We start from the raw sequence: 55,126 nt of genomic DNA on the forward strand, positions 1-55,126 counted from the left end.
CCGCGCCGTGCTCGATGGCGTGCTCGACGACGATCAGGAAGGTGTCGGTCAGCACCCGGTGCCGCCGCCTGCGCTCGGGCACCAGGTAGGCGACGGACCGCAGTCCGGCGAACGCGGTGGCGATCAGCTCGGCCGCCCTCGCGGCGTCGGCGGGTGTGGCGGTGCGGATGCCGGGCCGGAAGGACATCTCCTGCCCGGCGCCTCTGTCGCTGACCGGCCAGGTCTCGATGGTCTCTCTCATTGCTCCAGGTCTCCTCTCGTCAGTGGTGCGGTGCCTGGAGGGTCTGTGAGAGGTGGTCGCCGAAGGGCGCCCATCCCTATGGGAGCGTAAACACCGGACCGCCCGGTGTGCTTCCGAAATCGGAGAGGAAAGCCTGCTCACCACCCCGCCGACCGGCACGTGACGTGCTCGGCCGCTAAGAGCTGACGTGTCCCTTACGCGGTTGGGAGATCCACTTGTTCTGGCCTGGGGTATCGGTGCCCGTGATCACGATCAGGAGGCAGCAACATGGCGGACTTTCCCATTGTTGTCGGTATAAATCGCACCCAGGATGGTTCCATTGCCGTCGCCGTGGGCGAGTCGGGCATGTACAGCCTGCAGAAGGAGCGAATCAGCCGAAGAAAGCACCACTGGGGTCGCCTCGGCGACCTGCCCGACCGCTACCTGCCCGCCATGCCGCTCCTCAAGGAGCCGATCGACCTCGTGGTCGAGGGGTACTCGTCGGACACCGAGATCGAGCACTCGGGCGCGTACCAGGAGGAGGTGCGCGAGACGCTCGGGCTCAAGGAGAACGCGCAGATCGTCCTGGTCTCCCACCACCTCAGCCACCTCTACAGCGCGTTCTACCCCTCGCCGTTCGACGAGGCGGCCGGGCTGGTGATCGACGCGCAGGGCAGCCACGTCAGGGACTTCACCGAGCAGGTCGAGCTGCCGGGGGACGCGGGGGGCGACCTGCTCGAGGTGGCCTCCTTCTACCGGTGCTCGCGTGGCGGCCGCATCGAGTGCCTGGCCAAGCAGCTCTGGGACGGCGACTGGACGCGGCCCGCCGGGCTCGGCTGCTTCTACGCGCTGCTGACCAAGATGCTGTGGCCCGAGGGCGAGGGCAACGAGGGCAAGGTGATGGGGCTGGCCCCGTTCGGCGACCCCGATGCGCTCGGCCTGCCCGACCTCGACGTACGCGGCCACGAGGTGCACATCCCGCCCGCCTGGCTGGAGCTCTTCGCCGACCGCGACGCCTACCTCTACGAGCCGGGCGGCGAGGAGTTCCGCCGCGCCGCGAACCTGGCCGCCGCCGGCCAGCGCGCCTTCGAACGGGCGCTGACCCAGGTCGTCGCCTGGCTGCACGACAGGACCGGCCTCGACGCGCTGGCCTTCGCCGGCGGCACCGCGCTCAACTGCTCGGCCAACGGCCGGCTCATCCGCGAGTCGCCCTTCCGCGAGCTGTTCATCCCGCCCAGCCCGCACGACGGCGGCACGGCGATCGGCTGCGCGCTCTACGGGCTGATCGCCTGCCTGGGCGTCGAGAGCCGGTGGCGGTGGACGGACGACTTCCTCGGCCCCGACCCGGACGAGAGCGCGATCGAGGCGGCCGTCCGCGGCCTGCCCGCAGGGCTGTACGCCGAGCGGCCCGACGACCTGGCAGGCGAGCTGGCCGGGCTGCTGGCGAGCGGCCGGGTGGTGGGCCTGCACCAGGGCCGCGGCGAGTCCGGCCCGAGGGCGCTCGGCAACCGCAGCATCCTCGGCGACCCGCGCAGCCCCGACCTGCAGGACTACATCAACTTCGAGGTCAAGGGCCGCGAGTGGTTCCGCCCGCTGGCGCCGCTGGTGCTCGCCGAGCACGCGGGACGCGTCTTCGAGGTGGACCGCCCCGCCCCGTTCATGCAGTACGCCGCCGCCGTCCGCCCCGCCTACCGCGACAGGCTGCCCGGCATCACCCACGTGGACGGCACCGCCCGCCTGCAGACCGTGGAACGCTCCACCACGCCCTTCCTGCACGCCCTGCTGACGAAGTGGCACGCGCTCACCGGTGTCCCCGTGCTGATCAACACCTCGCTCAACGGCCCGGGCGAGCCGCTGACCGAGACGCCGGAGCACTCGATCGAGACCCTGCGCACGACCGGCATGCACGCCCTGGCGCTGCCGCCGTACCTCATCCGCAAGCACGAGGAGCCGCGCCTGCCCGGGGCCTAGGAGAGGCGGTCGAGCACGTTCGCGGTGATGCGCTCGACCGCCGCGCAGGTGGCCAGGCCGCGCGGCCAGTCGGTGGTGGCGGCGTTGAACACGGTGCCGCCGGCCTCGTAGAGGCCCATCGTGGCGGCGCCGTTGCCGAAGCCCCACCTGCTCGCCCTGGCGTCGCCCACCGCGAGGATGGTGAACCCGGCGGGCGTGCCGTCGGCACCCGTCGGCGCGTACGGCGGCGCCGCCGCCCGGTCGAAGTCGGCGCCGTCGCACTCGTACCCCACGAGGTTCTCCGCCAGCCCGAACGTGTCGCCGTCGCGCAGCCCGGTGCCTTCGTAGACCCAGTGATCGGCGTGCTGCACCCGGTAGCCGACCGGCTCAGGATGATCGTCGCGGTCGCGCTCGCCGCCGTTGCGGAAGCTGACGCCGATCAGCTCGTTCTCCGGCGGCCCCTCCTCGTGCCAGACGCCGACGCGGGAGAAGGTGAGCGGGTCGTGGAAGACGACCCGCCACCAGCAGGTGTTGCCGCCGAAGAAGGCCGCGTTCCGCCCGGCCGCGACGTGCTCGGCGACGGCGGCGCGCATGGCGTCGCTCCAGTACTCGTCGTGCCCCGCGCTCACCATCAGCCGGTACGGCTCCAGCAGTGCCGTCCCCTCCCGATGCAGGTCGAGATCGGTGCAGTAGTCCACCGCGTACCCCCGGCGCACGGCCCAGGCGATGAACCTGGCGTCCCAGTGCACGAACGTCTGGCGCGGTGTCGGGTCGTAAGGGTCGAAGTTGTGGACGTCCCACGGCGTGCCCCCGGTGCCGCCGCCCGGCCGGTGCAGCGACACTCCGGGCTCGGGGACCTGGTCGGGCATGGTGTAGAGGCACCAGTGGCCGGTCAGCCGCTCAGGATCGTACGGTCGCCCGTCGATGAGGTTGTAGGCGTGGTAGGTGAACAGCGGCAGCTTGTAGAGGATCCGCGCCGCCGGGCGCACGGGCCTGACCACGAACAACGCCCTGGCCTCCCGCCCGTCGGGGGTCGTCCGGTCAGGGTCGGTACGGTCGGAGCCGCTCTCGTCGCCCTCCACCAGCACCGCCACATAGACGCCTGGCTCGGCCGGCGCCCGCACCGGATAGGCCGCCCATGGCCGCAGCGGCTCGCCGCGCAGCCCCGTGCCCGGCCGGCCCCAGTCGTGGGAGGGCAGGTGCGGCGGCGCGTGCTCGCCGGGCAGCCACGGCGTCTTGTCGGTCAGCGTCATGCCGGTCTCGTACCGGTGGAACTCCACCCGGAACCTGGGCGCGTCCGTCGAGACCCGTAGCGTCATGTGGCCGCCCGCGTACGGGCTCGGCTGCTCCGCGTACCCCCTGATCATCTCGCCAGTCTCCCATCGTTCCGCGGCCACGTCACGACACGAAAGGCCAGGTCAGGGCGGGTCGTGGGTTTCTCAGGCAGGGCCGGGTACGGTCGTTGCCATGCGCGCCCACCTGACCGCGGCCCGGTCGATCAAGCTGCTGATCGCGCTGACCGGCCTGGCCGCCGGATGCGCCGAAGGCGCGGCGCCCGCCGTACGCGAGGCGGTGCCGGTCGCGTCGCCCACCACTGAGCCCGCCTCCGGCCCTCTGGCGGGGAAGATCGTGGTGATCGACCCGGGGCACAACGGCGGCAACGCCTCCCACCCCAAGGAGATCAACCGCCAGGTCGACGTCATCACCGGGCGCAAGCCCTGCAACACCACCGGCACCCAGACCGCCTCCGGCTTCCCCGAACACGCCTTCACCTGGGACGTCGCCACCAGGCTCAGGCCGATCCTGCAGCGCATGGGCGCCAAGGTCGTGCTCACCAGGCCCAACGACAAGGGCGTCGGCCCCTGCGTCACCGAGCGGGCCGCCATCGGCAACGAGGCCAGGGCCGACGCGGTGCTGTCCATCCACGGCGACGGCGCCGCGCCCAGCGGGCACGGCTTCCACGTGATCATGCCGGGCCTGCTCAAGGGCCACAACGACGCCGTGGTCAAACCGTCGCGCCGGCTCGGCATCGACGTGCGCGACGCCTTCCGCGAGGGCACCGGCATGCCGTACGCGAACTACACCGCCCGCAGGGGCCTGCAGACCCGCACCGACCTCGGCGGGCTCAACCTGTCGAAGCGGCCGGCGGTGTTCATCGAGTGCGGCAACATGCGTAACAAGGGCGACGCGGCCAAGATGACCGACCCCGCCTTCCGCGAGCGCATGGCGACCTCGCTGGCCGCCGGCATCGAACGTTTCCTGACCTGACCGGTCAGCCGTCACGGCACAGCGGGTCACCGCCCACCACGCAGGCGATGTCGTCGAGCCGGCAGCTCAGCAGGGTGCCGTCCATGCCGAGCACGAGCACGAGGTCGCGCTGGGACGGATGAGCCAGCACCACCCTGCCGACGACACCGTTGTCCAAGATCACGGTAGGGCGGCCTGCCGCGTTGTCCATGCCCTCGCGACTCCTCTCGGGTCCGGAACGAGCCCTCGCGCCGGACCCGTCCCCACCAGGATGCACAGGCTTGTGCCTCGAGCGCATCGGTCAGGCGGCGGTAATTACGTACGCGGAGGACAGTACCTTCACCACCGGCGTCCACACATGCCGGGTGCGAAAGCCAACCGGCGAGTAATATGACGGCCAAGCTGCCCGCGGTGAAGGAGACGGCCCTGTGACCGAGCTCGAACGGGTACCACCCGGCATCGACCCTTATGTCCCCAGCTCAGCGCGGGTCTATGATTACCTGCTCGGCGGCAAGGACAATCTGGGCGTGGACCGCGAGGTGGCCGAACGACTCCTCGCCGTCGCCCCCGACAGCCGCCTGGTCGCCCGCGCCAACCGGCAGTTCCAGGTCGAGGTGGTCCGGCAGCTGAGCGAGCAGGGCATCCACCAGTACATCGACCTCGGCACCGGCATCCCGACCTATCCGAACGTCCACGAGGTCGCCCGCAAGGCGCGCCCGGACATCCGGGCGATCTACGTCGACAACGATCCCGTCGTCCACATGCACGCCCAGGTGATGCTCACCGACTCGCCGGCCGTCGCCGGCGTGCACGCCGACCTGCGCAGGCCCGCCGACATCCTGGGCCACCCCGACGTTGTCGAGCTGATCGACTTCAACGAGCCGGTGTGCGTCCTGATGGTCGGCGTGCTGCACTTCGTCATGGACGAGGAGGACCCGGCCGGCATCGTGGCCGCCTTCAGGGATCGCATGGCGCCGGGCAGCCACCTGGTGATCTCGCACGCCATGGCCGACAGCGACCCCGAGGCCATCGCCCAGCTCGCGGCCGCGACGGCCGGCTCGCCCGCGCAGCCCAGGTTCCGCACGCGGGACGAGGTGCTGGCGCTGTTCGACGGGTTCGAGCTGATCGGGCCCGGGCTGGTGCCGGTCCAGGACTGGCACGTCGGCCCCGACGACGGCCGCATCCCCCTGCTGGACGCCCCGCCCAAGCTCCGCATCGAGGGCGCCGCCGGCCGCCTCACGGCATGACCTGCTCGTACGACCTGAGCTTGATGTCGGTGGCGAACTTGTCCGTCGCCTTCAGCATCAGGCCGAGCAGGAAGCCGTACTTGAAGGTCCAGTTGCGCAGGCGCATCTTGGCCGGGCTGCCCGGGGCGAGGAACGGGCCCGCGTTGCCGTTCTTGGCGATCTTGGCGTAGGGGCGGAACTGGCGCTCGTACTCGGCGAAGGCGGCCCGGTGGTCGCCGCCCGCCGCCGCCAGCTCGCCCGCCAGCACGTACGCGCCCACCACGGCCAGCCCGGTGCCGAAACCGCCCAGAGTGTTGCCGTACGCCGCGTCACCCAGCAACACCACCCGGCCCTGGCTGTAGCGGTCGATCCTGACCTGGCTGAGCGAGTCGAAGTAGACCTCGCGCGCGTCGCGTACCGCGTCCATGATCTCGGGGACCCGCCAGCCCATGCCGGCGTATGCCCGGTCGAGCAGCTTCTTCTGCTGTTCCACGTCGTAACGGTCGTACTCCAGCTGCTCCGAGGCGAACACGAAGAACGCCGGCGCCTTCGTCCCGCCCATCACCACCATCCGGCCGAGCTCGTTGTACATCTTCGCCGGGTTCCCGAAGTTCAGGCCGGTCTCCACCAGCGCGTAGTAATGGCCGAGGAACCGCACGAACTCCTCCTCGGGCCCGAACGCCAGCCTGCGCACGTTCGAGTGGATCCCGTCCGCGCCCACCACCAGGTCGAAGGTGCGCGGCGCCGCGCGTTCGAAGGTGACGTGCACGCCGTCCCTGGTCTCGGTGAGCGAGGTGATGGAGTCGCCGAAGACGTACTCGCAGGCGGGGGCGGTCCGCTCGTACAGCAGGCGCGACAGGTCGCCCCGGGTGATCTCGACGTCGCCGCCGCTGAACTCGCCGGGGATGACCGCCAGCTTCCGTCCGGCCGCGTCCACGATCTCCTGGTCGCTGCCGCCGGTCTGGAGCCGGCGCACGTCGTCGAGGATGCCCATGCGGCTCAGCACCGTACGGTGGGTGGCGCCCTTGAAGTCGACGGCCTGCCCGCCCAGCCGCAGCGACGGCGCCCGCTCGACGACGGTGACGGCGAATCCGTAGCGGATGAGCCAGTGAGCCAGTGCGGGTCCGGCGATGCTGGCGCCCGAAATGAGGACGTTGGTGTTTCGCATGCCCCCACGTTCGCGACTCCTGCTGACAACCCGCCGATCACTCGCTGACAGCCCGCTTCCGGGGTGTCAGCGACCCGGCGCCTTGAGCGCGGCCAGGGCGTCGGCCCTGGTCATGGCGGCGCCTTCGGCGTAGGCGGCGGCGAACGCCTCAGCGCCGAGGATCGCGCCGGCCTGCGCGGCGGTACGGGCCACGTCGCGGTCGCCCGCCACCGCCATGCCGCGCAACGCCACCGCGACCCCCAGCAACAACGCCGCCCGCTCCGCCGCCTCCTCGGTCGCGAGACCGCCCGCCAGGGCTTCTGTGGCGTCGGCCCAGTCGGAGGTCATGGGGGAGCTGAGGGCGGCGGTCAGGGCGTCGGTGTGCAGGGCGGCGGCGCGTTCGACGTCGCCGTGGGCCTCGGCGAGGCGGGCCAGGGCGGTGAGGACGTGGGAGCGGGTGCCGGCCGAGGTGAAGGCGCCGCTCTCGGAGCCGGCCAGCGCCGCCGACAGGAGTCGTTCCGCCTCGGCCAGGTCGCCCTCGTGGCGGGCGATGTCGCCGAGCTGGAGCTGCACCCAGGCGGTCAGCTCGGGGCGGCCGAGCCGCCGTTCCAGCTCGCCGGCGCGGGCGTAGTCGGCGCGGGCGGCGGCGACGTCACCGGCCCGCCACAGGGCGGCGGCCCGCCGGTTCAGTATGTCGGCCAGCTCGTCCAGCCCGCCCAGCTCCTCCAGCAGCCCGATCGCCTCCCGCCACAGCCGCCGGGCCCGCGCCCAGTCGCCGCGCCAGCCCGCGATCACCGCCAGCCAGTCGAGCGCCTGCGCCTTGCCCCACCGCTCGCCGAGCCGGCCGAAGGCGGCGAGCACCTGTTCCAGCTCGGGTTCGGCCTCGGCGGGCGCGCCGTTGAGCACCTTCATGAGGGCGGTGCCGAGGTCGCCGAGCGCCCGGCTCCACGGGTCGTGGCTGAGGGTCTCGCGGCGGCCGCGTTCCTCCTCGTCCTCGCCGGGCGGCCCGGCGATCATGCCCCAGAGGGCCACGCCGAACCGGTGCCGCATCGGCCGTCCCAGCGACCCGACGATCTTCCTGGCCCGCCGCCAGTGCGGGGACCCCGCGTCGGGGACGGCGTGCAGCACGGTCATCACGTACTCCTCCGCCAGCCCGTCCGGTGGCTCCGCGCCGACGCGGTCGAGCAGGCGTACGGCGTGCGGGGCGGCCTGTCCCCGCCGCCCGCTCAGCCACCAGTACATGGCCAGCGCCGCCGTCAGCCGCAGCCCGGTCGCCGGGTCGTGCTCGGTGCTCCACCGCAGCGCCGCCCGCAGGTTGGCGTCGTCGGCCGACAGCCGGGCCAGCCAGTCGAGCTGCTCGTCCCGGTAGAGGTGGTCGTCGGCGCGGCCGGCGAACTCCAGGAACCAGGCCGCGTGCGCCCGCCGTACCGCCGCCTCCTCGCCGGCCGCCGCCAGGCGTTCGAGGCAGAACAGGCGGATGGTGTCGAGCATCTGGTAGCGCCCGCCGTCGGTCTCGACCAGCGACTTGTCCACCAGCCCGGCCAGCACGTCCGCCCCGTCGGGGAAGCAGACCCGTTCGACGGCCTCCAGGGTCGCGCCGCCGCTGAACACCGACATCCTTCTGGCCAGGGTCTGCTCGTCGGCGTCCAGCAGGCTCCAGCTCCACTCGACGACCGCGTGGAGCGTACGGTGGCGGGCCGCCGCCGTACGGTCTCCGCGCGACAGCAGCCGGAACCGGCCGTGCTCGGCCAGCCGCTCGGCGATCTCCGCCACTCCGAACGTCCGCACCCTGGCGGCCGCCAGCTCGATCGCCAGCGGCAGCCCGTCCAACTCGGCGCAGATCCGCGCCACCACGTCCAGCGTCCGCGGGTCCAGGGCGCCGGGGCGCACCGCCGCCGCCCGTTCGGTGAACAGCCGGACCGCCGGGTACGCGAGCGGGTCCTGCTCCGCACCGGGCGGCGGGAAGGGCAGCGGGGTGAGCGGGACGAGGTGCTCGCCGGTGAGGCCGAGTGGCTCCCGGCTGGTGGCGAGGACGCGCAGGCCGGGGCAGTCGGCGAGCAGGCGGCGTACGAGCGTGGCGGCCTCGTCGATGACGTGCTCGCAGTTGTCCAGGACGAGCAGCAGGTCCCGCCCGGCGAGCGCGGCGACGAGCCGCTGCACGGGGTCGGGGCCGGCGTTGGACGGCCGCAGCGCCGGCTCCCGCAGCCCGAGGGCCTGCCACATCACCCGCGCCACCGCCGACCCCGGGTCCGGCTCACCGCCCACGGTCACCAGGGAGAGGTCGGCGAAGGCGGTGGTGGTGGTGACGCGGCGGGTGTGTTCGATGGCCAGGCGGGTCTTGCCGGTGCCGCCGGGGCCGACGACGGTGATCAGGCGAGCCTTCAAGGCCGCCAGGTGGGCCAGCTCGGCGTCGCGGCCGATGAAGCTGGTCAGTTGGGCCGGGGGGCGAATCAGAGACGTGGGGTTCTGGTGGCCGCGCAGGATCTCCAGATGGAGGGCCGCCAGCTCCGGCGAGGGGTCGGCGCCCAGCTCGTCGGCCAGGAGGCGGCGGCCCTCGTCGAAGACCTGCAGGGCCTCTGCCTGCCGGCCGGCGGCGTGGAGTGCGCGCATGAGAAGGGCGCGGGTTCGCTCCCTGAGGGGGTTGGCGGAGAGCAGGTCGCTCAGGCCCGTCACGGGCGGGGCGGCGCCGGGGAGGGAGAGTTCGGCCTCATGGAGGTCTTCTGCCGCCGACAGGCGCAGGTCGTCGAGTCTCCGGGCCTGGGCGGCGGCGAAGGGGGCGTCGGCGATGTCGGCGAAGGCGGGGCCGCGCCACAGGTCAAGGGCCTCGCGGAGGACGGTCGCGGCGGCGGCGTGACGGCCGGCCGCGAGCAGGGCGCGGCCGTCCCTGGCCAGGCGGTCGAAGCGGTGGACGTCCACGTCCTCGCGGTCCACGGTGAGCCGGTAGCCGGAGCCGTGGGACTCGATCAGGCCCCCTGGGAGGTTTCGGCGCAGCCGGGAGACCTGAGCCTGGACGGCGTTGGCCGCGCCCGACGGAGGGTGGTCGCCGTACTGGCCGTCGATGAGGCGTTCGAGGGGGACCAGGCGGCCGGCGTCGAGGAGCAGCAGGGCCAGCAGCGCGCGCGGGCGGGGGCCGCCGATGGCGACGGGCTCGCCGGCGACGGTCCGTATGTCGAGGGGACCCAGTACGCGGAACTGCACCCTGCCGATTGTCCCCCAAGCGCCGGACGCCGGTCGCATCGCCAAAAGGGGAGGCGGTGTGCGGGTCAAGATCTTTTTGAGGCAGAATGATCTTGTGCGAGCCCTCTCCGCAGCGGGGGCTCGCACGCCTCCCGGTAGGCTGACCGCACTATGGACCCCACGCCCGGGCTGCGCGAACGCAAGAAGGCCGAGACTCGCCAGGCCGTCCACGAGGCGGCGTTGCGGCTGGTGGTCGAGCACGGCCTCGACGCGGTCACGGTCGAGTCCATCGCCGACGCGGCCAACATCTCACGCCGGACGTTCTCCAACTACTTCGCCGGCAAGGAGGACGCGCTGCTCTACGGCGAGGAGCAGCGCATGGGCGCCCTCGTCGAGCGGGTACGCGCCCAGCCGCCCGGCATGACCGCCTGGCAGGCGCTGCGGGTCTCGATCGAGGAGCTGCAGGAGGAGCTGGGGGAGCCGGAGCGCGAATGGGCGCTGCGCACCCGCCTCGCCCGGCGGCATCCGTCCCTGCTGGCCCGGCAGCTCGCCAACCACGCCGGTCTGGAGAGCGACCTCGCCGCGGCCGTCGCGGGGCGGCCGGGTGACGTGCCTGGGCGGGTGCTGGCGGCGGCGTTCCTGGTGGCGTTGCGGCTGGCGTCCCATGTGTGGACCGAGGAGGGTGAGGCCCGCACGTTGCGTGAGGTCATCGGCGAGACCCTCGACCAGATGGCCGGTCCGTTCGGCTGACGTCGGGGGCGAGCAGGAACCACGGCTCCCAGATGCCGTGCCCGATGGTGTTCGGCAGGCCGCTGGTCCGCGTGCAGTTCGACAGGTACGTCCACGAGGCGTGCGCGGCACCTCGTACAGGACGGGAGCGCCGGGCGCCCAGCCGGGCGTGTTGGAGGTGACGGTCGAGATGGGGCTGGCGGACCAGGTGCGCCCGCCGTCTAGCTCGCGTCCCCCTGGGGGAACGTGGCCAGGTCGGGCGAGTGGAGCGCCTGGCCGGCCGGGGCCGCCGAGGCGGGGCCGGCCAGTGCTCCGAGGCAGGTGGCGATGAGGGCTGACGCGGTCACGATCCGTGCGGGGGGTGTCAGCCGCACGTGCTTACTCTCCTTGGCTAGGACTGGCGGTTGTCTCCGATGACGGGAGCTGTGTGGGTGTCGACATCCACGGCGGAGCGGGCCACCACGACGCCGTCGCTGACGAGGGCCAGGTGCAGCCGCCCGCTGGTCCAGCCGTCCGGCAGCGCGGCGGTGACCTCGGCGGGGCCGCTGAGCAGGAACGGCTTGGCCTCGATCCACGGCCCCTCGGCTCCGAAGGCGCCGGGATCGGCGGGCGGCACGCCGAGGACGGGCGTCCAGGCGGTGTGCAGGTGGCCGTTGACCGGCTCGGCGCCGTGGTGCGAGACGCGGACGGGCACGCTGACCCGCCCCGACGCGCTGAGCAGGTCGCGGCCCGGTGCGACGGGGACGACGTCGAGGACGAGCGTGGTCGTGGCGTTCACGTCGGACGGCCGCACACCGCCGAGGTCCTTGGCGCGGCGCTCGTAGTCGAGCAGGCCGGCCATCTCGTGCTCGATGTCGTACAGCTCGGTGTAGACGTAGCCGGCCATCCGGTCGTGGCGGCGCAGCTCCTGGGTCTGCCAGCGCAGCTGCCAGCCCCGCTCGACGGAGGTGAAGCCGGTGCCGTACTCGCTGTTGAGGTTGGGCAGGCCGCGCAGCGGCTGGTCCGGGACGCCGGCCAGCTTCTTGCGCACGACGTAGTCGGGGCCGAGCTTGACGGGGAAGTCGTCCTGCTCGCCGTCCAGCAGCGCGGCGACGGTCCTGCCCCAGGAGGCGGCGGACTCGTCGTAGTAGTGCCAGTCGAGCAGGTCGGTCCTGACGTGGGTCCAGCCGGAGTTGTCCACCGCGGGCCGGCTCGGGTCGAGGGCCTTGACCAGGTCGTACGCCCGCGCCACCGCCTCCTGCTTGGCGGGGTCGCCGGGGATGTCCCAGTCGAGGCCCCACTCCTCGTTGTACAGGCCCCAGATGACGATCGCCGGCGAGTTGCCGTCGCGCTCGACCATGGGCGCGATCTGCTCCTCGAACGCCGCCACGGACGCCTCGGTGAACGTCCCCGTCGCGGCCGGTTCGGCCCACACCAGGATGCCGAGCCGGTCGGCGTGGTGGACGAAGCGCGGGTCCTCCAGCTTGAGGTGCTTGCGCACGAGGTTGTAGCCCGCCTCGGCGGCCAGTTCGAGGTCGCGGAGGAGGGCGGCGTCGTCCGGCGGGGTGATCCCCGTACGCGGCCAGTAGCCCTGGTCGAGCACCCCGCGTACGAACAGGCGGCGCCCGTTCAGATGGAGGTCCTCGCCGATGACCTCGATGCGCCGCAGCCCGGTGTAGGCGGCGACGGTGTCGGCGCCGGCGGCGGAGGTGAGTGCGGCGTCCACGTGGTAGAGGTGCGGGTCCTCGGGGGACCACAGGCGCGGCTCTGCCACGGGCAGCACCGCCTCGGCCCGCCCGCCGGAGACCGGCACCTCGACGCTCGTGTCCGTGCCGCGCAGCGTCAGCCGCAGCAGGGCCCCCTCCGCCGGCCCTCCCACAGTGGCCACGACCGCGATGCCGTCGAGACCCTCAGTAGGCCGCAGCCGCAGCCCGGCCAGGTACGTCGCGGGCCGCGCCTCCAGCCACACGCTCTGCCAGATGCCGGACGACGGGGTGAAGCAGACACCGTCGAAGTCGTCGCGCGGGACGCTGCGCTGCTTGCCGTGCGCGATCTCCCGCTTGTCGAGCGGCGCGGAGACCCGGACCACGACCTCCTGCGCGCCGGCACCGCTCAGCGCGCCGGTGATGTCGGCCTCGAACGGCGTGTAACCGCCCCGATGGCTGACCACCTCGGTGCCGTTCACCCAGACCGTGGCCTCGTGCTGCACCGCGCCGAAGTGCAGCACCACGCGCTGCCCCGACCACTCGGACGGGACGGTGAAGCGGCGGCGGTACCAGGCGAGGGGCAGCCAGTGCGCCTCGATCCCCGACGCGGGCGTCTCCCAGGCGAAGGGCACGGTGATGGTGGCGGTCCAGTCCGGCTCGGTGTCGGCCCGGAACTCCCACTCGCCGTTCAGGCTCGACCAGGAGTGCGACCGGTCGAAGTGGGGGCGGGGATATTCCGCACGCGGCGTCATGGTTCTCCGTTTCATGTGTGGGGTCAGCCCTTGACGCTGCCCGCGAGGATGCCGTTGATGAAGTGGCGCTGCAGCAGGACGAAGATCACCAGCAGCGGCAGCAGCGCGATGCTGCCGGCGGCGAGCAGCTCGCCCCAGACGGTGGCGAAGTCGGCGCCGATGCGGTTGCCGGTGACGTTCTGCGCCAGCGTGGACAGCACCACCTGCAACGTCTGGTGTGCGGTGTCGTTGACGGCGACGACCGGCCAGACGAAGTCGTTGTAGATGTTCATGGTGGTCAGCACCGCCAGCGCGGCGAGGCCAGGCCGGATGACCGGCAGCACGACCCGCCAGAAGATGCCGAACTCGCCGGCGCCGTCCACCCGCCCCGCGTCGATCAGCTCGTTCGGGATGGCGGCGATGGTCTGCCGCATCCAGAAGATGCTGAACGCGTCCACGCTGCCCGGCAGGATCAGCGCCTGGTAGGTGTTCACCCAGCCCAGCGCGCTCATCTCCAGCAGCAGCGGGATGATCAGCACCAGCGTCGGCAGCATCAGCGTCAGCAGCACCACGCCGAACAGCAGGTTCTTGAACGGGAAGTCGTACTTGGCGAAGGCGTAGCCGGCCAGCGGGCAGAAGAACATCGTCATCGCGCCCTTGACCGCCAGCACCAGCCCCGTGTTGGCGAAGCCGGTGCCGATGGGCACGTCGGCGAACATCGCCCGGTAGTTGTCCAGGGTGAGCTCGCCGAGCGACAGCGGGCTCGTGATGATCTCGGCCGCCGGTTTCAGCGATGAGCTGACCGCCCACCAGATGGGGTAGAGGAACGCGATCGCGAGCAGCGTCAGCACCGCGTACTGGACGATGCCCGGCCTGTTCTGCGTCATGACACCTCGTCTTTCGGGCGCAGCAGCCTGACCGAGATCAGCGACAGGCCGAAGACCAGCAGGACCAGCAGGAACGAGTTCGCCGCGCCGGTGCCGAGGTCGGAGGCCGTGATGTGGTCGTAGAGGTAGAGCCCGGCGGTCGTGGTGGAGCCGTACGGGCCGCCCTCGGTCACCACGTACGGCTCGGAGAACATCTGGAAGACCGCCAGCGTCTGGATGACGACGAGGAACGCCATGCTCCGCCGCACCAGCGGCAGCGTGATCGACCAGAACTGCCGCCAGCGGGAGGCGCCGTCGAGCGAGGCGGCCTCGTACACGCCGCCCGGCACGGCCTGCAGCCCCGCGAGCAGGATGATGATCGCGAACCCGGTCGTCTTCCACAGGAACAGCAGCGCCAGCGTCGGCTTCGACCACGTGGTGGAGGTGAGCCAGCCGACGTCGGGCAGCCCGACCAGGTTGAGCAGGTAGTTGACCAGGCCGTAGTCCTGGTCGAACACCACGATCCAGACCTGCGCCATGGCCACCAGCGGGGTCACGAACGGCGCGATGAACGCCACCCGGAAGAACCCGCGCAGCCGCAGCTTGGCGTTGGCCAGCAGCACCGCGCCGCCGAGGCCCGCCACGACCTGGATCGGCACGATGAGCAGCCACATGACGGCGCTGTTGCCGAGCGAGGCCCAGAAGTCGGGGCTGGTCAGCAGGTAGAGGTAGTTGTCCAGGCCGACCCAGCGCGCCGCGCCCGCACCCCGCCAGCGCATGAAGCTGAGCTGCAGCGCGTAGATCAGCGGGTAGACCCCGAACGCGGCGAAGACCACGAAGAACGGGGCGATGAACAGATACGGCGACAGCCGGGCGGGCCGCCGGAGACCACGGGTGAGACTCGTCATGAGCGGTCGATGAGGTTGCGCTGGATCTTCTCCGCCGAGTCGGAGATCACCTGGTCGGGCGTCATCTTGCCGTCGATCAGGCGCTGCATGTTGTTGCCCAGGTAGTCCACCGACTGCGCCCACCACCACGGGATCGGCGCGGCGGCCGGGATGGTGGCGGCGGCGTCCACGGCGACCTTCCACAGGTCCTGACCGCCGAGCGCCTCGATGGGCTGGAACAGCGGCTTGGCCGGGTCGAGCGCGGGCTGGTAACTCGGGATCGAGGTGGACAGGCCGCCGGGGTAGACGTCGTTGGGGCCGTAGACGGCGGTGTAGCCGGGCTCCTTGAAACACAGGAACTCGTACAGCAGCCAGGCCAGCTCAGGGTTCTTGGCCTTGGCGGGGATGACGAAGCTGCTGCCGCCCATCGCGCCGCTGCGCGCGCCGCCCGGCGTCCAGGCGGGCAGGGGCGCGGCCCGCCACCTGCCCTTGGTGTTCTTCAGCAGTTGCTGCGGCGCGAACGACCACCAGATCGCCCACGGCACGAACACCTGCTGGCCGTTGTCGAGCGTGTTGACGTCGGCCGGCTCCAGGTAGGGCGCGTGGGTGACGAGTCCGTCCTTGACCGCCGTGTCGATCCAGCCGAAGATCCGCCGGTACTCCTCGGAGTCGAGGCGCAGCCTGCCCTGCGCGTCGGTGAGGCTGGTGCCCTGCTGGTTGGCCAGCATCTCCAGCCAGAGCTGGCTGAGGAACGGCGTCTTCTCCAGGTGGATGGGCTTGGTCCTGGGGTCCTTCTCCTTGACCGTCCTGGCCGCGGCGAGCAGGTCGTCGTACGTCGCGAGGCCCGCCGGGTCGACGCCCGCGTCCTCCAGGATGTCCTCGCGGTACCACAGCAGGCCGGGGTCGAGGTCCCACGGGACGCCGTAGATCTTGCCGTCCACGGTGTTCACCGACAGCTTGTACGCCGACGTCTGGTCCTTGTACGGCGCGATGAGGTCCGTCAGGTCGAAGAGGTGCTCGGCCTGCCCGCCGATCTTGGCGTCGTCCCAGAAGCTGCCGTCGGGCACGTCGGTGCCGCTGATGAGGGTGTTGGCGAGCTTGGCGTCGATGTCCACGGCCTGGTGGTCGACCTTGACGTCCGGGTACGCCTTGCGGAACTCGCCGATCGCCGCGTCGAACACCTTGAACAGATCGCCCGACCGGTTCCAGATGGTGATCTCGCCCTTGGCGGCCGAGGCGGCGGCGGTGGGCTTGGTGAGCTTGCTGGGCTCGGCGCCGGTCCCGCCGGGGGCGGCGCAGGCGGCGGCGAGCGAGCCGGTGGCGGCGAGGGCCCCGATGCCCAGGGCTCCCTTGAGAAAACCGCGGCGGCCAATGGGGGATGGGGGCATCTTCGACTCCTAGCCGGACGGGATCAGACGGTGTGAGGGCTCTGCAACGATGCAGACATCATGCATACTCGTCTGCAACGATGCAAGAGCGGGTTTAGGATCTACCCAACTGAGAGCGCGGGAGGTATAGGAGACGCATGGCCGGTCCAACCTTGCGTGACGTCGCCAAGCGGGCGAACGTGTCGATCCGCACGGTGTCCAACGTGGTGAACGGTTACGCGCCGGTCTCCGACGAGCTGCGCGCCCGGGTGCAGACCGTGCTCGACGAGCTCGGCTACCGTCCCAACCTCATCGCCCGCAACCTCAAGCAGGGCCGCACCGGGATGATCGCGCTCGTCGTGCCCGAGCTCGACGTGCCCTACTTCGCCGAGCTGGCCCGCGAGATCATCACCGCCGCCCGCGCCCGCGGCTACGTCGTCATGATCGACCAGACCGACGGCGACGGCGACAGGGAGCGCGAGCTGCTCGGTCGCGACTCGCGCGCCACGCTCTTCGACGGCCTGCTGATCAGCCCCATCTCCGTCACCGCCGAGGAGTTGCGCGGCAGGGCCAACAAGGTGCCGATCGTGCTGCTCGGCGAGCACATCTTCAACGGCAGCCTGCCCCACGTCGCCATCGACAACGTCGCCGCCGCCCGCGAGGCCACCGACCACCTGCTCGGCCTCGGCCGGCGCCGGGTGGCCGCCATCGGCGACCAGCCGTACGCGACCGGTGAGACCGCCCAGCTCCGCACCACCGGCTACCGGCAGGCGCTGGCCCGCGCCGGCATCGAGGTGGACGAGACGCTCATCGTCTCCACGCCGCACTTCCACCGGCGGCTCGGCGCCGAGGCCGTGCAGCGCCTCATCGCCCTGCCGGAGCCGCCCGACGCCGTCCTCTGCTACAACGACCTGCTCGCCCTCGGCGCGATCAGGGCGCTGACCAGGGCGGGGTGGCGGGTACCCGACGACGTCGCGGTGGTGGGCATCGACGACATCGAGGAGGGCCAGTACAGCACGCCCAGCCTCACCACCATCGCCCCAGACAAGGGCGAGCTGGCCAGGCGGGCGGTGGACGCGCTGCTGGAGACGATCACCGCGGCCGAGTCGTCGGGCCCGCCGCCCGAGATCGTGGTGCCGCACCGGCTGATCGTCCGCGAGAGCACGGCGGGGGAGCAGCCGACCTGATCGGCCGTTCTGATCGGACGACGTAAGGTTGGGTGATGCCCGTCGCTCGTCAAGGTCTCCTGCTCGGCGCGGCGGCGTACGTGCTGTGGGGCCTGTCCGTGCTCTACTGGCCGCTGGTCGAGCCCACCGGCGCCATCGAGATCCTCGCCCTGCGCGTGCTCTTCTCGCCCATCGCGGTCGGCCTGCTGCTGCTCGCCATGGGCCGGGCGAAGAGGGTGGCCGAGATCCTGCGCAAGCCCCGCGAGCTGGGCCTGCTCACCCTCGCCGGGGTGCTCACCTCGGCCAACTGGGCGCTGTTCATCTGGGCCAGCACCAACGGCCACGTGGTGGACGCCTCGCTCGGCTACTTCATCACCCCGCTGGTCAGCGTCGCGCTCGGCGTGGCCGTCCTGCGCGAGCGGCTGCGGCCTGGCCAGTGGGCGGCCATCGGGCTCGGCGCCGGAGCCGTCGCCGTGCTCACCGCCGCGTACGGCGGCCTGCCCTGGATCGCGCTGGGCCTCGCCGCCACCTTCGGCCTGTACGGGCTGATCAAGAAGCACCTCGACGTGGGCGCCGTCGAGGGGCTGATGGTGGAGACCGCGGTGCTGTTCCCGTTCGCCGCGGTCTACACGATCGTGCTGCAGACCTCGGGGCAGGCCACGTTCGGCCACGTGTCGCTCGGCAACACCCTGCTCGGCGTCGGCTCGGGGTTCGTCATGATGGCGCCGATGCTGCTGTTCAACGCGGCGGCCACGCGGGTCCCGCTCAGCGTGGTCGGCATGCTGCAGTTCATCGAGCCGATCGTGCAGTTCCTCCTCGGCGTGCTGGTGTTCCGTGAGGTGATGCCGGCGGTCAGGTGGGCGGCGTTCGCCCTGCTGTGGGCCGCGCTCGCCATGCTGACCGCCGAAGGCGTCAGACGACGGAGTCGGGCTGGCGCCGGGGCTCGTCGAGCTCCACCGCGCTCCGCTCGATCATCTCGAACTGCGTCATCAGCCGTTCGAGATCAGGGGGAGACACCGTGAACGTGTCGTACACCGCCTCGCCCGCCGCCGTGTAGCTCAGCTCGTGGCCGCAGGTGCCGTCCCACACGCCGCTGATCACCCGCATCGCCGGCGGGAGCCGGTCCACGTGCACCCTGCGCACCCGTACGCCGGCGGCGGCCTGCTCGCGCGCCAGCGCCTCCAACTCCTCGCTCCACTCGTGGTAGATGAAGACCCGGCGGATCGTCACGCCCCGCGCCAGCGCGTCGAGCTGGGCCTGCCAATACTGCCGGCCGACCGGCTCGCGCCACCAGGTGAGGTCCACCGAGGGCACGCTGGTGGCGCACATGGTGGCCTTGGTCTGCTCGATCAGCCGCTGGAAGACCGCGTTGTCGCCGTACGGCGCGCGGAAGTGGCCGCGTTCGAGGTCGGCCAGCGTGCGCAGGCAGTCCTCGAACGCCACCCGGCACGCGTCGGCCGCCGGGGTGTCCGCGTACTCGCGCTCCACGTGCTTGGCCGCCCGCAGCATCGGCACCATCAGGTCGGGCAGCCACGGGATCTTCTCGATGGTCGCCACCATCTGCCCCACCCGCGTCTCGTGGTCGATCCTGCGCTTCTCCCGCAGCAGGGTCTGCACCTGTAACGTGATCACGCCGCCGATGAGCCCCGCCACCATGCCCAGCCCCTGCGCGGTGTCCTCCCGGACGTAGAAGATCACGCCGAGCAGGACCGACAGCGCGGTGCCGATGACCAGGACGGGGTCGAGTGCGAACGTCGGCTGCTTCTTCGCGCGTCTCGTCATATGGGTCTCCCGGGAGGATGGGCGCATCAGAGTCCCCGAGTACTTACCCCGTTTGTGATCTGTCCTCGCTCACCATGCCGTCAGGGAACCGGTTAATCTCACCATCCCACCCGTTGACGGCCCTGAGGCTCCCACGTAGAGTCGCGTGGGCTTATTCGGTTTAGTAGGGAGAAAACACGTGTTCCGTGCGCTGCACGACGGCTGGACCCTCCGCGCAGACGGCGAACGTGACCTCGCCGGCATCCCGGCGGCCGTGCCGGGCAGCGTGCACACCGACCTGCTCGCCGCCGGGCTCATCGACGACCCCTACCGCGACGACAACGAGCGGCGGCTGGGCTGGATCGGGCGTACGGACTGGATCTACGAGACCGCCTTCGACTGGCACGACGACGGGGAAGAGCGGGCCGACCTCGTCTGCGAAGGGCTCGACACGGTCGCCACCGTGCTGCTCAACGGCCACGAGCTGGGCGGCACCGCCAACATGCACCGCACCTACCGCTTCGCCGTCCGCGACCTGCTGCGCGACGGCCGCAACACGCTGAAGGCGCGCTTCCGCGCCCCCTACGCCTACGCCGAGGAGCAGCAGGCCAGGCACGGCGACCGGCCGGCCGCCTACGACGAGCCGTACGCGTTCATCAGGAAGATGGCCTGCAACTTCGGCTGGGACTGGGGGCCCACGCTGGTGACCAGCGGCATCTGGCGGCCCATCGGCCTGCACTCCTGGTCGGGCGCGCGCCTCGCCGAGGTGCGGCCGCTGGTGCGCGGCGACGGGGTCGACGTGCACGTGCGCGTCGAACGTACCGGCGAGGCGCCCGTCACCGTCACCGCCGAGGTGGCGGGCGTGACCGTGGAGGCCAAGCTGGAGCAGGGCGAGAGCGAGGCGGTGCTGCGCCTCGACGTGCCGCACGCCGAGCGGTGGTGGCCGCGCGGCCACGGCGCGCAGCCGCTCTACCCGCTGACCGTACGGACCGGCTCCGACCAGTGGCGGCGCGAGATCGGCTTCCGCACGGTCGAGCTGGACACCGACGCGTTCCGGCTGATCGTCAACGGCCGGCCGGTGTTCGTACGCGGCTTCAACTGGATCCCCGACGACTGCTTCCCCGCCCGCGTCACCCCCGACCGCCTGGCCGAACGCGTCGATCAGGCCGTCGCGGCCGGCGCCAACACGCTGCGGGTGTGGGGCGGCGGCGTCTACGAGTCCGACGCCTTCTACGACCTCGCCGACCGCCTCGGCCTGCTGGTGTGGCAGGACTTCCCGTTCGCCTGCTCCGCCTACCCCGAGGAGGAGCCGTTCCGCTCCGAGGTCGAGGCCGAGGCGCGTGACAACGTGGCCAGGCTGTCGGCCCACCCGAGCCTCGTGCTGTGGTGCGGCAACAACGAGAACATCGAGGGCCACCAGCACTGGGACTGGCGCGAGCGGCTGGCCGGCAGGAGCTGGGGCGCCGCGTTCTACTACGACCTGCTGCCTTCGGTGGTCTCCGAGCTCGACCCGACCCGCCCCTACTGGCCGGGCAGCCCCTACTCGGGCAGCCCCGACCGCGACGTCCGCGACCCCTCGACCGGCACCGTGCACATCTGGACGGTTTGGGGCGGCGGGCTCGACTACGTGCATTACGCCGACTACACGCCCCGCTTCGTCGCCGAGTTCGGCTACCAGGGGCCGCCGACGTACGCCACGCTGCGGGCCGGCTCCTCCGACGAGCCGCTGACCCCCGGCTCCTCGCACCAGAAAGCGCCAGGCGGGCAGGACAAGCTGCTGGCCGGGCTGGGCGAGCACCTGCCGCGCCCCGAGACGTTCGACGACTGGCACTACTACACCCAGCTCAACCAGGCCCGCGCGATGACGTTCGGGGTCGAGCGGTTCCGTGCGCTGATGCCGTACTGCATGGGCACGATCGTCTGGCAGCTCAACGACTGCTGGCCGGTCACCTCGTGGGCCGCCGTGGACGGCGGCGGCCGCAGGAAACCCCTCTGGTACGCGCTGCGCCGCTCCTACGCCGACCGCCTCATCACCCGGCTCGGCGACGAGGTGGTCCTGGTCAACGACACCGATGACACCTGGTCCTGCACCCTCACCCTGGCCCTGCGCGACCTGACGGGCCGGGCCCTGGCCGCCCAGACCGACCAGGTGGAGGTCCCCGCCCGCAGCACCCTGCGCCTCGCCCCGCCCCAGGGTCCGGAGGCCGCCCTGCTGACCGCCGAACTGGACGGCCACCGGGCGCTGTTCACCACCGCCGAGGACCCGGCCATGAACTACCCCCCGGCCGACTACACGGCGACCGTGACCCCGGAGGAGGGCGGCCACGCGGTCACCATCACAGCGAGGACGATCCTGCGCGACCTGGCCCTCTTCCCCGACCGCCTCGACCCGGCGGCCACGGTGGACGACCAGCTCGTCACGCTGCTCCCCGGCGAGAGCGTCACCTTCCACGTCACGGGCGACGTGGACCCGGAGGCTCTGACGTCGTACCCGGTGCTGCGCTGCGTCAACGAGAGCGTCAGGGGGTCAGCGCGCGTTTGAGGATCTTGCCCGTCGGGCTCATCGGGAGTTCGTCGACGAAGGTCAGGCGGCGGGGATACTTGTACGCCGCCACCCGCTCCCGTACGAAGTCGCGCAGCTCGTCCCCGTCCACAGGGGTGCGCAGAGCCACCACGGCGGCGATCTCCTCGCCCAGTTCCGGGTGCGGCACCCCGACCACGGCGGCCTGGCGGACGGCCGGGTGTTCGTACAGGACCTCCTCGATCTCGCGCGGGTAGACCGTGTAGCCGCCGCGGATGATGACGTCGCGGCGGCGGTCCACCAGGAAGAAGTAGCCGTCGGTGTCCACCCGGCCGAGGTCGCCGGTGTGGAACCAGCCGTCGCGGACGGCCTCGGCGGTGGCCGCCGGGTCGTTCCAGTAGCCCTTCATGACGTTGGGGCCGCGGACCACGATCTCGCCGATCTCGCCGCTCGGCACCTCGCGGCCGTCCTCGTCCACGACCTTCATCTCGACGTCCCTGATGGGCCAGCCGATCGAGCCGGGCCTGCGGTGGTGGCCGCCGCGGTTGGTGGCGGCGACGGGGGAGGTCTCGCTGAGGCCGTAGCCCTCGATGATCTCGCAGCCGAAGCGGGTCTCGTACGCGCGCAGCACGTCGAGCGGCAGCGCCGCACCGCCCGAGGCGCAGACCCGCAGCATCGACATGTCGGAGGCGCCCGGATGGTCGAGCAGCGCGATGAACATGGTGGGCACGCCCTGGAAGACGGTCACCCCGTCGCGCCTGATCACCTCCAGGGCCCGGCCCGGGTCGAAGCGGTTGAGCAGGGTGAGGCGGGCCCCGGCGTGCACGGTGGCGTTGAGCGAGCAGGTCTGGCCGAAGGTGTGGTAGAGCGGCAGCGCGCCGAGCACGACGTCGTCCACGCCGAGCGCGTGCATGCGGGCCACGGTGGCGGCGTTGCCGCCGAGGTTGCCGTGGGTCAGCTCGATGCCCTTGGGCCGGCCGGTGGTGCCTGAGGTGTAGTGGATGACGGCGGTGTCATCGGGCGCGGCCGGGGCGATCGAGGGCTCGGCGGCGACGCGGCGCAGCAGCCGGCGGAACTCGCCCGGCACCACGAAGAAGCAGTCGGCCTTGGTGCCGGCGGAGCCCGCTTCGGCCGTCTCGGCGAAGGCGTGCCAGGCGATGAGCAGCCTGGCCCCGCAGTCCCCCAGGTACGCGGCGATCTCCCGCCGTTTCAGCAGCGGGTCGAGCGGCACCACCACCGCCCCGGTCCGCAGCACCCCGAAGTAGACGACGCCGAACTCCGGCACGTTCGGCAGCATGATGGCGACCCGGTCGCCCGGGCCGATGCCGCGGCACCGCAGCAGGCCCGCCAGCCGGGCGCTCAGCTCCTCCAGCGCCCCGTACGTCAGCTCCGCCTCGTCCAGCGTGAGAACCGCCCGGCCGCCCAGCCGGTGGGCGGCGGCGTGGAGCCGGTCAGCGAGGTTCATGCAAAGACCGTACGTCGGCTCTCCCACGCCCCTCATTGGTCGCGGCACCCAGTCTTTCCCGCCCGGCATTGGTGGGAAGCGCATCGTGCAGCGCGATGGCGACGAGCAGCTCCAGGAGATCGTTGATCGAGCGCAGGCTCCGCCCGGTGCGCTCCTGGATGCGGCGCAGCCGGTATTGGGCGGTGTTGGGGTGGATCTGCAGCCGTTCGGCGGCGACCCGCAGGTTGAGGTCGGCTCCGGCGAACGCCCTGATCGTGGCGGTGAGCACGCCGCCGCGCGCACGGTCCTCCGACAGCAGCGCGGTGATGCGCCGGTCGACGAGGTGGCGGGCGGTGTCGTCGGCCTTCAGCGCGAGATATTGGAACGGCGTGATCCTGGGCAGCGCGGCCACGCCGCCGTCCTCGGGCACGAAGTCCAGCACCGCCCGCGCCTCCTGGTACGCCTGCGGGATCTCAGCGGTGCCCGCCGCGACCGTGCTGATGCCCATGGCCAGCCTGACGCCCTCGGCGGCCAGGCTCTCGCGGACGCCCTGGAGCCGGTCGCACAGCTCCTCCGCGTCCACGCCGGGACCGAGCACGGGGATGGCGACGATCTCCGACTGGCGGACGACCGACAGCGTACGGGTGCCGTTCCCGCCGGTCCGCGCGATGGCCGCGCAGGCCGCGTGCCGGGCGTCGGCGCCCTGGTCGGGCCCGGTCGCGACGGGGGCGGCCGGCCCGGCCAGCACGGCGATCACCACGAGCAGCGGCGTGCGCGCGTCGGGGGCGAGGCCGTGCGCCTGCGCGGCGGCCAGCTCCCTGCCGCGCGTCGGGACGGCGCCGGTCAGCAGCGTCTCCAGCAGGTCGCGGCTCTCGCGCACCGCCTCGGCCGCCGCGTACTGCTGGAACTCCATGTACGCGTTGGCCGCGTGCGTGCTGGCGAAGTCGCAGTAGCGCATCAGCGGGGCGGCCAGCGTCAGGGCGGCCTCGCGCCCGGCGTACGCGTGCCCGGCCCGCTCGACCACGGCCTCCCAGAAGACCTGCTGCCCGACCCTGAACGCGTTGATGTAGTCGGCCAGCGCCACCCCCGCCCTGGCCCGGCGCATCGCGGCCCGCCGGGTGAAGGTGATGTCCTCCAGCGTGACCGTGCGGTCCTCCAACAGCACGCCCAGCTTGGCACGGTAGTGCTTGACCACCTGGTCGCGAACGTCGGCATGGAAGGCCGGGCCCTGGGCCTCGTAGGCGGGGATCTCCTCGCGCATCGTCGCCACGGCGACGTCGGCGAGCGCGGGCAGATCGCTGAGCAGCTCGGAGAGTATGCGTGTGCGTTCCGCGCGTACGGCGGCTTCCACGGTGCTCGAACCGGTGGACATGCCGGGATGATCCATGGCCTGCGGCGGGCGGTCAACGGGTCGTAACCGGGATGAGACCCACGCTGTGCTCAGAAGACAACTCGCCGGAAACATCTTGGGTCACCGTGCCCAATGCGGCCCCTGACGAGCGGCTCCTACGCTGAGGCCAACTTCAGAACATTGTTCTCCAGGAGGCCGGATGCTGGAGGTACACGATCTTACCGTTCGCTTCGGCGGCATCACCGCGCTGGACGGCGTGGGGTTCGGGGTCGCGGGCGGGGAGATGGTGGGGCTCATCGGGCCGAACGGCGCCGGCAAGACCACCCTGTTCAACTGCCTGACCCGCCGCTACGACCCGGACGAGGGGACCGTCACGTACGAGGGCGCCGACCTGACCGCGCTGGCCCCGCACGCCATCGCCAGGCTCGGCATCGCGCGCACGTTCCAGAACCTGGGCCTGTTCCCGCGCCTGTCGGTCCGCGACAACGTGCTGGTCGGCGCGCATCACCGGGGCCGCGCCGGCTTCCTGTCCGCCGGGCTCCGGCTGCCCGGCGTGCGGCGTGAGGAGCGGGAGCTGCGGGACGACGCTGACGCGGTGCTGGACCGGCTGAACCTGTCCGAGGTGGCCGGGCATCCGGCGGCGGGGCTGCCGTTCGGCACGCTGAAACGGGTCGAGCTGGCCCGCGCGCTCATCGCCAGGCCCCGGCTGCTGCTGCTCGACGAGCCGGTCAACGGCCTGAACGCGGCCGAGGTGGAGGAGTTCGCCGGCACGCTCGCGGCGATCCGCGGCGAGTACGACCTGACGGTGATCGTGGTCGAGCACCACATGGGGTTCGTCATGGGCACCTGCGAGCGCATCGTCTGCCTCGACTTCGGCCGCAAGATCGCCGAAGGGCCGCCCGAGGAGGTCCAGCGCGATGCCGGCGTCATCGAGGCGTACCTGGGGACCTCGGGAGAGGAGGCGGGCGCGTGAGCGACCTCGTGGTGGACGGCCTCGTCGCCGGCTACGGCGACGCCCGGGTGCTGCACGGCGTGCGCTTCACCGTACGGCAGGGGGAGGTCTGCGCGATTCTCGGCCCGAACGGCGCCGGCAAGACCACCCTGCTCAGAGCCCTGTCGGGGATGGTCAAGGCGCGCGGGAAGATCACGCTCGGCGACGCCGACCTGACCGGGCGGCCGCCCGACGCCGTGGCCAGGCTCGGCGTGGCCCACGTGCCCGAGGGGCGCGGCACGTTCATGCCGCTGACCGTCGAGGAGAACCTGCGGCTCGGCGCGTTCGTCCGCCGCGACCGCGCCTCCGTCGCCCGAGACCTCGACCGCATCTACACCTACTTCCCGGTGCTGAAGACCAGGCTCAAGCAGGCCGCCGGCAGCCTGAGTGGCGGTGAGCAGCAGATGCTGGCCATCGGCAGGGCGCTCATGCTGCGCCCCAGGGTGCTGCTGCTCGACGAGCCGTCGCTCGGCCTGGCCCCGCTGGTCACCCGGGAGCTGTTCCGCATCGTGCAGACCATCAACGCAGAGGAGCAGACCACCGTGGTCGTCGTCGAGCAGAACGCCCACCTCGCTCTCGGCATAGCCCAGCAGGCGCACGTCCTGGAGACCGGGCGGATCGTGCTGTCCGGCACGGCCGCGCAGATCAGGGCGGACGAGCAGGTCGCGCAGTCCTACCTCGGGTACCGGGTGTAGCCGATGGCCGGATTCCTGCAGCAGGTCGTCGAGGGGCTCGGCGCGGGCGCCATCTACGCCAGCCTGGCGCTGGCCCTGGTGCTGATCTACCAGTTCACCGGGATCGTGAACTTCGCCCAGGGCGAGCTGGCCATGTTCTCCACGTACATCGCCTGGCAGTGCGTGGCGGCCGGGCTGCCGTTCTGGCTGGCGCTGGTGCTGACGCTGGCGGTGTCGTTCGCGGGCGGGATGCTCATCGAACGGGTGATCATCAGGCCCGTCGAGGGCGCGCCCGAGCTGACCCTCGTCATCGTCACCGTCGGGCTGTTCATCTTCGTCAACGCGGCGGCCGGATGGATCTGGACTTTCCTCATCAAGGACTTCCCCAACCCGTTCCCGGGCGGCGCGCTGGAGGCGGCCGGGGTCAGCGTGAACTTCTCCACGCTGGGCGTGCTCGGCGTGGTGGCGCTCACCATGGGGCTGCTGTACCTGCTCTTCCAGCACACCAAGATCGGGCTCGGCATGCGCGCGGTGGCGAGCAACCCCGCCTCGGCGAAGCTGGTCGGCATCAGGGTCGGCTGGACGCTCGCGCTCGGCTGGGGCCTGGCCGCCACCGTCGGCGCGATCTCCGGGGTGCTGGTCGCGCCGCTGCTGTTCCTGGAGCCCAACATGATGGGCGGCGTCCTCATCTACGCGTTCGCGGCGGCCACGCTCGGCGGCTTCGACAGCCCGGTCGGCGCGGTCGTCGGCGGGCTGATCGTGGGCGTCGCCGAGACGCTCGCCGGGGCGTACGTCGGCGTCATCGGGTCCGACCTCAAGGTGGGGGTGCCCCTGGTGATCATCCTCGGCGTGCTGCTGCTGCGGCCTCAGGGACTGTTCGGGCGAGCGGTGGTGGAGCGCGCATGATCCAGATCAAGGAAGCCTCTCCCCGGGCGCCCGTACGGGCGCGGCGCGCCCCCGACCCGCGCTGGCGGTGGGCCGGGCTCGCGCTGCTGCTCGCCGCCGCCGTCTACGCGCCCTTCCAGCTCGCGCCCTTCCACGTCTTCCAGCTCACGATGGTGCTCATCTACAGCGTGGCGCTGCTCGGGCTCAACCTGCTCGTCGGGCACGCCGGGCAGATCTCGCTCGGGCACGGCGCGTTCTTCGCCGTCGGCGCGTACGCGGGCGCCATCATGCTCGACCGCTACGACCTGCCGTACCCGCTGACCCTGCCCATCGCGGCGGCCGTGGCGTTCGTGATCGGCCTCGCGCTCGGCGTGCCGGCGATGCGGCTGCGCGGCCTCTACCTCGCGCTCGTCACCCTCGCCATCGCGATCTTCCTGGTGCCGCTGCTCAAGCGGTTCGAGGAGCTGACCGGCGGGTCCATGGGGCTGACGCTGGCCAAGCCGGCGCCGCCCGCGTGGAGCGGCCTGGCCGAGGACCAGTGGCTGTACTTCCTCACCCTCGTCGTCGCCGTCGTCGCCTTCCTGGTGGCGGCGGGGCTGCTGCGGTCGCGGGTGGGGCGGGCGCTGCACGCCGTCCGCGACAACGAGACGGCGGCCGAGGTCATGGGCGTGCGGCTGTCGTCGTACAAGACGCTCGCGTTCGCCTGGAGCGCCATGTACGCCGGCGCCGCCGGATGCGTCTACACGTGGGTGATCGGCTTCGTCTCGCCTGACTCGTTCACCGTGAACCTGTCGATCACCCTGCTGGCCGGCCTGGTCGTCGGAGGGCTCGGCTCCCTGTCGGGACCCGTGCTCGGCGGGCTGTTCGTGATGTTCGTGCCGAGCATCTCGCAGGACGTCAACGACGCCGCGCCCGGCGTCATCTTCGGCCTGCTGATCATCGCGGTCATGTACGTGGCCCCGACGGGGCTCGCCGGTCTGGCCGGGCGCCTGCTCAAGAAGATTCCCCGGAAGGAGTAAGAGGGATGCGACGAGTATCTGCGATCGGCGGTGCGGCGCTGCTCCTGCTCGCCGTCGCCGCCTGCGGGGGGCGGGACGGCGGCGGCGGCACCACCGGTACGGCGGCCACCGGCCAGTGCCAGGGGCAGCAGACCACCGGCATCACCGACACCAGCATCAAGCTGGGCGGCATCTACCCGCTGTCCGGCCCCGCCTCCGCCTACGGGGACATCCCCAAGGGCATCAAGGCCTACTTCGACTACGTCAACGCCGAGAAGAACGGCATCGGCGGGCGCAAGGTCGAGTTCGTCGTCCGCGACGACGGCTACCAGCCGCCCAAGGCCGTGGAGGAGGCCCGCAGGCTGGTCGAGCAGGAGCAGGTGTTCGCCCTGTTCCAGACGCTCGGCACCCCCTCGACCGCGGCCACCTGGGACTACACCAACCAGCGCAAGGTGCCGCAGATCTTCGTGGCCACCGGCGCCTCCCAGTGGGGCACCGACACCGCCCACCCGTGGACGATCGGCTGGCAGCCCAACTACATCTCCGAGGCCCGCGTCTACGCCGCGTACCTGAAGAAGGAGAAGCCGCAGGCCAAGGTCGCCGTCCTCTACCAGAACGACGACTTCGGCAAGGACCTGCTCGGCGGGTTCAAGCGGGCCATCGAGGGCACGCAGGTGCAGGTCGTCGCCGAGCAGAGCTACGAGGTGACCGACCCCAGCGTGGACCCGCAGATGCGGAACCTCGCCGAGTCGGAGGCCGACGTGCTCCTCAACGTCACCACGCCCAAGTTCGGCTCGCAGGCGCTGGCCGCCGACGCCAAGAACACCAAGTGGAACCCGCTGCACATCGTCAACAACGTGGCCGCCTCGATCACCGTGCTCAAGCCGGTCGGCTTCGAGAACGTGCAGGGCGTCGTGTCCTCCACCTACTACAAGGACCCGAACGACCCCACGTGGGAGAGCGACCCAGAGATGATGCTCTACAAGGAGAAGATGAAGCAGTACGCGCCGGGCGCCGACGTGAACGTGCCGTACCACACCTTCGGCTGGGCCGTCGCGAGCAGCTTCCACAAGGCGATGGAGGCCGCGCCCTGCCCGACCCGCGAGGGGCTGCGTGACTCCGTGCGCGACCTCAAGGGCGTCAAGGTCGACATGCTGCTGCCCGGCGTCACCCTCGACACCGCCGCCGACGACGGGTTCCCCATCGAGTCGATGCAGCTCATGCAGTTCAAGGGCGAGCGGTGGGAGCTGTTCGGCGAGGTGATCGACACCCGCGCCGAGTTCGGCCCCCTGACCGGCTGACCCCCCTACGGCTTGATCGTCCCCGCGCGCACCAGCCAGTCGACCGCCTCGGAGGTCGCCTCCAGCGAGGTGTAGCGGGGACGGTGGCCGAGCAGCCGCTCGGCCTTGTCCATGCTGCAGTGGGGGCTGTGGGCGATGTGGTCGTACGTCAGCGCCGCGTCGTCCTCCGAGACCGTCCTGCGCCACTGCTCCCACGGCTGGAACGACAGCCGCGCCTCCTTGCCGAACCAGCCCGCCACCGCCTCGGCGTAGCCGCGCAGCGACAGGGCGGTGGTGGCGACCGAATGGAAGCTCTCGCCCACCGCGGCCGACCGGTTGGCGATGGCGTCCATGAACAGCCGGGCCACGTCGTCGGCGTGCACGTGCTGGACGGTCTCCAGCCCCAGGTTGGGCAGCGCCAGCTCCGACCCCTCCGCCAGGGTCTGGAACACCGCCGGGTTGACGTTGCCCGCCGGGTTGACCGGCACCCATCCCGGCCCGGTGATGTGGCCGGGATGGATGATCGTCGCCGGGAACCCGTCGCGCTGGGCCCGCTCCAGCAGCATCGCCTCGATGGCCGCCTTGCGCACGCCGTAGTCGCCGAAGGGCGCCCGCCTGACGTCCTCCGTCGTCGGCACCTGCGCGCTCGGCCCGTGCACCCAAATAGTGCCGCAGTGCAGGAAGTGCCGCACCTTGCCGGCCAGCGCGTCGGCCAGCAGCGCCGCGCTGCTCTCGGTGAAGCAGATGAGGTCGATGACGACGTCCGGCTCGAGCTTCGCGATGCGCCGCCCGAACGTGCCGTCGGCCTCGTCCACCTTCCTGTCGGCGATGACCGTGGTCACCCGCTCCCAGGCGCCGTGGGGTGAGTAGGGCTCGCGCGACCCCCTGCTCACGTTGACGACATCATGCCCGGCCGCCACCAGCCGCGGAATGAGATACGTCCCGATATGCCCACTACCACCGATCACCACAACACGCATGCGCCCAGCGTAGCCCCGCCCGCGCTTCCCTCCGAGAGCCGGTGACGAGCATGGAACGTTCTCATCGGCTGTACACCTCCGCCACCGCCCGCGCGTCCTACCACGTCCACTCGATCTCCGTCACCGCCGTCGGGCCCTGGACGATCCAGCTGCTGCCGATCACCAAGGCCCGTTACTGGGCGATCAACGCGAAGGGCGCCGGCGACGACCCGTTACGCGGCCGTCACGGCCGACGGGCCCTGGACGATCAAGCGCGGGTAGCGGCCCCGGGTCAGGCCCACCATGGCCTGGTGTCTCCGTTACCAGGCGACCTCCAGGGAGGCGAGGCCGTAGACGATGCTGAAGGTGCGGAACTGGGCGGCGTTGCCGGTCAGGCGCAGGTTCGGGAAGCGGTTGAGCAGGGCCGGGAAGGCGATGCGCAGCTCCATGCGGGCCAGCGGGGCACCCAGGCAGTGGTGGACGCCGTGGCCGAACGCCAGATGGCCGGGGGCGCCGCGGCCGAGGTCGAAGGCGTTCGCGTCCGGCAGGAACGACGGGTCCCTGTTGGCGGCCGGCAGGCTGCACAGCACCAGGTCGCCCTCCGCGATCTGCTGCCCGCCCACCTCGACGTCCTTCGTGGCGACCTTGGTGGTGCCGGAGTTGACGATGCTGAGGTAGCGCAGCAGTTCCTCCACCGTGGCGTCGATGCGCTCGGGCTCGCGGCGCAGCAGGTCGAGCTGCTCCGGGTGGCGCAGCAGGGCGAGCGTGCCGAGCGAGAGCATGTTGGAGGTGGTCTCGTGGCCGGCGAACAGCAGCAGGCCGCCGATCCCGATCAGCTCGTCGGTGGACAGGTCGTCGCCGTGCTCGCGGACGAGCATGCCGAGCAGCTCCTCGCCGGGGTCGGCCTGGATGCGCGCGACCAGGGTCTCCATGTAAGCGCGCTGCTCGAACTGGAGCATCATGCGCTCCTCGCCCGGCACGGTCATGTCGAGCATCCGGTTCGTCCGCTGCTGGAAGCCCTCGCGGTCCTCGTACGGGACGCCGAGCAGCTCGCAGATCACCAGCGACGGGATCGGTAACGCGAACGACGGCACCAGGTCGGCGGGGGAGCCGGCGGCTTCGAGCGCGTCGAGGTGCTCGTCCACGATGCGCTGGATCCTGGGTTCCAGGCGGCGCATGCGGCGGATGGTGAACTCGGGCGTCAGCATCCTGCGCAGCCGCGTGTGCTCGGGCGGGTCGACGCCGAGGAGGTTGCCCGCGCGTACCTTGGCGAGCTGCTCCTCGGTCATCGGCGGCGCTCCGGGCAGGCGGGCGATGGTCTGCGGCGCCACCTTGAACGTCTCCGCGTCGCCCAGCACCTCCCGGACGTCGGCGTGGCGAGTGACGAGCCATGCCTCCGCCCCGAACGCTGTCGTGATCTTCTTGATACCTTCCTCATCCCGCACCGCCGCCAGCTCCGGTGCCGGATCGAACGCCACCCGCCGCATGTGCAGCGGCATCGCCGAGGTCTCGCTCATGCAATCCCCTGAGATGGTTCCGTTATTTGCACAGCACCGTACTGATCCCGGTGATCGGTTCACTAGAAGCGATCATCAATCGTTGCGGGGTCGTACTTGAACCATGGCCGCATCGCAGTCGGGCGGCTTGACGCGGGCTCGGCGACGCCGGAAACATACCCCCACTTATCAGGATGAAGAGGACGGCCCATGGATGTAAGGCAAGTGCCCGTGCTGGTCGCCGGCGGCGGGCCCGTCGGCCTGGCGACCGCGGTGGAGCTGGCGCATCACGGCATCGAATGCTTAGTGGTGGAGCCGCGCGAGACGGTGTCCTGGCTGCGGCCGCGGGCGAAGACCACCTCGGCCCGGTCGATGGAGATCCTGCGCAGGTGGGGCCTGGCGGAGACGCTGCGCTCGCGGGCGCCGCTGGCGGTGGCCTGGTCGGACGAGGCGGTGTTCGCCACCAGCCTGCTCGGCAGGGAGATCACCAGGATCGACCGCTGCTTCGGCCTCGACCTCGTCGGCTCCGATCTCGCCGCCGAGCCCGGCCAGCAGGTGCCGCAGCCGCTGGTCGAGGAGGTGCTGCGGGAGGCCGTCGGCGACGCCCTGCTCACCGGGTGGCAGGTGACCGGCCTGGAGGAGGACGCCGACGGCGTGACCGTGCGCATCGCGGCCACCGACGGCGCCGAGCGCGAGGTCCGCGCCCAGTACGTGGTCGGCTGCGACGGCTCCCGCAGCGTCACCAGGGACGCCATCGGCTCCCGGTACGAGGGCCGCCAGGACGCCAGGCCCAACTTCAACATCGTCTTCCGCGCCCCCGACCTCGCCGACCGGGTGCCGCACGGGCCCGCCGTGCACTACTGGGTGCTCAACCCGGCCCAGCCCGGCATCGTCGGCCGGCTCGACCTCAAGGACACCTGGTGGTGCATCGCCCAGGGGGTGCGGGCCGAGGACGCCGACCCCGTGCGGCTGGTGCGCAACCTCGCAGGTGCCGACATCGACGTGGAGATCCTGGCCACCGATCCGTGGACGGCACGCATGCTGCTGGCCAACCGGTACGCGAGCAAGCGCGTCTTCCTGGCCGGCGACGCCGCGCACCAGAACCCGCCCTACGGCGGTCACGGCTTCAACACCGGCGTCGGCGACGCGGTCAACATCGGCTGGAAGCTCGCCGCGGTGCTGCGCGGATGGGCGCCGGAGGCGCTGCTGGCCACGTACGAGAGCGAGCGCCGCCCCATCGCCGCCGACACCATCGAGGCCGCCGCGGCGAACATGGCCACCCTCGCCCCCGAGCTGGCCGACCCGGCGCTGATGGGCACGGACGAGGAGTTCGCGAAGGTCCGCCCGGCCGTGGCGGAGGCGATCAGGCGGACCAAGGACAGCGAGTTCCACAGCCTCGACCTGGTGCTCGGCTACACCTACACCGGCTCGCCGATCGTCGCGCCCGGGACGGGCGAGCGCCTGCCGCACCGCTGGCTCGCGCCGGGCGAGTCCCTGTACGACCGCCTCGGCCGCGCCTTCAGCCTGGTCGGCGACCTCGGCTCGCCACAGGCCGCCTCACTGGTGGCGCAGGCGCGCGAGCTGGGCGTGCCGCTGGAGGAGGTGGACCTGCCCGGCGAGCCGCTGACGCTGGTGCGCCCCGACCAGCACGTGGCCTGGCGCGGCGGAGACCCCGAAGGCGCGCTCCGCCGGGCTTTGGGGAACCTCGGGTAGCCGGTCGCCGGTTGTCCCCATGGGCCGGGGTTGCGGCGAGTTTACCGGGATCAAGACAGCCATAGAGTAATCGAAACACTACTCCTGGTTACGATGGCGAAGTTCGCGCACCTATCACTCCAGGGGGCTGGATATGACTGACGAGACCCGGGCCGGCAGGACGATCGACGAGGAAGACGGCGTGCTCGGCGGCGAGGCCGCCCTGCTGCACGCCCAGGACGACCCGGCGGCCTCCGCAGCCGTGGACGCGGCCGTCGAGGCCGAGCTGCTGGAGGACGCCCCGGCCCGCGAGGCGGTCGAGGCCAGGCGCGAGAGCGAACGTCAGATCGCCGACCTCACCGCCCAGGACCAGCAGCGCTTCCGCGACTACCAGCGCGAGCTGCGCACGATGGGCGCCGACGTGTGGCCGATCGCCCGGTGGTGGGGCTTCGAGATCCACCTCAACGAGTCGGCCGCGCTGCTCGCCGCCGAGATCCCGCAGCTCATCGCGCAGAGCGCGGCGACCGTCGTGGGCGGCTGGCTGACCCCGGTCATCGAGCGCGCCGTACGCGGCAAGGCCGCCTGGATCGCCTCCATCGCCCGCCCGTACGGGGTCAAGCTGGTCTCGCCGTGGACCGCGCCCGGCATGCTCGTCCCCGCCCGCCAGGACGGCAGGCCCGCCGGCGAGAGCGGCCTTTACTGGGCGGTCCACGAGCCGGAGCAGGGCTGGAGCGCGGACCAGCGGTTCGTCGACCACTTCAGCGTGACGGGGCCGGCGCTGGGCGAGTTCCAGGACCGGCTGTTCCTGGCCCACCGGGGCGGCGCGGGCGACGCCAGCCTGTGGTGGACGGTCTACGACGCCGAGGAGGGCTGGAGCGAGGACCAGCGCTTCCCGCAGCACCTCAGCCAGGCCGCGCCGGCGCTGGCGGCGTACGACGGGCAGCTCTACTGCGTGCACCGGGGCGCGGGCGACGACACCGCGCTGTGGTGGACCCGCTTCGACGGGTCGAGCTGGAGCCCGGACGAGCGGCTGCCGCGGCACTTCAGCGAGAGCGCGCCGGCGCTGGCGGCGTACGACGGGCAGCTCTACTGCGTGCACCGGGGCGCGAGCGACGACGCCCTGTGGTGGTCGCGCTGGGACGGGTCGAGCTGGAGCGAGGACCAGCGGCTGCCCGGCCACTCCAGCCGCTCGAACCCGGCGCTGGCCGTCTACCGTGGCCACCTCTACTGCGTGCACCGGGGCGCGGGCGACGACACTGCCCTGTGGTGGACCCGCTGGGACGGCTCGACGTGGAGCCCCGACCAGCGGCTGCCCGGCCACCACGCCGGCGAGGGCCCCGCGCTGACCGTCTACAAGGACCGCCTCTACTGCGTGCACCGCGGCACCGCCGACCAGAGCCTGTGGTGGAGCAGCTTCAACGGCTCCGCGTGGAGCTCCGACGAGCGGCTGCCCGGCCACCACAGCGGCGAGAGCCCGGCCATCATGGCTTACCGCGACAGGAACGCCACCCGCGACCAGCTCCTGGTCCTGCACCGGGGAGCGCGCTGAGCCCAGACGCGCGGGTGCCGGCCCGCACCGCGAGCCGGCACCCGTTCATGGCCGCCTACCAGCCGGCGAGCTGATCGAGGAACCACTCGATGAGCGGCCTCGACACCGCGCCGTGCTCGGTGTTGGCCGTGTCGCAGCAGAACGCGTCGAGGAACGTCTCGTCCTTCGGCAGGTCGCCGAGGTCACGGTAGAGCTCCGTCTGCCACTGGAACGGATCCCTGGCCAGCGCCACCGCGCTGACCGCGGGCACGAAGCAGCCGCGCCTGAACCGCTCCTCGATCGGCAGGCCCGTCGCGTCGGCCAGCCGGCCCCACGAGTCGAGCGTGCCGCCCGGCGCGCCGTCGAACGCGGCGACGTGCGAGGTCGCGCTCGTCCACACCGGCGCGCCGAAGCGCACCACGCCGATGTTCTGCAGCTCGCCCATGTCGGGCTGGACGCGGGCGGTCAGCTGCAGCGTCTCGTGCTGCAGGTCGAAGACCGGCGTGCCGGGCGCGAGGTCGGGACCGACGCCGTCGCCGGTGCCGTTGGCCAGGCCCAGCTTGTACGGCCGCATCGGGAACCAGCCCACCCGGCGCAGATCCTCCAGGAACTCCAGGCGCAGCGGGCTGGCGCTGGTCACCGGCCCCGAGTAGTCGGCGTCGTCCACCCAGCCCCACAGCAGCTGCTGCGCGGCCGGGCTGCGGATCAGCGCGGCCTGGCCCGGGCCGTCGGAGCGCGGGGCCAGCGACTCGTGCAGGTACGCCAGCTGCTGCAGCACCAGCGGGATCCAGGCGCCGAGGTGCGGGCTGTCGTAGGAGAAGTACTTGTCGGTCTGGTGGTCGACGCCCTCGCTCTCCATGCGGGCCAGCGCGTACCTGGTGACGATGCCGCCCATGCTGACGCCGCCGACCACGAGCTGGTCGTCGCCCAGGCGCTCGTCGATGACGCGCCGCACGCAGCTCACCGCCACCGCGGCGTTCGCCTGGACGGCGGCGTGCCGCTGGTCGAAGCCCAGCAGGACGACGTCGATGCCCATGGACCTCAGCTGGTCGAGGAAGCCGGGCACACCCCTCTGGTAGGGCTGGTTGAAGTGCCGCCACAGCGCGTCGAGGTCGCTGGGCCCGTAGTTGAAGCCGTCGGCCAGGATCAGCGGCCTGGTCGGCGCGTCGTGCCCGTCGGCCAGGTGCACGGCGGCGCGGCCGGTCGCGGTGTAGCCCTGGTACGGCTCGTCGCCGACCAGGTCCCAGGTGAGCTCGGGCCGGCGGGCCTCGCCGTCGCGGCGCGGCGGGGCGGCGAACCAGACCCCCTGCTGCCCGAGCGCGGCGGCGATGCGTTCGACCTGGTCGGTGCTGAGGCTGCTCTCGAAGGTGTGGGCCCTGGTCTCGACGTCTATTCGCGGTTCCTGCGGCATGTCCGATCCTCTTTTCGCTGAGGGCCAACTGGGGCCACTGACCACACCTTACGGTCACTGTCAGCAATTGACCGAGCACCGAACGTTATGGCGTTTCCGCAGGTCAGACCTGATGACGTGACACCCGGCGGCCACGGGGCAGGAGGTGCGGAACAGCCCGGCGAGCACCACGGAAAAACCGGCTCCTTCGACGGATGAGCCCTTCGAGAACGACCTACCGCGCGAGGTGAGCACGATGCCAGAACGACGCGACGACGACGAGTTCTTCGCTCCCGTGCTGAAGGAGCCGCCGCCCGGCGAGGACGCGAGCGACACCGGCGTGCCGCACGTGCACGGGGCCGGGCAAGGGGAGTGGGCGCGCCGGCCCGCGCCCTCGACCGCGGTCAGCCTGCGCCTGCTGGCCGCCGCGCTGCTGCTGCTCGGCGGCGTGGTGCTGGCCGTGCTCGCGGTGCTCGCCGGCAACCCGCCGCTGGCCGTGCCGCCCGCCCTGGTGGCCCTGGCCGCCGCCTTCTACCTGGTGCTGTACGGCATCCGCCGCGCCCGCCAGGACGGCGGCCCCCCGACCTTCGGCTGACCCGCGGGGTGGGGGCCTGCCGGGTTTCGGCGCTGCTCACCGGGTATGCGGCCTGCTGGGAGGGCCGGACCGGAGGAGTTGCGATGTCCACGACGTCTTTGATCGACAGGGAGTGCGTACGCCGGCTGCTGGACTCCCGGCACCCGGACGCCACGCTGGTCTTCATCCGCGGCGGCTGCGAGGTGCTGCCCGCCGACGAGGTGGACGACGCCCACAAGGGCCTGGTGATCGCCAGCCGCGACGATGTCATGGCCCAGATCCCCGGCGGCACCCCCACGGACGAGGTGCTCGACGCCCTGGCCCACCGCCTGGACAACATCGTCCGCGACCTGGGTGCCTGAGCTGCTAACGCCGGTGGCCGCTCTCCAGATACTGCAGGACGGCGGCCACCCGCCGGTCGGTCTTGTCGGTCGGCGCGAGGTCGAGCTTGGCGAAGATGTTGCGGATGTGCTTGTGCACCGCGCCGTCGGTGACGACCAGCCGCTCGGCGATGGCCGCGTTGCCGAGCCCCTCGGCCATCAGCGCGAGCACGTCGCGCTCGCGCGGGCTGAGCCGGTCGAGCCGGTTGTCGGGCCGGGAGCGGGTGAGGAGCTGCGCGACGACCTCGGGGTCGATGGCGGTGCCGCCATCGGCCACCCGGTGCAGCGCGGCGAGGAACTCCTGCACCCGGCCCACGCGCTCCTTGAGCAGGTAGCCGAGCCTGGCGCTGCCGTGGGAGAGCAGCTCGGTGGCGAACGCCTGCTCGACGTACGCCGACAGCACCAGCACCGCGAGCCCGGGCAGCCGCCGCCTGGCCTCGACGGCGGCCACGATGCCCTCGTCGGTGTGGGTGGGCGGCATGCGCACGTCCACGATGGCGACGTCGGGCTCGTACTCGTCGATCGCCTTCAGGAAGCCGTCGGGGTCGGCGGCGGTGGCGACCACGTCGAGCGCCTCGGCGCGCAACAGCAGCGCGAGCCCCTCGCGCAGCAACGGGTCGTCCTCGGCGATCACAATCCGCATGGAAGGCTCACATTCATGGTGGTGGGTCCGCCGGCGGGGCTGGTCAGCGCGAACGTGCCGTCGTGGGCCTCGGTCCTGCGGCGGATGCCGCTCAGCCCGGACCCGTCGCTCTCTGCCGCGCCGCCGCGCCCGTCGTCGGTGATCTCGATGCGCAGCCAGGCGTCGTCACGGCGCACGGTGACCTGCGCCCGCGTGGCCTGGCTGTGCTTGGCGATGTTGGTCAGTGCCTCGGCCACCACGAAGTAGGCGGTGGCCTCGACGGAGGCCGGACACCGTCCCGGCACCTCGGCGTCGATCCGGCAGGGCACGGGGCTGGCCGCGGCCAGGCCGGTCAGCGCGTCGGGCAGGCTGCGGTCGGCCAGCACCGGCGGCAGGATGCTGCGTACGACCGCGCGCAGCTCGGCGAGCGCGGTCTCGGCGGCGTTCTGGGCGCTTTCGAGCACGGCGTCGGCGGTGGCCGGGTCGCGGGCCAGCGCCCGCCTGGCCGCACCGAGCAGCATGGTGACCGCCACGATGCGGTTCTGCGTGCCGTCGTGCAGCGAGCGCTCGATCCTGCGCAGCTCGGCGGCGTGCGCGTCGAGCGCCCCCGCGCGGGTGGCGGTGAGCTGGGCGACCCGCAGCGCGAGGTCGGTCGCCGGATCGGCGGCCAGCAGCCGGCGCCCCGGCCACGCCTGGAGCCTGGCCATGGCGGGCACGAACGCCAGCGTGAGCGCCAGCCAGAACAGGCTGAGCGGGCTGACCGCGAGCGCGCTGGGGAAGGTGTCGGCGTCCCAGATGCCGAGCCCGGCCCCTGCCGTCTCGCCGGGCGGCAGGACCTGCCAGTACAGCGGGTAGAGCAGGTCGCGGACCGCGCTGAACGGCAACGTCAGCCCGACGAAGCCGATGAGCAGCCCGATCGTGGCGTGCGGCAGCACCCAGGCCAGCTCCCGCCGGCTCGCGGGCCGCTTGATGGCCGCCCGCCAGCCGTCGGGCACCGGATCGGGGCTGATGAGGTCGCCGGGACCCCAGCGGGTCAGCCGGGCCCGCTCACGGTCGGCGACCGCGCGCAGGGCGCGCAGCGCGCCGGGCAGCAGCGGCAGGCCCACGCCCACGAGGCAGAGCAGCCCCACGAGGACCAGCACGACCAGCACGAGCAGCGCCAGGGCGCCGGTGCCGATGCCGCCGACGAGGTGTTCGAGCCCGTCGAGCGTCACCCTGGCACGGGCGGACGGATCCCACGTACGGGCGGGCCGCCGCTCGGCGGGCGAGTCGTGGTCGGGCATCCGCACCTCCTTCGTCACCGACCCTAGGTCACCGGCGGGCGCGGCCGTCAGGGCGGCGGCGGAAGAGTACAGCAGGCTGTACCTCGGCTGTCGCGTTGGTGGGATCGCCGGGCCGGCGGGAGGTTCGTACCGTTTCGTGGTGAAAGCGGAAGACGGAACGGCAAGGAGATCGCGATGACCCAGCACACCTCCGAGATGCGTCAGGCCCGCCACAACGTCAGCCGTCCGGTGCTGTGGGCGCTGCTCGCGGTCTTCGCGGTCTGTAACGTGGTGACGTCGGTGTCGGATCTACCGGCGCTGGTCGGCATGGGCTTCGGTCTGCTCACCCTGGCCTGCGCCGGCGCGCTGATCCACCAGCACTACACCACCCGCCGCCGCTGAACCGGACGTCCGGCCGGGCCGCCCGTCGCTGAGCCGGGTGTCCTTCCAGGACGCCCAGCCCGGTGAGCAGGGTGTCCATCCAGGGCACCCGCCGGGGAAGCGGCAGGTAGGATTTCCCCTTCCAGGGATGAAAGGGGATATTTATGGAAAAAGCCTCGGAAGATCGTCCTGAGCAGGAAGCGTTCGTCCGCAAGGAGCTGCAGCGGCTCCGCGACAGCATCGACAACCTCGACGCCGCGCTCGTCCACCTGCTGGCCGAGCGGTTCAAGTGCACGCAGGAGGTCGGCCGTCTCAAGGCGGAGTATGAGCTGCCCCCGGCGGACCCCGAGCGGGAGGCCGCACAGATCCGCCGCCTGCGCGCCCTGGCCGAGCAGTCGAAGCTCGACCCCGTCTTCGCCGAGCGCTTCCTGAACTTCATCATCGCCGAGGTCGTCAGGCATCACGAGCTGATCGCCAGCAACCGGGCGGCCGCCCGCGCTACGTGAGCCGATCGAGGAACGCGAGCACCCGCTCGGTGAGCAGCCCGGCGGCGGCCCGATCGTAGGACGGCAGGCTCGGGTCGGCGAAGTTGTGCCGGTCACCGGGATAGAGGAACAGCTCCGCGTCGGCGGCCGACCCCACAAGGGCCCGCGCCGCGTCGAGGTCGCCCTCATCGGCGAAGATCTCGTCGGCCTCCATCCCGTGCACCTGCACCGGCACCCCCTGCGGCCACGCCTCGCCGAACTCGGCGACCGGTACGCACGCGTCGATCAGCACCGCGCCCCTCGCCCCCTCGCGCGTCTGCGCCAGGCTCTGGGCCGACATCACGCCCAGCGAGAATCCCACGTAGACCAGCCCCGCGGTCAGGTCGAGCGCCGCGGCCCTGCCCCGCTCGGCGAACGTGCCGAAGCCCGCCTTCCCCGCATAGGCCACGCCGTCCGGCAGGTTGTCGAAGACGTGCCCGTCGTAGAGGTCGGGCGCGTGCACGGTGTGACCCGCCGCCCGCAGCGTCGCGGCGAACTCGCGCACACCAGCCGTCAGCCCGCAGGCATGATGGAACAACAGCACCTCGGCCATGACCGGCCCCCCTCTTTCGATCGGGTGTTCGGATGAGTATGTCAGGGCACGCGCGGCGGCGCCACCGACGAGCGCCTGATCAGCCTTGAACGCAACGTGTGCATCGTGCGGGCCGGCTCGCCGCCGTCCAGGACGTCGAGCAGCACCTCGGCCGCCCGCGTGCCCAGCTCGTGGACCGGCTGGGCGATCATCGTCAGCGGCGGGTCCATGACCGCCGCCCACGCGCTGTCGTCGAACCCGATCAGCGCCACGTCGTCCGGATAGCGCAGCCCCGCCTCGCGCAGCGCGCGCAGCGTGCCCGTCATGCCGTCGGTCTCGGTGCAGAACACCGCCGTGACCCGGTCGGGCAGCGCCAGCATCCTGCCCACCTCGCCGACCACCCGCTCCTCGGTCTTCGGCCCCACCATCACCAGCTCGGGGTCGAACGGGATATGCGCGTCGTCGAGCGCGTCCAGGTAGCCGCGCAGCCGCTCGCCGTCCGTCCACAGGTTGCGGGAGGCGGCGGCCAGCAGCTCGCGCCGCGTCGCCGGCGGCCGCTCGACCGGCGGCCCCCACACGAACCCGATGCGCCGGTGACCCGCCGCGATCAGCACCTCGACCGCCTCCCGTGCCGCGTCGCGGTTGTCGATGACGACCGCGTCGAGGTCGAGCGCCGAGACCGCCCGGTCCACCAGCACGACCGGGATGCCCCGGTCCATCGCGCCCTTCAGGTGCGCCACCTGGTCGCGCTGCAGCGCCGCCGACGCCACGATGACGCCGTCGACCCGCTTGTCGATCAGCACGTTCGTCGCCGCCACCTCCTCCTGGAGGTTCTCGTACGTGCTCAGCACGATCACGTCGAACCCGCGCGCCCGCGAGGTGTCGGAGACCCCCCGCAGCAGCCCGGCGAAGAACGGGTTGCCGATGTCGGCCACGATGACGCCGAGCGTGTGGCTCACGCCCGTGGACATGCTCCTGGCCAGCGCGTTGGTGCGGTAACCGAGCTTCTCGGCCGCCGCCAGGACGCGGGCGCGCAGCTCGGGGCTGACGTAGCCGTAGCCGCCGAGCGTGCGCGCCGCCGTGGCCCGGCCCACGCCCGCCTCCGCCGCCACCTCCGAGATGGTCGGCCGCGCCTGGCCGCGCTCAGCTGGCATGGATCTCGCCCCTCCTCGCCCTGTCAGTGTGACCACTCAAGTCTGACCGCTCCCCGCCGCGCCCTTCACCGTGGGCGGGGACGCGGTCAGGGAGTGCGGCGGCCGTGGCCGAAGGCGCCCTCGACCTGGCACTGCGCGCGGGCTGCCGCCGCCCCCGCCGTCAGTGCGCGCCCGATCGCGGCGGGGGTGGCGGGCGCCTGGGCCGACCAGCCGTCGCGCAGCAGGGACACGGCGAAGCCGGTGACGAAGGCGTCGCCGCAGCCCATGGTGTCCACGATCTCGTGGGTCAGGTCGGCGGGCGCCGACAGCGTGTGCCGCCCGTCGCTCGCGATCGCGCCGTGCACTCCCCTGGTGCCCAGGGCGAGGCGGGCGCCGCGCCGTACGGCCTCGGCGAGCAGCGCGGCCGTGGCCTCCTCGTCGAGGTGGGAGCAGGACAGCAGCACCAGGTCGGCGTGCGGGCAGACGCGGTCGAGGTAGCCGGGGTCGCGGTGCTCGTCCTCGCTGGACAGGTCGAAGCTGACCAGCGGGCCGAGCCCGGCGAGCTTGGGCAGCTCGTCCTCGCTGCGGGAGTAGACGCTGGAGTGCACGAGGTCGAAGCCGCCGACGTAGCCGAGCAGGTCGTCGTCGAGGGTGAGCGGCTCGCGTACGGTGACGCCGCCGCCGTTCCAGCCGAGGAAGACCCGGTCGCCGTCGTCCACCTTCAGATGGGAGACGCCGCTCTCGCCGCTCCGTACGACGCACCGATCGACCGCCACCCCTTCGTCGGCGATCGCCGACCGCAGGAACCCGCCCAGCTCGTCGTCGCCGAAGACCCCGAGGTAGGCCGACGCGACGCCGAGCCTGCGGGCGTAGACGGCGACGTTGACGCTGTTGCCGCCGGGGTAGTCGATGCCCCGGTCGACGAACCGGTCGACGATGTTGTCGCCGAAGCCGAGCACTCTCATGCCTCAGTAGTCCATGACCCGGTAGTAGCGGCGCAGGTCGAGCGAGTGGTCGCGGACCCGCTCCAGGTGCTTGCTGACCCGGCCCATGACGGTGTCGAGCACGACGGGCGCGAGCAGGTGGCGGTGCTCGGGGCTGATGCCGGTGAGCGGGTAGTCGCGGGTGTCGAAGACGGTGACGTCCTTGGAGACCCGCTTGGCGAACGCCTCGGCCCGGTCGGTGAGCGGGCGCGTCTCGTCCTCGCCCTGGAAGACGATCACGCTGGTGTCCTCTTCGAGCAGCTCAAGAGAGCCGTGGAAGAACTCGGCGCTGTGCACGCGGGTGGTGCGCAGCCACTGCATCTCCTCGAGGATGCACATGGAGTAGAGGTACGTGAAGCCCCACAGGTTCCCGCCGCCGATGAGGAAGTGGTAGTCGGTGTCCTTGTGGGCGTCGGCGAACGCGGCGGCCACCGGCTCGGCCTGTCTGGCCACCTCGACGAGGATCTGCGGCAGCCCGGCCAGCTCGTCGGCGAACGTCTCGTACCCCTCGAACTCGCCCCTGCGCGCCAGCAGCCGGGTCATGAAGAGCAGGAGCTGCATGTCGAAGGGCCAGGTCTTGGGCTCGGAGACGAGCGCGGCGTCGACCTTGGCGGCGATCGGCGAGTCCGGGTAGCCGGTGAAGGCGATCGTGTAGGCGCCCTTCTCCTTGCAGTGCTCGATGGCGCGGATGCTGTCGTCGGTGGTGCCGGAGACCGAGGTGAAGACGGCGACCGTGCGCTCGCCCAGGCGGGCGTCGCCGGAGACGACGAGCTCCGCGGCGATGGCGGAGCGCACGTCGAGGGTGGACAGGCGGCGGGCGAGGTGCTCGTACGGCCAGGTCAGCGCGTACGTCCCGCCGGCTCCGACGAGCAGCAGCGTGTCGAAGCCCTCGTCCACGAGCCGGTCGACCAGCTCCTCGATGCGCGGACGCAGGGCCACCGCGCTGGCCACCTGGGAGACGAATTCCGGCTCGTTGAAACCGAGCATTGCAGATCCTTTCCTGGGGCTGGCGTGCCCGTCTGATACCGGTATCACGCGGCAGTCACGTTGGCACAGCGTCCGGCCCGGCGTCAACACGAGCTTTTCTAGAAGCGGCTCTGATCTGCTGTTTCTACGGCCTTGAGAGGTCGCGACGGCGCACCGAAGAAAAGATCTTGGCGCTCAGGTCTGGTACCGGTATCAGGTGAGCTGTAAGGTCGGCCAACACCAAGGCTCCTGGCCCAGAAAGGAAGCCCATGCGCCCTCGCGCCCTGCCGACGCTCGCGGCACTCATCGGGACCCTCACGCTGGCCGCCTGCTCAGGAGGCGGCGGCGCCGAGGAGGCACCGGCGGCCGACCCGGCCGCCACACCGGAGTTCTCCGGCACGCTGAGCGTCCTCACCAAGTTCGCCGGCGAGCCCACGGGCCCCTATTTCGAAAACCTCGCCGCCGCCTACAGCAAGCAGCACCCCGAGGTGAAGGTCGAGCTGATCCAGGAGACCGACCAGAGCGTCAAGGACAAGCTCAAGACCCTCACCGCCTCCGACGCGCTGCCGGACGTCTACTTCACCTGGACCGGCAACTGGGCGGACAACTACATCCGCGGCGGCCGGGCCGCCGACCTGACCAAGGTCATCGGGCCGGACACGGAGTGGGGCAGGACGTTCAGCCCCGGCTCGCTGGCCGCCTTCGCCCGCGACGGCAAGAACTACGGCATCCCGCTGTACGGCAACGGCAAGTTCATGGGCTACAGCAAGGCCGCCTTCGCCAAGGCGGGCGTCAAGGTGCCCGCCACGTTCGAGGACCTGCTGGCCGCCTGCGGCCCGCTGCGCAAGGCCGGGTACGAGCCCATCGCCTTCGGCAACAAGGACGGCTGGCCCGCGCTGCACTACCTGCAGCAGCTCTTCGCGTACAACGTGCCGGACGCCACCCTCCAGGCCGACTTCGACCCCGCCACCGCCAAGCTCGACCACCCCGGCTACGTCACCGCGCTCAACCAGTTCAAGACCCTGGTCGACCAGTGCACCGACACCCGCGACGCCACCAACGGCGTGCTCTACAGCTCCGCCCAGGAGGCGTTCGCCAACGGCAAGGCCGCGATGTACTACCAGGAGATCCTGGAGTTCGACAACGCCACGTCGGCCAAGGTCAAGCCGGACGACTTCGGCATCTTCCAGCTCCCCGTCCCCCAGAACGCCGCCGGTGACCCCGACGTGCTCGAAGGCTCGCCCGAGGGCTACCTGATCAACGCCAGGTCGCCACGCGTCGCGCTGGCCGTGGACTTCATGAAGTTCGTGACGAACGCGGAGAACGCGAAGACCCTGTCGGCGCCCCCGTACGGGCAGCCCAGCACGGTCGTCGGCGCCGTCACGCCCGAGACCTCCAGCAAGGCCGTCTACGAGGGCATGCAGCTCGTCAACAAGGCGCCCAAGCTGGCCATCTGGCTCGACACCGTGACCGTGCCCGAGGTGGCCGACGCCTGGCTGGCCGGCGGCGAGGCGATGATCAGCGGTGGCACGACCGCCGAGAAGGTGCTCGAAAGCGTGCGCCAGGCCTCGGCCGAGGCCAGGTAGGGAGCCGTTCATGCAGCCGCCCGCACGCGCCGGCGTCCTGCGCAGGACGCTCGGGCTCGCGTGGATCCTGCCCGCGCTCGTCCTGGTCGCGGTCTTCGTCTACCTGCCGCTGGTGCAGAACCTGCAGTTCAGCACGCTCAAATGGGACATCTACAGCGGCGAGCAGGAGTACGTCGGCCTCGCCAACTACACCAAGCTCGTCGAGGACCCGGTGTTCTGGTCCTCGCTCGGCAACAACGCGCTCTACGCGGTGGTCTCCATCGCGTTCCAGGTGTTCGGCGCGCTGCTGCTGGCCGCCGTCATCGAGAGCGTGCGGAGCCGGCGGTGGCAGCGCGCGCTGCGGGCGATCTACTTCATTCCGTCGGCGATCTCGCTGACCGTCGCGGGCCTACTGTTCTACTTCCTGTACGAGCCCAACCTCGGCCCGCTCAACGCCGCGCTGCGCGCCGCCGGCCTCGGCCACCTCGCCCAGGCATGGCTCGGCCAGGAGAGCACCGCCATGTCGGCGATCATCGCGATGAGCCAGTGGCAGGGCTTCGGCTACTCGACGCTGCTGTTCGCGGTCGCCATCCAGCGCATCCCGTCGGAGATCTACGGGGCCGCCGCGCTCGACGGCGTGGGCGCGGTGCGGCGCTTCTTCAGCGTGACGGTGCCGCTCGTGCGGGAGATGACCGGGCTCATGACGATCGTCACGATCTCGGGTGCGTTCCAGGTGTTCAACGAGGTCATGGTGATGACGGCGGGCGGGCCGAACAACTCGACGCAGGTGCTCGGGACCTGGCTCTACCGCAGCGGCTTCGTCCGCAACAACTTCGGTTACGCCGCCGCCATCGCGACCGTCCTGTTCGTGATCACGCTGGCCATCGCGGTGGCGCAGATGTGGGTCACCCGCAGGAGAAGGGTGGAATGGTGACGCGGCTGAGCTTCCTCGGAGTGATCGCCCGGGTCTTCATGTGGGCGTTCCTGCTGGCACTCGCGGTGGTCGTGGTCTATCCACTGCTGTGGATGACGCTGAACGGCTTCAAGACCAACGCCGAGCTGTTCGGCGACCCGTTCGCGCTGCCCCTCGACTGGAGCTTCGACAACTACCGGAAGGCGTGGAACCGGGGCGTCAGCGACTATCTGACCACCAGCGTGCTCGTCACGCTGACCTCGACCGTCGCCACCGTGTTCGTCAGCGCGTGGGCCGCGTACGGGCTGACCAGGGTGAACGTGCCGCTCAACAAAGGGCTGACGGCGGCCATCCTCGGCGGGCTCATGCTGGCGCCGACCGTGGCGCTGGTGCCGCTGGTCAAGATGTTCCAGGCTTTGGGGCTCTACAACACGTTCTGGGCGCTGCTGATCCTCTACACCGCCTTCCGCATCCCGTTCACGACCTTCCTGCTGCGCGCGTACATGATCGACCTGCCGCGCTCGGTGGACGAGGCGGCCGAGATGGACGGCGCGAGCAAGTGGACGACGTTCTGGCGGGTGATCCTGCCGATGTGCAAGCCGATCCTCACCTCCACGGTGCTGCTGCACGTCCTGTTCACCTGGAACGAGTACCTGTTCGCGATGATCTTCACCAGCGGCTCGGGCGTGCAGACGCTGCCGGTCGGGCTGACGAGCCTGATGAGCAAGCACGGCACCGAATATCCGGTCGTCTTCGCCGGGATGGTGATCGCGGCGCTGCCCGTGGTGCTGCTGTTCTTCCTCGGCCAGCGCTACATCATCAAAGGACTCGCCGACGGCGTCGGCAAGTGAGGACTCTCCCATGACGCTCTCCCTGAGCCAGGTCACCGGCTCGAACTTCGCCTATCAGCACCTGCCGTTCGACCGGTTCCTCGACGATGCCGCCGAGCTGGGCCGCGAGCAGCTGGAGCTGTGGGGCATCGCGCCGCACCTGCACGTGCCGCAGATCGGTGACGCCGAGGCCCGCGCGATCCGGCGGCGGGCCGAGACGCGCGGGCTGGCCATCCGGTGCCTGACGCCCGAGCAGGTGATGTACCCGGTCAACCTGGCCTCGCCGGTCACCTGGCTGCGGGCGCGCAGCGTGGCACTCTTCCGCCGGGCCGCCGAGCTCTGCGCCGAGCTGGGCGCCGGCCTGCTGCTGCTCACCCCCGGGCGCGGCTTCGAGGACGAGCCGGTCGAGGCCGCCCGCCGGCGCTCGGTGGACGCCGTCGGCGAGATCACCGCGTACGCCGCCACGCTGGGCGTCACCTGCGTGCTGGAGGCGCTGCAACGCGTCGAGTCGAACCTGGTCAACGACTCCAGGGCGCTGGCCGCGATGATCGACGAGGTCGGCGCGCCGAACCTGGGCGCCGTGCTCGACACCGTGGCCATGGCCGTGGCGGGGGAGTCGGTGGACGACTACTTCGACGCGCTCGGCGACCGGGTCAGGCACGTCCACCTCATCGACGGGCGGCCCGCCGGGCACCTCGCCTGGGGCGACGGCTCCCTGCCGCTGGCCTCGTACGTCGAGTCGCTCGGGCGGCGCGGATACACGGGGCACCTGACGTTCGAGCTGTTCGGGGACGGCACGTACGCCTTCGAGCCGCGCCCGGCCGTCGAGCGCTGCCTGTCCGGCGTACGCGCCGCCCTCAGTCCACCAGCGCGACCTTGACCTGGCCTGGGTCGTCGCCGGTCAGCGGGACCGCGAAGACGGCCGTGCGGCCATGGGCGCCGTAGACGACGAAGCGCACGCCGTCCTGGTCCCACGTCTCCTGGACGTCCGAGGTGAGCTGGGCGGACGCCGAGCAGTACGCGGGGCTACGCCGCAGCAGGTGCAGGGACGCCTCCAGCGGCACCCCGTCCCGCGGGGGCGCGGCGACCGGGCGCACCAGGCGGCGGCGCAGCGGCGTGAGCCAGTGGCCGTCGAGCTCGGAGGAGAGCGCCAGCAGTGCCGCCACCTCCATGGCGACGACCACGGCCACGACGGGGGAGGAGACCGTGCCGGACGGTGCGGCCAGCGCGAGCAGGGCGCCGGCCAGCAGCAGCCCGGCACGGGCGAACGAGCGCACGTCCACCGGCTGGGAGTGGGTGCCGAGACAGCCGCAGGACGCGGTCGGCGCGGCGACGTGCGCGTACCAGAGATAGGCGAGGAAACCGGCCGTGAGCAGCGCCGCCGCCCCCGCGTTCCACGGGTGCGCGGACGGCACCAGCAGCCCGGCCGCCACCGCCAGCTCGGCCAGCCCGGTCAGGCGCAGCGCGGGGACCGCGCGCGCCGCACCGGTGAGCCTGGCCAGCGCGGTGCGCCCGGCCTGTGCCCGCATCCGCCGGCTGAACAGCTTCAGCAGACCTGCCCAGACGAGGAACGAGGCGATGACGTACGGCTGCGACGCGGCGATCCCGTTCACGAGCTGCCTCCTAGTGCGGGGAGAAGACCGTGGCGATGCCCACTTCGTTGGTGTCGGGCCGCCAGGCGCCCAGGACCTGCACGTGCTGGCTGACCTTCAGCATCGACAGGTCCGTGGTCGGCGGCGACTGGGAGTGAATGGCGACCGTCGTGCCGGCGACCACGTGGCACAGCACTTCGTGCCCGTTGTGGTCGAGGTGGAAGGTCTGGCCCTTGATGTTGGTGATGTGGCCCTTGATGTTGACGATGTTCAGCCACACCGACTCGGCGGCCAGCATGCCGTCCGGCATCCGCACGCCTCTGGCGTACAGGCCGTCGCCCGGCTTGGCCTGGTCGAACCCGACGGGGCCGAGTTTCCACAGGCTGGTGCCGTCCACCACCCTGATCGAGTGGAGCACCATGTTGGAGCCCAGGACGAGCAGGGTGTTGTCCTTGATCGAACGGATCCGGCCCTCCGCGAAGTCCGGGTCCGGTGCTCCCGGCTCGACCTTCTGGGCGGGTGCGGTGGTCGCGAAGGCCGCCTCGGGGCCGAGCGAGCCCATCGCGGTCGCCGCGACCACGCTCGCGCCGCCGCCGAGCACGGCCGACCTCAGCACGTCTCTTCTGCTTGGCACTGTGATCACCGCCCCTCAGGCCGTCGAGATCTCGGCCGGCCGCAGGCCGGATGAGAGGCTGGCGATCTGGCTGTAGGCGGCGGGCGTGAGGTCGATCAGGCGGTTGTTGGCGCAGGTCGCGCCGCAGCAGCTGCGTTCACCGCAGAACAGGTCGGTCTGCGGGCCGCAGTCGGCGATCGCGGTGACGACGCTGCCGCCGCCGCACAGCGAGGTGATGCGGTGCCGGAAGCCGCACGTCCTGCGCGACAGGCTGACACCGCAGCGGTCGGGACGGGTGATGGACCAGCACGCGTCGGAGGCGTTGGGCCAGGCGTGCTGGAGACTGCCGGAGTTGCAGGTGCCGCAGGCTCCCTTGCCGGTGCTGCTGCACGGGCCCCATGCGGTGCCGCAGCAGAACCAGGAGACCTCTCCTTGGACGGGGCCGAGTAAGTCGGCGGGCGGGTCGGTGGCCTTGCTTCGCGCCATGCGCGTCCTCCTTGGGTGCGCTTGTGGACGGTCTCTGCGAGGGGTTGAAGGTTTCCGACTCGATCTATGAGTACCATGTAAGGAATTTTCGTCAATGCCCTGATTTTTCATGACCTGTGGGGCGGGCGGTGGCGTGACGGGCGGCCGGCCAGTGGTGGGTGCGGGGCGGGCTGTGGCCGCGCTGTGGCCGCGCTGTGGGGCCGCTCAGGCGTCGCAGAAATCCGTGACGGTGCCGGTCAGGACGTCGGTGACCTGGTGCAACGCGGCGATGTCGGCCCACTCCTCGTCGGCGTGCGCGCCGCCGCCCGAGACGCCGAAGAGCAGGCACGGGATGCCGGCCGCGGCGAGCAGCGCGCAGTCGGTCCAGAACGGCTCCGCCCTGATCACCGGCGGGCGGCCGAGCACCCGCTCCGCCTGGGCGAGCAGCACCCGCGTGATCGGCGCGCCCGGGTCGGCCTCGAAGGGCTCGCGGTGCAGGCCCGCGCGCAGCTCGTAGCGGAAGCCGGGCACGGTGGCGGCCAGGTGGTCGAGGATCGCGGCCAGCTCATCGCGTACGGCCGAGGCCGGCTCGCCCGGCACCGTGCGGCGCTCGACCGTGATCCGGCACCGCGCGGGATACGTCGACGGCCCCTCGCCGCCGTCGATCATCGACGCGTGCACGGTGCCGGGGCCCAGGAGCCGATGCCCGCCCGCCGCCGCCAGCCGGGCGCCCAGCTCCTCAAGCGCGACGAGGAAGTGACCGGCCTTGGCTATCGCGTCGATCCCGAGATCGGGGCGCGAGCCGTGGGCGGCGCGGCCCAGCACGTCGACCTCGAACCAGGCGAAGCCCTTGTGCGCCAGCGTCACCTCCAGCATGCTCGGCTCCGTCACCACGGCGCCGTCGGCGGTGAACCGCTCGAGCACCTCCTCGGTGCCGGAGCTGGCGTGCTCCTCGTCGGCCACGCAGGCCACGATGACGTCGCCGCGCAGCGGCCCCGCCGCGGTGGCGCGGGCGGCGGCGGCCAGCATGGCGGCGACGCCGCTCTTCATGTCGAAGGCGCCCCTGCCATAGACACGGCCGTTCTCGATGTGCGGGTGTAGCGGATCGCCTTCGTACGTGCCGTAGGCGACCGTGTCGAGATGCCCGTTCAGCATGATCGACCGGCCGCCGCCGGTGCCCTTGAGCACGCCCACCACCGACGGGCGGCCCGGCCGGCGCTCCAGCCGGTGGACCTCGAACCCGCGCTCGCCCAGCCACCGCCCGCAGAAGTCGGCGGCGGCCTGCTCACCCGCGCCGCCCGGGGACAGGGCGGGGTTGACCGAGTCGATGGCGATGAGCGTCTGGAGCAGCTCCAGCGGGTCGGCGGTGTGCGGCATGGCGGCCCTCCCTGAGCCATCATGCCGCACCGGTGACGCCCGCCCCGAGCACGCGCGTCACCACCCCGGCCCGCCGGCCGCCGCTCAGACCACTCCGGCCCGCCGGCCGCCGCTCGGACCGCGCCGGCCGGCCTGCCGACCGGCGCTGGGACCGCGCCGTCGCTCCGGTCGGCGGTCAGACCGCGTCGGCGTTCTGCGCGGCGCGGTAGACGGCCATCGCCTCGTCGCCGAAGAACGGGCCGAACATGAAGCCGGGCGCGAAGTTATAGGTGAAGCTGTTCACCGAGTTCAGCGAGCCGAGCCCGGTGGCCGCGTCGAAGCTCTGGAACCAGGGCCCGCCGCTGGAGCCGCCGGTCATGTTGCACCGCAGCCCCTGGTCCTGCGTCATGACCGTGTCGTTGAACGCGCGCCCGCTGCAGTAGATCAGCCGCGACCCGTCGAACGGCTCGGCCGCCGGATACCCGAAGGCGAACATCTGCTGCTGCCTGGCCTGGTTGAAGGCCACGCCCTGCCCGCCGACGACGTCCGTCAGCGTGCGCCCGTCGAGCGGCGCCACCACGACGGCGGCCACGTCGAAGTTGATGTCCTCGCGGGCGTTCCACTGCGGGGTGGTGAACATCCTGGTGCCCACCCACGTGCCGAACGGCCGCCGGCCGTTGTCGAAGGCGGGCACGAACACCCAGTTGCGGTGCGCGGCGCCGTTCAGCTTGACGCAGTGGCCCGCGGTGATGACGACGCTCTCGTTCGCGCTGGTCACGGCCGAGCCGGAGCAGGAGGAGTTGCGGCCGTCGGCGGTGGTGAAGAAGACCCGGCCGGTGGTGCGGACGATCGCGCCGCCGTCGGTCCAGCGCAGGCCGGGGCTGTTGTTGACGGCGGTCCGCTGCTGGTTGCCGTTCCCTTGGTTGCCGTTCCCCTGGCCACCTGTTCCCTGACCACCCGTGCCCTGTCCGCCTGTGCCCTGTCCGCCCGTTCCCTGCCCGCCGGTTCCCCGGTTGCCGGTGCCCTGGTTGCCGCGTTCGTACAGGGACGAGCCGCGGCTGCCCGCGGCGCGGGTGCCCTGCGTGGACCAGGGGTTGCCCCGGGACGGGCCGCGCCACTGGTTGCGCCGCGGGGCGGGGGTGTTCAGCGGCTGGGCCGCGAGCATGCGGTTGGTGCTCCAGTACTGCGAGACGGTCCTGCGCTCGCGCCAGGAATCCGTCGCCGTCCACCCGGCGGGCCGCCTGAAGTCCGGCCCGCCGGCGGCGCCGGCGTTCGCGGTGCCCACGGGGGCCAGGGCGCCCGCGAGGGCGAGCGCGACGGCGGGGAGCAGGGCGACTCTGCGGTGCATTACGTACCTCCCGAAACCCGGTAACTGCCGTAGGGAGGTACGTACGGTGCGTTCGATGTTCCTCAACGCCTGCCCAAATGGATATGGCGACATCACCGCATGAATCCGACACGTCACGCAGGGTGCATAGAGGTGCCTATAGGCGGGGACACTACTTTTTCTTTACGAAATAGCCATGAGTGGCGAACGCATTTTCAGGGATTCTTTCCCCGGTGCGGGATATTGACCTGCGGCGTGGCGTTGTCACTCGGCTCGCGGCAACTGTAAGCATCGTACCGGTCTGGCGACCATGGGTCGTATTCCGAAAGGAACGGTAAATGCTCACCCCAATGAGAAAAATGGCGAGGCCGGCGGTGCACGGGCTGCTCACGGTGGCGCTGGCGGTCACCATGGCACCGGCGGCGAGCGCGGACGACCGCGACGACCGACACCTGCGCAAGCTCAAGGGCATCCACAGCGACAGGGGCTTCCACACCGGCAGAAAGGACGAGGACGGCGGGCGTAACTGCAGGCCGCACACGTTCTGGCGGATCCACAAGCTCTCGCCGCGCAACTTCTTCCTGCCCCGCACCCGCTACATCGACGGCCCCGGCGGCTCGATGACGGTGTCGGTCACGCGGGAGCACGAGGTGCTCGCCTTCCTCGAAGCCGAGAACGAGAAGACGAAATCGCTGGAGAAGACCAGGGCGCGGACGGTGGACGACGTCACCGACACCAAGTCGGTGGTGGAGGCCCTGCGCCGGCTTGGTCTGCCGCACCTCGAAGAGCGGCACATGGTCTTCACCGGGCACGAATACACCAGGGAGATCACGCCCGGCAAATACGGCAACATGTGGTACCGCGTTTTCGGTTACCGCATCGGTTGGTCGGCCTGGTCCGTCCTCGGCACCTGCGACCGCCGCAAGGTGGCCGCGGGCCTCGCGAACGTGCCCGCCCGCGTCGAGGGCTGGCGCTACTGGGAGACCGAGCACCCCAAGTTCAAGCGCCGGATCCTGTCCGCCAAGTAGCCGGATTTCGCAGGTCAGGAGGGTTCTGAGGAGGTATCGCGGGTATGGGGGGTGGCAGTCCGGCACGGCCGGGCGCGCAGCCGTCCGGTGCGCCGAACCCCACGGCTTCTACGAGGGGGACACCAATGGCCATACAGCGATATCTCGGATTCAGAGTTTTCCGACTGCCCACCGCTCCAGGACCGGAGCCCACTCCGGGCGGCGGGGGCGACACCTACGGGCGGGCCCGCCGGCGCCGGCGTCGCCGCCGCTGAGCACGGGTCCGCCAGGAGATGTGAGGGTATCGGGCCCTCACATCTCGGCTCTCCAACGGCGGCACCTCATCCGCAGGAGCGAGCGCCGTCTCGTCCAGCGGCACCCTCCGCAGGAGCGAGCCGCCGTCTCCTCCGGCGGCACCATTCGTGGCGGTGCGTCCGCTGCGATGGCCGCTCATTCGCGGCGTGAGCTGCGGAATCCCTCCAACTCGCTCGCAAGAGTGAGGCGCCGGATCACTCCCGTCGGCGATGTCCGGCGGCCCCCGCCGGCCGCACCATCGCCTTATGACTCCCCGATTCGCGCTGATCGCCGCGCCTCTCTTCGCCTGCGCCTACGGCGCCATCCGCATCGTCGACGGCCTGGACGGCCGGGGCCCAGGGTTCGCCTGGACCGCCGGGCACCTGGCCTTCATGGCGGCGCTCGTCCTGTTCGCCTGGCTCTTCCTCTGGTTCCGCACGCTGGCCGGGCGCGACGCGCTGGCCACGGCGAGCGCGGCGGCCGGGATCGCCGGGGTGGCGGCGCTGCTCGTCCAGTTCTGCATCGACATCGCCGTCGGGTTCGCCGCCGCCGACCAGGAGGGCATGAGCGCGCTGTTCCAGCAGGTCCAGAGCGTGCCGGGGGTGCCGTTCCTGGTGTATGACGGCCTCCCGTACCTGTTCTACGTGGCGCAGCTCGTCCTGATGATCAGGCTCGCGGTGCTGCGCGTCCTGCCCGCGTGGACGCTCGCGCCGGTCGTGGTCTACCTGGCCCTGCCGATCGTCAGCAAGGACCTGATCCCGGTCTCCGCGCTCTTCATGCTCGTCGCGCTCTTCCCGCTCGTCCGCCGCCCCGCCACGGCCCCTGCCGCCGCATGACGCGGGCGGGCAGGATGAGTGCCATGCCCGATTTTCCGTACCTCACCGAACTCCGCCGCCGCGCGGCGGCGCTGCCGCCGATGCTGGTGGACGGCGGGCTCGCGGCGCTGGTGCTGGTCCTGCAGCTGTGGCCGCTGCTGTCCAGGGACAACCCGGCGGGCGGGGCATGGGACCGGTGGGGTTACGCGGTCGTGGTCGCCTCCGCCGTGCCGCTGGTGTGGCGGCGCCGCGCGCCGGTGACCGCCCTGCTCTGCTCGCTCATCCCGAGCGGCCTGTACGACCTGGCGGACGAGGTCGCCGACCAGCCCATGTGGTACGGCGGCCTGGTGGCCCTCTACACCGTCGCCCTGACCAGCACCCGCTGGGTCCGCTGGACGGTCCTGGCCGTCACGCTCGGCGGCGGCCTGCTTGTCGTCGGATCGTCGGAGACGGCGCTGCGGGGCAGCGTGCAGTTCGTCGCCGCGTACGCGATCGGCCGGGCCGCCGCCTCCTCCCGCGCGCACGCCGCCGCCCTGGAGGAGCGCGCCGCCCAGCTGGCCAGGGAAAGAGAGGCCGAGGCCGAGCGGGCCGCCGAGCGGGAGCGGGCCAGGATCGCCCGCGACA

General features: G+C 71.6%; 52 protein-coding genes (2 of these 52 running past the window's edge). 25 read left to right on the top strand and 27 right to left on the bottom strand.

Annotation, left to right across the window (positions count from 1 at the left end):
- Positions 1-241, bottom strand: the 5' end (the start) of a protein-coding gene (locus tag AB0K18_RS28230) for a GNAT family N-acetyltransferase (RefSeq protein ID WP_364919845.1). Its footprint begins 395 nt before the window's first position; only the first 241 of its 636 coding nucleotides appear in the window; the start codon lies at positions 239-241; the stop codon falls past the left edge of the window.
- Positions 242-586: 345 nt separating this feature from the next.
- On the opposite strand from AB0K18_RS28230, the gene AB0K18_RS28235 reads away from it, so the two are divergent.
- Entirely contained in the window at positions 587-2,191 is a 1,605-nt protein-coding gene (locus tag AB0K18_RS28235) for a carbamoyltransferase C-terminal domain-containing protein (RefSeq protein WP_364919848.1), read from the top strand.
- On the opposite strand, the gene AB0K18_RS28240 is transcribed toward AB0K18_RS28235, so the two are convergent.
- Entirely contained in the window at positions 2,188-3,537 is a 1,350-nt protein-coding gene (locus AB0K18_RS28240; RefSeq protein WP_364919851.1) for a N,N-dimethylformamidase beta subunit family domain-containing protein, read from the bottom strand. The genes AB0K18_RS28235 and AB0K18_RS28240 overlap by 4 nt on opposite strands.
- Before the next feature lie 100 nt (positions 3,538-3,637).
- Here AB0K18_RS28240 and AB0K18_RS28245 point away from each other — a divergent pair, with 100 nt between their 5' ends.
- Complete coding sequence (locus AB0K18_RS28245) at positions 3,638-4,438, top strand: N-acetylmuramoyl-L-alanine amidase (RefSeq protein WP_364919853.1); 801 nt, start codon at positions 3,638-3,640, stop codon at positions 4,436-4,438.
- Between the two features lie 4 nt (positions 4,439-4,442).
- On the opposite strand, the gene AB0K18_RS28250 is transcribed toward AB0K18_RS28245, so the two are convergent.
- Complete coding sequence (locus AB0K18_RS28250; protein WP_345392058.1) at positions 4,443-4,628, bottom strand: hypothetical protein; 186 nt, start codon at positions 4,626-4,628, stop codon at positions 4,443-4,445.
- Positions 4,629-4,845: 217 nt separating this feature from the next.
- Between AB0K18_RS28250 and AB0K18_RS28255 the strand changes: the two genes are divergently transcribed.
- Positions 4,846-5,664, top strand: a complete 819-nt coding sequence (locus AB0K18_RS28255) for an SAM-dependent methyltransferase (RefSeq protein ID WP_364919856.1) — start codon at positions 4,846-4,848, stop codon at positions 5,662-5,664.
- Here AB0K18_RS28255 and AB0K18_RS28260 read toward each other — a convergent pair.
- Positions 5,654-6,811, bottom strand: a complete 1,158-nt coding sequence (locus AB0K18_RS28260) for an FAD-dependent monooxygenase (RefSeq protein WP_364919859.1) — start codon at positions 6,809-6,811, stop codon at positions 5,654-5,656. The two genes, AB0K18_RS28255 and AB0K18_RS28260, sit on opposite strands and share 11 nt — an antisense overlap.
- 66 nt (positions 6,812-6,877) lie before the next feature.
- Positions 6,878-9,988, bottom strand: a complete 3,111-nt coding sequence (locus tag AB0K18_RS28265) for a BTAD domain-containing putative transcriptional regulator (protein WP_364919862.1) — start codon at positions 9,986-9,988, stop codon at positions 6,878-6,880.
- A gap of 150 nt (positions 9,989-10,138) precedes the next feature.
- Between AB0K18_RS28265 and AB0K18_RS28270 the strand changes: the two genes are divergently transcribed.
- Entirely contained in the window at positions 10,139-10,717 is a 579-nt protein-coding gene (locus tag AB0K18_RS28270) for a TetR/AcrR family transcriptional regulator (RefSeq protein ID WP_364919865.1), read from the top strand.
- Positions 10,718-10,917: 200 nt separating this feature from the next.
- On the opposite strand, the gene AB0K18_RS28275 is transcribed toward AB0K18_RS28270, so the two are convergent.
- From AB0K18_RS28275 to AB0K18_RS28295, 5 genes are read right to left on the bottom strand one after another with little or no spacing between them, the layout of a single operon-like run.
- A complete protein-coding gene (locus AB0K18_RS28275) occupies positions 10,918-11,070 on the bottom strand; it encodes a hypothetical protein (protein ID WP_364919868.1) in 153 nt (50 codons plus the stop codon).
- A 17-nt stretch (positions 11,071-11,087) separates the two neighbouring features.
- On the bottom strand, positions 11,088-13,133 hold the full coding sequence (locus AB0K18_RS28280; protein WP_364919871.1) for a sugar-binding domain-containing protein: 2,046 nt from the start codon (positions 13,131-13,133) through the stop codon (positions 11,088-11,090).
- A 23-nt stretch (positions 13,134-13,156) separates the two neighbouring features.
- Positions 13,157-13,999: a carbohydrate ABC transporter permease gene (locus tag AB0K18_RS28285; protein ID WP_364919874.1), complete on the bottom strand. Its 843-nt coding sequence runs from the start codon at positions 13,997-13,999 to the stop codon at positions 13,157-13,159.
- Entirely contained in the window at positions 13,996-14,886 is an 891-nt protein-coding gene (locus tag AB0K18_RS28290) for a sugar ABC transporter permease (protein ID WP_364919877.1), read from the bottom strand. The genes AB0K18_RS28285 and AB0K18_RS28290 overlap by 4 nt, the downstream gene beginning before the upstream one ends.
- Entirely contained in the window at positions 14,883-16,253 is a 1,371-nt protein-coding gene (locus tag AB0K18_RS28295; protein ID WP_364919880.1) for a substrate-binding domain-containing protein, read from the bottom strand. Before AB0K18_RS28295 ends, AB0K18_RS28290 begins: the two co-directional genes overlap by 4 nt.
- A 137-nt stretch (positions 16,254-16,390) precedes the next feature.
- On the opposite strand from AB0K18_RS28295, the gene AB0K18_RS28300 reads away from it, so the two are divergent.
- Positions 16,391-17,419: a LacI family DNA-binding transcriptional regulator gene (locus AB0K18_RS28300; RefSeq protein WP_364919882.1), complete on the top strand. Its 1,029-nt coding sequence runs from the start codon at positions 16,391-16,393 to the stop codon at positions 17,417-17,419.
- Positions 17,420-17,454: 35 nt separating this feature from the next.
- Complete coding sequence (rarD, locus tag AB0K18_RS28305) at positions 17,455-18,420, top strand: EamA family transporter RarD (RefSeq protein ID WP_364919885.1); 966 nt, start codon at positions 17,455-17,457, stop codon at positions 18,418-18,420.
- Here rarD and AB0K18_RS28310 read toward each other — a convergent pair.
- Positions 18,311-19,180, bottom strand: coding sequence for a hypothetical protein (locus AB0K18_RS28310; RefSeq protein WP_364919887.1), 870 nt, complete (start codon positions 19,178-19,180; stop codon positions 18,311-18,313). The two genes, rarD and AB0K18_RS28310, sit on opposite strands and share 110 nt — an antisense overlap.
- A gap of 178 nt (positions 19,181-19,358) precedes the next feature.
- Between AB0K18_RS28310 and AB0K18_RS28315 the strand changes: the two genes are divergently transcribed.
- The gene (locus AB0K18_RS28315; protein WP_364919890.1) at positions 19,359-21,701 is read left to right on the top strand and encodes a glycoside hydrolase family 2 protein; all 2,343 of its coding nucleotides are present in this window, start codon (positions 19,359-19,361) and stop codon (positions 21,699-21,701) included.
- Here the strand turns inward: AB0K18_RS28315 and AB0K18_RS28320 are convergent.
- Together AB0K18_RS28320 and AB0K18_RS28325 are read right to left on the bottom strand one after the other, a co-directional pair.
- On the bottom strand, positions 21,679-23,145 hold the full coding sequence (locus AB0K18_RS28320) for a long-chain fatty acid--CoA ligase (RefSeq protein ID WP_364919894.1): 1,467 nt from the start codon (positions 23,143-23,145) through the stop codon (positions 21,679-21,681). The two genes, AB0K18_RS28315 and AB0K18_RS28320, sit on opposite strands and share 23 nt — an antisense overlap.
- A complete protein-coding gene (locus tag AB0K18_RS28325; RefSeq protein ID WP_364919897.1) occupies positions 23,132-24,496 on the bottom strand; it encodes a helix-turn-helix domain-containing protein in 1,365 nt (454 codons plus the stop codon). The genes AB0K18_RS28320 and AB0K18_RS28325 overlap by 14 nt, the downstream gene beginning before the upstream one ends.
- 178 nt (positions 24,497-24,674) lie before the next feature.
- On the opposite strand from AB0K18_RS28325, the gene AB0K18_RS28330 reads away from it, so the two are divergent.
- The 5 genes from AB0K18_RS28330 to AB0K18_RS28350 are packed head-to-tail and all read left to right on the top strand — an operon-like array spanning position 24,675 to position 29,324.
- Positions 24,675-25,448 carry an ABC transporter ATP-binding protein gene (locus AB0K18_RS28330; RefSeq protein WP_364919900.1) on the top strand — a complete coding sequence of 258 codons (774 nt, stop codon included), beginning with the start codon at positions 24,675-24,677 and terminating at the stop codon, positions 25,446-25,448.
- On the top strand, positions 25,445-26,161 hold the full coding sequence (locus tag AB0K18_RS28335; RefSeq protein WP_364919903.1) for an ABC transporter ATP-binding protein: 717 nt from the start codon (positions 25,445-25,447) through the stop codon (positions 26,159-26,161). Before AB0K18_RS28330 ends, AB0K18_RS28335 begins: the two co-directional genes overlap by 4 nt.
- A 3-nt stretch (positions 26,162-26,164) precedes the next feature.
- Positions 26,165-27,046 carry a branched-chain amino acid ABC transporter permease gene (locus tag AB0K18_RS28340; RefSeq protein ID WP_364919906.1) on the top strand — a complete coding sequence of 294 codons (882 nt, stop codon included), beginning with the start codon at positions 26,165-26,167 and terminating at the stop codon, positions 27,044-27,046.
- Entirely contained in the window at positions 27,043-28,044 is a 1,002-nt protein-coding gene (locus AB0K18_RS28345) for a branched-chain amino acid ABC transporter permease (protein ID WP_364561071.1), read from the top strand. The genes AB0K18_RS28340 and AB0K18_RS28345 overlap by 4 nt, the downstream gene beginning before the upstream one ends.
- A gap of 5 nt (positions 28,045-28,049) precedes the next feature.
- Entirely contained in the window at positions 28,050-29,324 is a 1,275-nt protein-coding gene (locus AB0K18_RS28350; RefSeq protein ID WP_364919909.1) for an ABC transporter substrate-binding protein, read from the top strand.
- 5 nt (positions 29,325-29,329) lie between these two features.
- Here AB0K18_RS28350 and AB0K18_RS28355 read toward each other — a convergent pair whose 3' ends face one another.
- Together AB0K18_RS28355 and AB0K18_RS28360 are read right to left on the bottom strand one after the other, a co-directional pair.
- Positions 29,330-30,283, bottom strand: a complete 954-nt coding sequence (locus AB0K18_RS28355; RefSeq protein ID WP_364919912.1) for an NAD-dependent epimerase/dehydratase family protein — start codon at positions 30,281-30,283, stop codon at positions 29,330-29,332.
- A gap of 299 nt (positions 30,284-30,582) precedes the next feature.
- Entirely contained in the window at positions 30,583-31,779 is a 1,197-nt protein-coding gene (locus tag AB0K18_RS28360) for a cytochrome P450 (RefSeq protein ID WP_364919914.1), read from the bottom strand.
- Between the two features lie 189 nt (positions 31,780-31,968).
- On the opposite strand from AB0K18_RS28360, the gene AB0K18_RS28365 reads away from it, so the two are divergent.
- On the top strand, positions 31,969-33,471 hold the full coding sequence (locus AB0K18_RS28365) for an FAD-dependent monooxygenase (protein ID WP_364919917.1): 1,503 nt from the start codon (positions 31,969-31,971) through the stop codon (positions 33,469-33,471).
- Between the two features lie 133 nt (positions 33,472-33,604).
- Entirely contained in the window at positions 33,605-34,999 is a 1,395-nt protein-coding gene (locus AB0K18_RS28370) for a hypothetical protein (RefSeq protein ID WP_364919920.1), read from the top strand.
- Between the two features lie 55 nt (positions 35,000-35,054).
- Here AB0K18_RS28370 and AB0K18_RS28375 read toward each other — a convergent pair whose 3' ends face one another.
- Positions 35,055-36,389, bottom strand: a complete 1,335-nt coding sequence (locus tag AB0K18_RS28375; RefSeq protein WP_364919923.1) for a hypothetical protein — start codon at positions 36,387-36,389, stop codon at positions 35,055-35,057.
- Positions 36,390-36,624: 235 nt separating this feature from the next.
- Here AB0K18_RS28375 and AB0K18_RS28380 point away from each other — a divergent pair, with 235 nt between their 5' ends.
- Positions 36,625-36,963: a hypothetical protein gene (locus AB0K18_RS28380; RefSeq protein ID WP_364919926.1), complete on the top strand. Its 339-nt coding sequence runs from the start codon at positions 36,625-36,627 to the stop codon at positions 36,961-36,963.
- Positions 36,964-37,046: 83 nt separating this feature from the next.
- Positions 37,047-37,304 (top strand): hypothetical protein, encoded by a 258-nt coding sequence (locus AB0K18_RS28385; protein ID WP_364919928.1) that lies wholly within the window; start codon positions 37,047-37,049, stop codon positions 37,302-37,304.
- A 4-nt stretch (positions 37,305-37,308) separates the two neighbouring features.
- Here AB0K18_RS28385 and AB0K18_RS28390 read toward each other — a convergent pair whose 3' ends face one another.
- Positions 37,309-37,965, bottom strand: a complete 657-nt coding sequence (locus tag AB0K18_RS28390; protein ID WP_364919931.1) for a response regulator transcription factor — start codon at positions 37,963-37,965, stop codon at positions 37,309-37,311.
- Positions 37,953-39,227 (bottom strand): sensor histidine kinase, encoded by a 1,275-nt coding sequence (locus tag AB0K18_RS28395; RefSeq protein WP_364919934.1) that lies wholly within the window; start codon positions 39,225-39,227, stop codon positions 37,953-37,955. Before AB0K18_RS28395 ends, AB0K18_RS28390 begins: the two co-directional genes overlap by 13 nt.
- A 174-nt stretch (positions 39,228-39,401) precedes the next feature.
- Here AB0K18_RS28395 and AB0K18_RS28400 point away from each other — a divergent pair, with 174 nt between their 5' ends.
- Positions 39,402-39,608 carry a hypothetical protein gene (locus AB0K18_RS28400; RefSeq protein ID WP_364919937.1) on the top strand — a complete coding sequence of 69 codons (207 nt, stop codon included), beginning with the start codon at positions 39,402-39,404 and terminating at the stop codon, positions 39,606-39,608.
- A 143-nt stretch (positions 39,609-39,751) separates the two neighbouring features.
- Positions 39,752-40,093: a chorismate mutase gene (locus AB0K18_RS28405; RefSeq protein WP_355412342.1), complete on the top strand. Its 342-nt coding sequence runs from the start codon at positions 39,752-39,754 to the stop codon at positions 40,091-40,093.
- Here the strand turns inward: AB0K18_RS28405 and AB0K18_RS28410 are convergent.
- From AB0K18_RS28410 to AB0K18_RS28425, 4 genes are all read right to left on the bottom strand, one after another.
- Positions 40,086-40,664, bottom strand: a complete 579-nt coding sequence (locus AB0K18_RS28410) for a dienelactone hydrolase family protein (protein WP_364919940.1) — start codon at positions 40,662-40,664, stop codon at positions 40,086-40,088. The genes AB0K18_RS28405 and AB0K18_RS28410 overlap by 8 nt on opposite strands.
- A 41-nt stretch (positions 40,665-40,705) precedes the next feature.
- On the bottom strand, positions 40,706-41,797 hold the full coding sequence (locus AB0K18_RS28415) for a LacI family DNA-binding transcriptional regulator (protein WP_364919942.1): 1,092 nt from the start codon (positions 41,795-41,797) through the stop codon (positions 40,706-40,708).
- Positions 41,798-41,883: 86 nt separating this feature from the next.
- Positions 41,884-42,741, bottom strand: a complete 858-nt coding sequence (locus AB0K18_RS28420) for a PfkB family carbohydrate kinase (protein ID WP_364919945.1) — start codon at positions 42,739-42,741, stop codon at positions 41,884-41,886.
- 3 nt (positions 42,742-42,744) lie between these two features.
- A complete protein-coding gene (locus AB0K18_RS28425; RefSeq protein WP_364919947.1) occupies positions 42,745-43,746 on the bottom strand; it encodes an SIS domain-containing protein in 1,002 nt (333 codons plus the stop codon).
- Between the two features lie 248 nt (positions 43,747-43,994).
- On the opposite strand from AB0K18_RS28425, the gene AB0K18_RS28430 reads away from it, so the two are divergent.
- The 4 genes from AB0K18_RS28430 to AB0K18_RS28445 are packed head-to-tail and all read left to right on the top strand — an operon-like array spanning position 43,995 to position 47,913.
- Positions 43,995-45,311, top strand: coding sequence for an ABC transporter substrate-binding protein (locus AB0K18_RS28430; protein WP_364919950.1), 1,317 nt, complete (start codon positions 43,995-43,997; stop codon positions 45,309-45,311).
- Positions 45,312-45,321: 10 nt separating this feature from the next.
- Positions 45,322-46,224 carry a sugar ABC transporter permease gene (locus AB0K18_RS28435; RefSeq protein ID WP_364919953.1) on the top strand — a complete coding sequence of 301 codons (903 nt, stop codon included), beginning with the start codon at positions 45,322-45,324 and terminating at the stop codon, positions 46,222-46,224.
- The gene (locus AB0K18_RS28440; RefSeq protein ID WP_364919956.1) at positions 46,218-47,054 is read left to right on the top strand and encodes a carbohydrate ABC transporter permease; all 837 of its coding nucleotides are present in this window, start codon (positions 46,218-46,220) and stop codon (positions 47,052-47,054) included. Before AB0K18_RS28435 ends, AB0K18_RS28440 begins: the two co-directional genes overlap by 7 nt.
- A gap of 10 nt (positions 47,055-47,064) precedes the next feature.
- A complete protein-coding gene (locus AB0K18_RS28445) occupies positions 47,065-47,913 on the top strand; it encodes a TIM barrel protein (RefSeq protein ID WP_364919958.1) in 849 nt (282 codons plus the stop codon).
- Here AB0K18_RS28445 and AB0K18_RS28450 read toward each other — a convergent pair.
- The 5 genes from AB0K18_RS28450 to AB0K18_RS28470 all read right to left on the bottom strand — a co-directional run bounded on the left by AB0K18_RS28450 (position 47,891) and on the right by AB0K18_RS28470 (position 52,407).
- Positions 47,891-48,646, bottom strand: coding sequence for a MauE/DoxX family redox-associated membrane protein (locus AB0K18_RS28450; protein WP_364919960.1), 756 nt, complete (start codon positions 48,644-48,646; stop codon positions 47,891-47,893). The two genes, AB0K18_RS28445 and AB0K18_RS28450, sit on opposite strands and share 23 nt — an antisense overlap.
- A 10-nt stretch (positions 48,647-48,656) precedes the next feature.
- A complete protein-coding gene (locus AB0K18_RS28455; RefSeq protein WP_364919963.1) occupies positions 48,657-49,241 on the bottom strand; it encodes a cell wall protein in 585 nt (194 codons plus the stop codon).
- A 33-nt stretch (positions 49,242-49,274) separates the two neighbouring features.
- Entirely contained in the window at positions 49,275-49,724 is a 450-nt protein-coding gene (locus AB0K18_RS28460) for a hypothetical protein (protein ID WP_364561434.1), read from the bottom strand.
- A gap of 204 nt (positions 49,725-49,928) precedes the next feature.
- A complete protein-coding gene (locus tag AB0K18_RS28465; RefSeq protein ID WP_364919966.1) occupies positions 49,929-51,080 on the bottom strand; it encodes an ArgE/DapE family deacylase in 1,152 nt (383 codons plus the stop codon).
- A 175-nt stretch (positions 51,081-51,255) separates the two neighbouring features.
- Entirely contained in the window at positions 51,256-52,407 is a 1,152-nt protein-coding gene (locus AB0K18_RS28470; RefSeq protein WP_364919968.1) for a trypsin-like peptidase domain-containing protein, read from the bottom strand.
- Between the two features lie 338 nt (positions 52,408-52,745).
- On the opposite strand from AB0K18_RS28470, the gene AB0K18_RS28475 reads away from it, so the two are divergent.
- The 3 genes from AB0K18_RS28475 to AB0K18_RS28485 form a co-directional block, all read left to right on the top strand.
- The gene (locus tag AB0K18_RS28475) at positions 52,746-53,414 is read left to right on the top strand and encodes a hypothetical protein (RefSeq protein WP_364919971.1); all 669 of its coding nucleotides are present in this window, start codon (positions 52,746-52,748) and stop codon (positions 53,412-53,414) included.
- Between the two features lie 539 nt (positions 53,415-53,953).
- On the top strand, positions 53,954-54,523 hold the full coding sequence (locus AB0K18_RS28480; protein ID WP_364919974.1) for a hypothetical protein: 570 nt from the start codon (positions 53,954-53,956) through the stop codon (positions 54,521-54,523).
- Between the two features lie 23 nt (positions 54,524-54,546).
- Positions 54,547-55,126: the 5' portion of a histidine kinase gene (locus tag AB0K18_RS28485; protein WP_364919976.1), read on the top strand. It continues 581 nt past the right edge of the window; the window shows 580 of its 1,161 coding nt (coding positions 1-580); the start codon lies at positions 54,547-54,549; the stop codon falls past the right edge of the window.

Source organism: Nonomuraea sp. NPDC049421 (genome assembly GCF_040677005.1).
GTDB classification, from domain to species: Bacteria; Actinomycetota; Actinomycetes; order Streptosporangiales; family Streptosporangiaceae; genus Nonomuraea; species Nonomuraea salmonea.

What these genes read in the sequence shown, in the direction of transcription:
- AB0K18_RS28465 (WP_364919966.1), bottom strand. Translation starts at nt 51,080, where the DNA reads ATGCCGCACACCGCCGACCCGCTGGAGCTGCTCCAGACGCTCATCGCC.
- AB0K18_RS28280 (WP_364919871.1), bottom strand. Translation starts at nt 13,133, where the DNA reads ATGACGCCGCGTGCGGAATATCCCCGCCCCCACTTCGACCGGTCGCAC.
- AB0K18_RS28360 (WP_364919914.1), bottom strand. Translation starts at nt 31,779, where the DNA reads ATGAGCGAGACCTCGGCGATGCCGCTGCACATGCGGCGGGTGGCGTTC.
- AB0K18_RS28300 (WP_364919882.1), top strand. Translation starts at nt 16,391, where the DNA reads ATGGCCGGTCCAACCTTGCGTGACGTCGCCAAGCGGGCGAACGTGTCG.
- rarD (WP_364919885.1), top strand. Translation starts at nt 17,455, where the DNA reads ATGCCCGTCGCTCGTCAAGGTCTCCTGCTCGGCGCGGCGGCGTACGTG.
- AB0K18_RS28365 (WP_364919917.1), top strand. Translation starts at nt 31,969, where the DNA reads ATGGATGTAAGGCAAGTGCCCGTGCTGGTCGCCGGCGGCGGGCCCGTC.
- AB0K18_RS28415 (WP_364919942.1), bottom strand. Translation starts at nt 41,797, where the DNA reads ATGCCAGCTGAGCGCGGCCAGGCGCGGCCGACCATCTCGGAGGTGGCG.
- AB0K18_RS28260 (WP_364919859.1), bottom strand. Translation starts at nt 6,811, where the DNA reads ATGCGAAACACCAACGTCCTCATTTCGGGCGCCAGCATCGCCGGACCC.
- AB0K18_RS28480 (WP_364919974.1), top strand. Translation starts at nt 53,954, where the DNA reads ATGACTCCCCGATTCGCGCTGATCGCCGCGCCTCTCTTCGCCTGCGCC.
- AB0K18_RS28375 (WP_364919923.1), bottom strand. Translation starts at nt 36,389, where the DNA reads ATGCCGCAGGAACCGCGAATAGACGTCGAGACCAGGGCCCACACCTTC.
- AB0K18_RS28385 (WP_364919928.1), top strand. Translation starts at nt 37,047, where the DNA reads ATGTCCACGACGTCTTTGATCGACAGGGAGTGCGTACGCCGGCTGCTG.
- AB0K18_RS28330 (WP_364919900.1), top strand. Translation starts at nt 24,675, where the DNA reads ATGCTGGAGGTACACGATCTTACCGTTCGCTTCGGCGGCATCACCGCG.
- AB0K18_RS28425 (WP_364919947.1), bottom strand. Translation starts at nt 43,746, where the DNA reads ATGCTCGGTTTCAACGAGCCGGAATTCGTCTCCCAGGTGGCCAGCGCG.
- AB0K18_RS28420 (WP_364919945.1), bottom strand. Translation starts at nt 42,741, where the DNA reads ATGAGAGTGCTCGGCTTCGGCGACAACATCGTCGACCGGTTCGTCGAC.
- AB0K18_RS28390 (WP_364919931.1), bottom strand. Translation starts at nt 37,965, where the DNA reads ATGCGGATTGTGATCGCCGAGGACGACCCGTTGCTGCGCGAGGGGCTC.
- AB0K18_RS28325 (WP_364919897.1), bottom strand. Translation starts at nt 24,496, where the DNA reads ATGTCCACCGGTTCGAGCACCGTGGAAGCCGCCGTACGCGCGGAACGC.
- AB0K18_RS28320 (WP_364919894.1), bottom strand. Translation starts at nt 23,145, where the DNA reads ATGAACCTCGCTGACCGGCTCCACGCCGCCGCCCACCGGCTGGGCGGC.
- AB0K18_RS28290 (WP_364919877.1), bottom strand. Translation starts at nt 14,886, where the DNA reads ATGACGAGTCTCACCCGTGGTCTCCGGCGGCCCGCCCGGCTGTCGCCG.
- AB0K18_RS28345 (WP_364561071.1), top strand. Translation starts at nt 27,043, where the DNA reads ATGATCCAGATCAAGGAAGCCTCTCCCCGGGCGCCCGTACGGGCGCGG.
- AB0K18_RS28430 (WP_364919950.1), top strand. Translation starts at nt 43,995, where the DNA reads ATGCGCCCTCGCGCCCTGCCGACGCTCGCGGCACTCATCGGGACCCTC.
- AB0K18_RS28340 (WP_364919906.1), top strand. Translation starts at nt 26,165, where the DNA reads ATGGCCGGATTCCTGCAGCAGGTCGTCGAGGGGCTCGGCGCGGGCGCC.
- AB0K18_RS28400 (WP_364919937.1), top strand. Translation starts at nt 39,402, where the DNA reads ATGACCCAGCACACCTCCGAGATGCGTCAGGCCCGCCACAACGTCAGC.
- AB0K18_RS28380 (WP_364919926.1), top strand. Translation starts at nt 36,625, where the DNA reads ATGCCAGAACGACGCGACGACGACGAGTTCTTCGCTCCCGTGCTGAAG.
- AB0K18_RS28270 (WP_364919865.1), top strand. Translation starts at nt 10,139, where the DNA reads ATGGACCCCACGCCCGGGCTGCGCGAACGCAAGAAGGCCGAGACTCGC.
- AB0K18_RS28355 (WP_364919912.1), bottom strand. Translation starts at nt 30,283, where the DNA reads ATGCGTGTTGTGGTGATCGGTGGTAGTGGGCATATCGGGACGTATCTC.
- AB0K18_RS28435 (WP_364919953.1), top strand. Translation starts at nt 45,322, where the DNA reads ATGCAGCCGCCCGCACGCGCCGGCGTCCTGCGCAGGACGCTCGGGCTC.
- AB0K18_RS28295 (WP_364919880.1), bottom strand. Translation starts at nt 16,253, where the DNA reads ATGCCCCCATCCCCCATTGGCCGCCGCGGTTTTCTCAAGGGAGCCCTG.
- AB0K18_RS28475 (WP_364919971.1), top strand. Translation starts at nt 52,746, where the DNA reads ATGGCGAGGCCGGCGGTGCACGGGCTGCTCACGGTGGCGCTGGCGGTC.
- AB0K18_RS28235 (WP_364919848.1), top strand. Translation starts at nt 587, where the DNA reads ATGTACAGCCTGCAGAAGGAGCGAATCAGCCGAAGAAAGCACCACTGG.
- AB0K18_RS28310 (WP_364919887.1), bottom strand. Translation starts at nt 19,180, where the DNA reads ATGACGAGACGCGCGAAGAAGCAGCCGACGTTCGCACTCGACCCCGTC.
- AB0K18_RS28445 (WP_364919958.1), top strand. Translation starts at nt 47,065, where the DNA reads ATGACGCTCTCCCTGAGCCAGGTCACCGGCTCGAACTTCGCCTATCAG.
- AB0K18_RS28370 (WP_364919920.1), top strand. Translation starts at nt 33,605, where the DNA reads ATGACTGACGAGACCCGGGCCGGCAGGACGATCGACGAGGAAGACGGC.
- AB0K18_RS28250 (WP_345392058.1), bottom strand. Translation starts at nt 4,628, where the DNA reads ATGGACAACGCGGCAGGCCGCCCTACCGTGATCTTGGACAACGGTGTC.
- AB0K18_RS28245 (WP_364919853.1), top strand. Translation starts at nt 3,638, where the DNA reads ATGCGCGCCCACCTGACCGCGGCCCGGTCGATCAAGCTGCTGATCGCG.
- AB0K18_RS28460 (WP_364561434.1), bottom strand. Translation starts at nt 49,724, where the DNA reads ATGGCGCGAAGCAAGGCCACCGACCCGCCCGCCGACTTACTCGGCCCC.
- AB0K18_RS28395 (WP_364919934.1), bottom strand. Translation starts at nt 39,227, where the DNA reads ATGCCCGACCACGACTCGCCCGCCGAGCGGCGGCCCGCCCGTACGTGG.
- AB0K18_RS28410 (WP_364919940.1), bottom strand. Translation starts at nt 40,664, where the DNA reads ATGGCCGAGGTGCTGTTGTTCCATCATGCCTGCGGGCTGACGGCTGGT.
- AB0K18_RS28350 (WP_364919909.1), top strand. Translation starts at nt 28,050, where the DNA reads ATGCGACGAGTATCTGCGATCGGCGGTGCGGCGCTGCTCCTGCTCGCC.
- AB0K18_RS28470 (WP_364919968.1), bottom strand. Translation starts at nt 52,407, where the DNA reads ATGCACCGCAGAGTCGCCCTGCTCCCCGCCGTCGCGCTCGCCCTCGCG.
- AB0K18_RS28240 (WP_364919851.1), bottom strand. Translation starts at nt 3,537, where the DNA reads ATGATCAGGGGGTACGCGGAGCAGCCGAGCCCGTACGCGGGCGGCCAC.
- AB0K18_RS28285 (WP_364919874.1), bottom strand. Translation starts at nt 13,999, where the DNA reads ATGACGCAGAACAGGCCGGGCATCGTCCAGTACGCGGTGCTGACGCTG.
- AB0K18_RS28440 (WP_364919956.1), top strand. Translation starts at nt 46,218, where the DNA reads ATGGTGACGCGGCTGAGCTTCCTCGGAGTGATCGCCCGGGTCTTCATG.
- AB0K18_RS28405 (WP_355412342.1), top strand. Translation starts at nt 39,752, where the DNA reads ATGGAAAAAGCCTCGGAAGATCGTCCTGAGCAGGAAGCGTTCGTCCGC.